Origin of the sequence: Sphaerospermopsis sp. LEGE 08334 (assembly GCF_015207205.1) — a bacterium.
GTDB lineage: Bacteria > Cyanobacteriota > Cyanobacteriia > Cyanobacteriales > Nostocaceae > Sphaerospermopsis.
Genome location: NZ_JADEXH010000007.1, coordinates 1 through 57671, shown reverse-complemented (window position 1 = coordinate 57671; position 57671 = coordinate 1). Strand labels below are relative to the sequence as shown.

Below are 57671 nucleotides of genomic sequence, written 5' to 3'. Positions count from 1 at the left end.
GCGGAGATTTTCAATCTTAAATAAGGTTTCACTCATAGTTAATTATAGTTAATTATAGTTAATTATCGTCTATTTATTGTCTACTGATCCACCGTCTTTTATCTGACTAAGCTGTTGTGCATTTAATTTGTATAAGTCTAGCGGGCAAGATGCCCGCACCACAAGACTTCACTATCTGAAAATTATACAATTTAGCTGCTTGACAGCTTAGAATTTTGCTCAGTTCCACAATGATAACAATAAGGTAACTTTTTGTAAGTTAAATTATGGCAATTGTGACACTCTATATATTGATAATAACCGCAATGAGGACAATAAGCATTATTAGATTTAAGAGTTTTTCCACAATTGATACATTGTGATTTTTGAACTCTTTTAGCAGCTTGAACTTTGCTATTAAATACTACTCCTTGAAAGAACTTGATAATTCCAAAACCTATGAGAGGAATTAGCAAGATATAAACATAACTAATTAAGAATAACAACCCACCTAATAGGTTACTAACAACCTTCAATAAAAATTGAAAGATTACACCAATTTGCAGAAATTGTAAGATTTTGAGAACCAGAGGAATCAAAAATATTACCAATAAGTGCCAGCTAATTAATGCAATAAGTCCATATCCTCGACTTTGACTTATTCTATGGACTAATAAAGCAATAATAATTAAAGGTAGTAGAAAGATAGATTGCAATGTAAACTGAATGCTAGGATACCAAAAGGAGGCTCTTTCATAATCTTGTTTAACTGCGGCAAATTTATTCTCATCTTTGATCAAAGATAGGAAAGTAAGACTTTCTGGTTTAGTAAGAAGTTGGTTTTTAAGATTATTAATTTCTTGTTTAATTTGTGCAATTTGTTGTTGATTTTTATCTAATTCTTGTTTAGCTTTTTCAGCCCTGACTTGATTGATGGAATTTCCGGATGACTGTCCAGCAATTTTTTCCAACAGCGTTGAATCATATTGATTGCGAATATTTGTATTCTCTGTTTCTAATTGATTGATTTTATCTTGTCTCTGATTTATGGTTGTAATATTTTTTTGATTTAGGTCATTATTCAAGTTATCTTTTAACTCACCATAATTTATACATATTTCTGAAACTTTCCCTAAATGTCCAATTTCTTGCTGTTGATATTCTGCTTGAAACTTAGGTTGATTATTGTTCAATGGTACTGAGCTTATGATCATGTCATAATCTTTATTTTTATCACTTTGCTTTTGATAATTCTCCCATTCTGAATAACATGGATAAGCTTGATAGGGGCTAAGATGCCATCTGCTAATATCCTCTAAACCTGTAAAAACATTGATTAAAATGAAAATATCTACTATAATGATTACAATCAAACTCACTTTATTTAGTGGTTCGTTGTTGATTGTTCTGGAGTTGTTGAAAAATTGAGCTAAAATGTTACGTATTTTAGTAAACATATAGAATATTTTATACCAAAATGAGTGTGGTTGTCATGTAGTTGCAACCAACCTACCATGAAAACTATTGCCTTGATAGGAGATTCATATTAGTTAATATTCTCCCTTCTCATCTGGGTGTAAAATAGCCTCACAGTATCGAATTAAAATATTAATGCGCTCTGTAATTGTTTTTAATCGTGCCTGTATTGTAGTAGACTGTCTTGCGCCTTGTAAAAAAATTACATCTACTTCTAATAAACGAAGTTGCTTGCTAATTTCCGTTTGATAAGACTGCTGGCGGTAGTTCAAATCAGTAAATGGTGCGATTTCTTGTAAAAAAAAATGCTGTAAATCGGCTAGATGCGATCGCAAGGTAGGAATATCTAATTGAGTTTTGTTAACATTGGAGCGTAATTCCTCCAGTAATGTTGTCAATTCCTGATATTTTTGCAGATTTAAAGACATTTGGTGCTAGTTGAGATAGTATAAACTACAAGAAAATTTATTTCTAGAATAAACCTTTTTCCCAACTCATTCCTAAGAATAGCCTTAAAACCATCTGTGAGACTTGGTTGATCCTTATGGCTAGTCAGGCTGATCAGTCATGAGATCATCAGGTAATCAGAAAATCATTCTGACAAAATTTTTCCCACCCGTCTGTAGGGCAGCATCGTCAATAGAAGATGCTGTCATTTTCATCTATATCTCACCGATCCACGAAAAACTTATCATTTCTCTTGTATGAGCAGCTTACTTGTTGATTCCTCCGTTGATGTTAGTCTCCCGGAATGGCTTAAAAAATGTTTACGAGAAACATTAGCGAAAAGCAACACGGGAGAAGATGACCGAACGCACAATGATGCCACTTTGATTTGTAATGCCTTTAAATTTGCCTATCAACTGCATCAAGGACAGTATCGTAAATCTGGAGAAGCGTATATTGCCCATCCTGTAGCCGTAGCTGATTTACTACGCGATTTAGGTGGTAGTGCTGCTATGATAGCAGCTGGATTTCTTCATGATGTAGTTGAAGATACAGAAGTTACAATTGAACAAATAGAAGACAATTTTGGGGCAGAAGTGCGCCAGTTAGTAGAAGGTGTCACCAAGCTTTCTAAAATCAATTTCACCAGTAAAACCGAAAGTCAAGCGGAAAATTTCCGGCGAATGTTTTTGGCAATGGCGCAGGATATTCGGGTAATTGTGGTGAAATTGGCGGATCGTTTGCATAATATGCGAACCTTACAATATATGTCAGAAGCCAGCCGTCGTCGCAGCGCCCAGGAAACACGAGATATATTTGCACCTTTAGCCAATCGTTTGGGTATTTGGCATATTAAATGGGAATTAGAGGATTTAGCCTTTAAATATTTAGAACCTGATGCTTACCGAGAAATTCAACAGCACGTTGCGGAAAAACGGACAGCACGGGAAGAAAAATTGACTAAAGCTAAGGAAGTGTTGCGGGAGAGAATGCAACAAGCGGGTATTAAATGTTTGGAGGTTAGCGGTCGCCCCAAACATCTGTATAGCATTTATCAAAAAATGCAGCGACAGCAAAAAGAATTTCATGAAATTTATGATTTGGCTGCACTGAGAATCATTGTCCAAACAAATGAAGAATGTTATCGTGCTTTGGCGGTGGTTCATGATGCTTTTCGTCCTATTCCCGGCAGATTTAAAGATTACATTGGTTTACCCAAACCTAACCGTTACCAATCCTTGCATACAGGGGTGATAGGTTTGACCGGTCGCCCGTTGGAAGTGCAAATTCGCACAATGGAGATGCACCATGTTGCAGAGTATGGTATTGCTGCTCATTGGAAGTATAAAGAAACAGGCGGTTCTACCAGTCAGGTAACAGGAGCAGATGAAAAATTTACTTGGTTGCGGCAACTATTGGAATGGCAGAGTGATTTAAAAGACGCGCAAGAATATTTAGATAGTATCAAAGATAATTTATTTGAAGATGATGTTTATGTATTCACCCCAAAGGGGGATGTTGTACCTCTAAGTCCCGGATCTACGAGTATAGATTTTGCTTATCGAATTCATACAGAGGTCGGAAACCATTGTGCAGGGGCGCGGGTAAATGGGCGCATTGTGCCGTTATCCACCCGATTACAAAATGGGGATATTGTTGATATTATTACGCAAAAAAATAGCCATCCGAGTTTGGATTGGTTGAATTTTGTCAGGACTTCGGCGGCGAAATATCGGATTAAACAATGGTACAAGCGATCGCGCAGGGAAGAAAATCTAGCGCGGGGAAGGGATTTATTAGAGAAGGAACTTGGTAAAACAGGTTTTGATCACTTGTTGAAATCAGACGCAATGCAAACTGTGGCAGAAAAGTGCAATTATCACAGTGTGGAAGATTTACTGGCAGGTTTAGGTTACGGGGAAATTACCTTAAACTTAGTGTTAAACCGCTGGCGAGAAGTGGTAAAAGCACAACAACCTGTAGCTGATGTGATTCCATTTATTCCCAAAGAATCAACATCAAAAACTACACGGGAAACTTCACCCACTACATCCCGTGCTAGTGATTCACCGATTATTGGCGTGGAAGGATTGGTTTATCATATAGCTGGATGCTGTACGCCGATTCCTGGTGAAGCGATTATTGGGGTGGTAACGCGGGGACGAGGTATATCCATTCATCGCCAAGGATGTCATAATATTGACAATGTGGAATGTGAGCGCCTAGTACCCGTAAGATGGAATACTGCTACAGAACATCATGGCCGTCCTCACACTTACCCCATAGAGATTCAAATTGAAACTTTGGATCGAGTGGGAATCTTAAAAGATATTTTATCGCGGTTGAGTGATCAAGGTATCAATGTGCGTCATGCTAACGTGAAAACAGCTTTGGGACAACCTGCGTTGATGGATTTGGGAATTGATATCCGCGATCGCCATCAATTAGAACATCTGTTTGTGCAGATTAGAAAAATGAGTGATATTCTTAACATTCGCAGAGTTGGTCAAATAGAAGAATCAAAGTAATTGATAATTGACAATTGAAAATTGACAATTGTTTCATTCAAGGTTTAAAACCTCCCCTTTCCAGGGGAAAAATCAAAAATCCGCTTTTCCAATCCTCTCCCTTCAAGGGAGAGGTAATTGTTCATTGTTAATTGTCAATTGTCAATTGTCAATTGTCAATTATTGAAATTTCCTCAACTTTCAGCTTTGATCTTCCAACCTGGTTTAACTACCTGACGACTCCGGGCAATGACTAAAGCTTCATTTTCCACATCTTCTGTCACCGTTGAACCTGCGGCAATATAAACATCATTACCGATGGTAATAGGTGCGACTAAAACACTATTAGAACCGGTTTTGGTGCGATCGCCTATTCTGGTTCTATGTTTTTTCACTCCATCATAATTAGCGGTAATTGTTCCCGCACCAATATTTACCTGAGTTCCCGCAGTTGTATCACCCAAATAAGAAAGGTGTGCAACATTAGAACCATTCCCTAATTGAGTATTTTTCAACTCGACAAAATTACCAATTCTGCAATTTTCACCCACTTCCGCATGGCCACGCAAATGAGCATAAGGACCAATACGAGTTCCTGCTTCCACAAAACTATCTTTGACTACAGAATATTGAACAGTCACATTTTCACCTATTTGGCTATTTTCAATTAAACTTCCAGGTCCTATGCGACTACCAGATTTAATCAATGTTTTACCCCGTAAATGAGTTTGCGGTTCAATAATTACATCTGGTTGTAATTCTACAGTTTCATCAATTGTCACACTAGCAGGATCAATAATTGTCACCCCTGCCAAAAGCCATTTTTCCTTGATGCGTATTTGCAAAATATCGTAAGCTGTGGCTAATTGCAATCTATCATTAATTCCTAGAATTTCTTGCTCATCTTCCACATCTACAGCCATTACTTTTCCTACTTGGGTAACAGCATCAGTGAGATAATATTCTTTTTGGGCATTATTATTTTGTAAATGTGGTAAAAAGTTTGCTAAATCAGTCCAGCGGAAACAGTAAATACCAGCATTAACACGGTGATTTTTTCTTTGTTCAGGAGTGCAATCTTTATCCTCAACCATTTTCTGCACAATGCTGTTTTCATCACAAAAAACTCTTCCGTAACCTTGGGGATTTGATAAATGTGCTGTGAGAATAGTACAGGAATTTTGATTTTCTTGATGAATTTGTAATAAGTTTTTCAAAGTTTCAGTTCTCAACAAAGGCACATCACCATTTAAAATTAACAAATCCCCAGTGTAACCTTCTAAATGAGGAAGTAATTGTTGAATAGCGTGACCTGTGCCTAATTGTACAGTTTGTTCCACAAATTGCAATTCATAATTTCCACCTAAAGCAGTTTTTACTTCTTTAGATTGATACCCAACAATTACTAACCTTTGTTGAGGTGCAAGGGGTTCTACACTGTCAATAACTCTCTCGACTAGGGATTTTCCACCCAAAGAATGTAAAACTTTAGGTAGATGTGATTTCATTCTTGTGCCTTTTCCAGCGGCGAGAATTGCTACAACAACCATAATTAATTATCAGTAAATGACAATAAATGCTTTTTTGACTGGGAGATTCAAGGCTAAATCATATCAGTTAATTATCTAGAGTTGACAAAGTCTTTCTGTGTGGGTGAGGAGTCAGGAGGAGCTTGTCCTAAGCTGACAATTTCATAGACAAAACTATACTTATATTGACAAAAATCAATATATTTTCCGGAAAAAATCAACTACTTGATATATAATACGGTGATATCAAGTATTGAATTGAGACTATTGCCGACGCGAAAACCAAGCAATGATGGTGGTAGTCTTTTTCAGAAACTTAATTGGAACACAATCGCGTTGGGCTACAGCGTGAAGGTCTACAGAGGGATAACCGCTCCCATGCTCCCGTTGAAGTAGAAAGTAAAGTCTAGCTTTGTCTAGGTTTTATATAGCAGGAAATTAGAAGTAGCTCCTTCACATTCATAATTTCTAAGGTGCAACTACAACTCGATTACTACCAGCAGCTTTAGCACGATAAAGAGCAGTATCAGCAGTTTGAATTAATGCTGTACCACTAGCACCATGTTGGGGAAAATCAGCAACGGAGGATTAAGGGTTGGGGGTCTGCAAGCGATCGCTCTCACGAATGTTAAGAAAGATCCCGGTAATGGATAGCTTACAGGGGTAGGTTTTTTACATAAATGGAGAAAGACAAGGTAGATAAGGAAGGAAAGTGGACAAGGAAGAAGAACCAAGAAAAATTAAAACCCATGAAGATTTAGTGATATATCAAAAAGCGTTTAATGCAGCAATGACAATTTTTGAATTATGAAAACAGTTTCCTGTGGAAGAAAGATATTCTCTCACGGATCAAATACGCCGTTCTTCTCGTTCAGTATGTGCGAATTTTGCAGAGGCATGGAGAAAAAGAAGGTATCAAGCATCATTTATAGCTAAATTAAATGATTGTGAATCGGAAGCAGCAGAAACCCAAGTGTGGCTAAAATTTGCAGTGAAATTGCAATACATTGACCCGCTAACACTAATGCCGCTTCTCTTATTTTTTCTTCTCTTTCTTTTACAGTTCGTCCATCCCACTCTTCGATTTTTGTCAAATCTAAAAGTTTCTTCACATTTTCTTGAAATTCTGATATGGAATCTGTTAAACTTAGATTTGCATATATAGCATTTACCAATTACCAATTACCAATTACCAAAAAAATATGAAATTACAACAAAAAGAGATAACATTAAAAAAAATAAATCCACAACAGCAAAACCAAACTGAGCCACATTTAGGTCTGGTTTGTATCACTATTGATAAACAAGTGCGTTTTCGGACTATTACCCGGACCCGTTATTTAAAACTTTCTTCTCAACAAAGAGAAGATACCCTAAAAGAACTTTATCAAAATAATTTGCGCTGCTTGGATGAGGCGTTAACTTTCTGCGAAAAGCAAAATATTCGCCTTTATCGCATGACTTCGGCTTTATTTCCGATGAGTGATATGGAAGATAAAATTGGTGGAAATATATTAGAAGAAATGAGAGAAGATTTAGCAAAAATTGGGGAGAAGGCAGAAAAATTAAACATCAGAATGGTGTTACATCCAGATCAATTTGTAGTCTTGAGTTCTGATTCTGATGAAGTCATAGAAAATAGTATCAAAATTTTAACAAACCACGCCTACACTTTAGATTTACTTGGTTTACCTCAGTCACCTTGGGCGTTAATGAATATTCATGGTGGTAAATCTCAACGTTCAGAAAAGTTGGTAAAAGTAATTTCTCAACTACCACCAGGGATTAAAAACCGCTTAACTTTAGAAAATGATGAATATGCTTATAATGCTCAGGAAATTTTAGAGGTATGTCAACAGGCAGGTATACCGATGGTTTTTGATGCACATCATCACATTTGCTATGAAAAGTTAGATTCTTATGATCATCCTAGTGTAGAGTCTGTGGTTTTGGCAGCGCGAGAAACTTGGGAAAATCCAGATTGGCAGTTAGTACATATTTCTAATGGGGAAACAGGTTTTAATGATAGAAAACACAGTGATTTAATTACAGCCATGCCTCAAGCTTACCACCAAGTACCTTGGATAGAAGTAGAAGCCAAACACAAAGAAAAAGCGATCGCTCATTTGCGGGATTGGTGGTTAATGCAGAAGAATTAACGTTATATTAACTTTACTTAATTACTTGATTAATAATAAATTGAGAAATGGCGATCGCAATTGATTTTGGTACTAGCAATACAGTTATTACTCGCTGGAATCCTGTAACCCAGCAACCGGAAACTTTGACTTTACCGGGTTTATCCCTGCAACAAAGTCTCAATCCCCCACTGATTCCCAGTTTAGTATATGTAGAAGCAGCGAGTGAAAGTAAAGTTTTAGTAGGCCAGCAAGTGCGCGATCGCGGTTTGGATCTCAAAGGTGATAACCGATTTTTCCGTAGTTTTAAACGCGGTATTGGCGCAGATATTCAGGGTTTTTTACCAGAACTAGATGGAGAAATCGTCACCTTTGAAAAAATAGGTAAATGGTTTTTAACTAAGGTAATCGAAGAATTAACACTAATAGAAGGTGGTTTAGATTCTTTGGTGTTAACCGTACCTGTAGACAGTTTTGAAGCTTATCGTTACTGGTTAGGCCAAGTTTGTCAAACACTTCCAGTAGAACAAATCAGGATGTTAGATGAACCCACTGCCGCAGCTTTAGGTTATGGTTTAACAGCACAAAAAAATTTGTTAGTAATTGATTTTGGTGGTGGAACATTAGATTTATCCTTGGTACGTTTAGATCAACAGGCACAAACTAATACTAAACCAGTAGGATTTTTATTAAAGTGGGGTAATAAATCTTTAGCGGAAGATTCCAAACAAAAGGTAAAAACAGCCCGTGTATTAGCAAAAGCGGGGCAAAATTTAGGTGGTACAGATATTGATAATTGGATAGTTGATTATTTTGCTAAAACTCAAGGATTACCTGTAAATTCTATAATTACTCGGTTAGCAGAACGAGTAAAAATTCAATTATCTACCCAAAATAAAGCCAGTGAAGTTTATTTTAATGATGAAACTTTTGAAAGTTATGAATTGGATCTTGATCGGCAAACTTTAGAGAATATTCTCAAAGATAATGGATTTTTTGATAAGTTACATGATACCATGATGACCTTGTTACAACAAGCCCGTCGTCAAAGTATAGAACTAGATGATATTCATGCAGTTTTGTTAGTGGGTGGAACTGTACAATTACCTGTAGTAAATACATGGGTAAAGCAATATTTTGAACCAGAAAAAATCCGTTATCAAAAACCTTTTGAAGCGATCGCTCAAGGTGCATTACAAATTACCCAAGGGTTAGAAATTAAAGATTTTCTGTATCATAGCTATGGAGTGCGGTACTGGGATAGACGTAACCAGCGTCATAGTTGGCAACCAATAATTAAAGCAGGCCAAGCTTATCCCATGAGTCAACCAGTAGAATTAGTGTTAGGTGCTTCTAGAGAAAATCAGCCGAGTATTGAGTTAATTTTAGGAGAATTAGGAGTAGAAACCGGAGGTACAGAAGTTTATTTTGATGGCGATCGCTTAGTAACTCGCAAACTTGAGTCTGTGACAACTACAGTTAAACCGCTGAATGATACAGAAGAAGCCAGAAAAATTGCTCGACTGACACCCCCTGGTTTTCCAGGGAGCGATCGCATTAAAGTTATGTTTCAAGTTGATGAACAACGTTTTTTAAGAATTACCGTTGAGGACATATTAACAAATAATACCCTGGTAGAAAATCAACTTGTGGCACAATTAAGTTAAGGAGGCAGGAGATCAAGGAGTCAGGAGTCAGGAGTCAGGAGTCAGGAGTCAGGAAGAACAGATTTCAATACTTTTCGTCAAACTAATAACAACGAAATCACGTAGGTTGGGTTGAGGAACGAAACCCAACGTTTACAAGGGTTTGTTGGGTTTCACTTTGTTCAACCCAACCTACAAAAATCCTATTCCCTGTTCCCTGTTCCCTATTCCCTATTCCCTATTTTTTCAAGCCTTGCTACTGACAATTACCTGTAAACTACCACCAGCATATAAAATTGGTTCACCAACATCAAAACCAGATTCTCTTAATAAACCAGGTAAATCAGTTTTTAATAACTGCCAAGCTGTTTCCGTTTCAAACAACCAAAAAAACACCGATAAACCAGGCCAAAATATAGGATTTGTGGGAGCATGAAAATCTACCAAAGTAAAAATTCCCCCTGGTTTTAATACTCGATAAACTTCTTGAATGATTTTTCTTAATTGTTCAGGTTGCATTTCATGTAAAGCCGCGCTAGTATGCACCACATCAAACTCATGATCTGTAAAAGGCATATTTTCCGCAAATGCTTCTACATAAGTAGCATTCGGCACATTCTTCTTTGCCCGTTGTAAAGACAAAGGCGAAGCATCCAATCCTGTAACATTTTGTGATAATTTCACCAAAAAAGCCGTAGTTTGACCACTACCACAGCATAAATCTAGAATTTGAGAATCTGAGTTGAGGTTTAAACCTTGTAAAGCGAGTTGACGGAAACGCCCTTCACCGCCCACACTCAGGGCTGCTAACCGGGATATGGCATCATATAACCATTGATAGCGGTAACTCAAGTCTCGAAAAATTGTTGCCATTGCATATTTCCTCAACGTTAAGCTTTATATTGAATAAAGATATATTGTTAACATTAGTAAAAAAATTGTAAAGATTGGGGGAAAGTAACTGCTATGGGTCGTGTAGGCGTATTATTACTCAATCTAGGTGGACCTGATAAATTAGAAGATGTGGGTCCATTCTTATATAACCTGTTTTCAGATCCCGAAATTATTCGCCTACCATTTCGATGGATGCAAAAACCATTAGCTTGGTTTATTGCCACACGGCGAGAAAAAACATCACAAGAGAATTATAAGCAAATTGGTGGCGGTTCACCATTGCGGCGCATCACAGAAGAACAGGGGGAAGCGTTAAAAACCCAATTGGATGCTATGGGTAAAGAAACAAATATCTATGTGGGAATGCGTTATTGGCATCCCTACACAGAAGAAGCGATCGCCCAACTGGCACAGGATAACATTGAAAAGTTGGTAATTTTGCCACTTTATCCCCAATTTTCCATTAGTACCAGTGGTTCTAGTTTCCGGTTATTAGAAAAACTTTGGCAAGAAAACCCAAAACTTCAACCGTTGGAATACACTGTGATTCCTTCCTGGTACAAACAACCAGGTTACTTGCAAGCAATGGCGGAACTGATCATTGAGCAACTCAATCAATTTCCCAACCCTGATCAGGCACACATCTTTTTTAGCGCCCACGGTGTACCAAAAAGCTATGTTATAGAAGCCGGCGATCCTTATCAGCAGGAAATTGAGGAATGTACTCAATTAATTATGCAAACCCTTCATCGCCCCAATGCCCACACTTTAGCTTATCAAAGTCGTGTTGGTCCAGTGGAATGGCTACAACCTTATACTGAGGATGCCTTAAAAGAACTGGGTGAAAAAGGCGTTAAAGATTTGGTAGTAGTACCCATTAGTTTTGTTTCTGAACACATTGAAACTTTGCAAGAAATTGATATTGAATATCGGGAAATAGCCGAAGAAGCAGGAATTGAAAACTTCCGACGTGCTGCTGCTCCCAACACTCATCCGGTATTTATTAAAGCATTGGCAGACTTGGTTATTGAGTCTTTAGAAAAACCGGATCTCAAACTTTCCCAAGTTACCCAGATGAAGAAAAAGGTGAAAATGTATCCTCAAGAACGTTGGGAATGGGGAATGACAACTAGCGCCGAAGTCTGGAATGGTAGAATTGCCATGCTTGGTTTCATTGCCTTGATCATCGAAATTATCACCGGTCGAGGTTTACTCCATGCTATAGGGCTTTTACAGTAGGTGATAGGAGGCAGGAGGCAGGAGGCAGGAGAATTTTAGATTTTAGATTTTAGATTTTAGATTGGAGTTGACAGAAACAATCCAAAATCCAAAATCCAAAATCCAAAATTGTATACCCAGTCACCAGTCCCTATTCCCTATTCTTACGATTTTCCCAATACCAGTGATACCACTGTGCAGCACTACGAACTGCAAACCAGAGCAGAATTAAAGCTATTAATCCTCCTTGTTGGGGAGCATCCACGGCAAAAATTACCAGTACAATACACAAGCTATCTTGCAAAAAAACTGCCCACAATGGTAAACCGCGCAAACGATAAAACCAACCTAATTGTACTAACTGGAGTACCAAAGCCAACAAACCACCTACCAAGGCAATTAACCAACTTGGTAATTCTGTAGCTGAAGCTACTGCTAACCCCATAATTGCTCCTACTATGGGGGACAAAAATAACTCCACCAGTTGTAATATTCTCTGTCCTCGTAGCTGTTTGGAAGCAAATATTTCAAATAGTGACCAACTGGTTAGTACAAAAATTAAAATATAAGGTGAAATACGGGATAAAACTGGTATCTGAGACCAAAGGTTACTACCTTGTAACAAGCCAATAATTAACAAAGGTATAGCTAATCTCAGTCCTGCTGCTGCTCCAGCAGAGAGTGTAGCGAGGATTTCAATCATAGGAATATCCCCAGCATTAATAAATGAGTAAAGGGGGGTGATGAAGACTTAGTTTTTTTGGCAATAGTTTTTGTGCAAAACAGACGTTAATCAGTGTATCCATAATAAATATAGTGATCCTTTTGACAATACCTTAGCCAAAAAAAGAGCCTTGATAATTTCCGGCAAAACTGGCAAAAATAAGCATACATGAGCGTTTTGATTAAAAGGTAGTTTAGAATCACCAAACCCTTATCCTACGGTCAATACATTAAAAAACCCTTGTGGTAAACCTTAAAGGAATTTTTAGTAGTGATTGTTTTTGCCAAGTCTCAGATAAATGGGAGTTAATGGTTAAAGCATCATCATCTCACCCTCGTAAATTGGCTAAGGTATTGGTTTGATTTATTAATTTCCCGTAGAGGCAGGGAACAGGTAAGAAGAGTTTTGGTATGTACTGGGTTTTGTTCAATAATCAAATAGGAGTCCTATAGTAAAATCCTGTGTTTATGATTTATATACACAGTTGTAATCTATAGTTCCGATGTTTGGGTAGATATAATAGGAATTTAAATTTAAAATGTCTGATTTCAGCTAGATTGATGAGTTGAAATTAATTTTTCATGTCTAGATTTTTAAAGATTTTTACAACCCTATCTATCTCCAGGGTCGGATGATAATTTGATACAAGTTCTCTACTTAGGGCTTGCTGAATAAATGTAAAACCCAGATATATCAAGGGTTACAGGTTGATAAAGAGGAAAAAAGTGCAAGGGTTTTGAAGGGTATACCTGAAAAACCGTGCATTTTGGGGATCGCAAACCCAAAAATTTGGGGATGACAGATAACTGAAACTGTTCCCTGTTCCCTGTTAAGAGTTCCCTGTCTTCACGGAAAGACTTTCTCAGCAACCCCTACTTAAATCAAGAGAATTTTATCTTATTTTTTTCAAAATGAGAATTGCTGGGGTGCTGTGGTGGGACTAGCTTTGATTCCCGAAGTGATCGCCTGGGTTTCCCGACTTGAAGCAACTGGCGTGGAGAGAACCACCTCGCTTGTTAGACACCGCAAGGGATCTAAACTAAGTGGACTCGTTGAACTAAGAATCTGCGCTCCTTTAGGACACAGAGTGTCAATTTGCCCTATTCCCTAACTTTAGCGATCGTTGGTTTATTAGCTTCATTTTTAACCGCTTCATTAGTAGATGAACTCACAGACACCCCCAGCGATAAAAACCAATTTTATTTTTACAAGATTGGGTTAAACAAATGCCAATGGCAGCCTTAGTTGCTGTCATGATCATGGTATCAATTGGGACATTTCGCTGGTCATCCATCAAGAATCTTTCCCGCATTCCCCGCACTGAAACCGCAGTTATGTTAACAACAATGCTAGTTACCATTTTCACCCGAAATTTTGCATTAGGTGTAGTGACAATGTGAAATCTGTAGCGTGTTTTCCAGATGTAGTACATTCTTCTTCTAAAAGAGCAAAGGCATCCTCAGCATTAAATAGTTTTAGTCATAAAATTAAGTTGAACTGGGAAGTCTAACTTTCACTAGAGCCAAATTTAGCAGTTGCTTGAAAGCTAACCAAATAAAAATTGGGATAGTTGTACTATATCGACGAAATAGTCTCAATGGTTCTTGAATCAGACGATAGAACCACTCACCCCCTAAATGACGAATCCAATAGGGCGCTCTTTTGTGGCTTTCTGCAAAGACAGGAAATGTTCCTCCCAAACCAATCATCACAGCCTGAATTTTGTCTTTGTTTTGGTTCATCCAATACTCTTGTTTTGGACATCCTAAAGCAACTAAAACTATTCCGGCTCCACTATCGTGAATTTTTTTAAAAATAGCTTCATTCTCTGTAAATGTAAGTGGACGGAATGGTAAAGGCTCCATTCCAGCAATTTTCACATTGGGAAAAACACGCTCCAACTTCTTTCTCATCTTCTCTAGAATTTGCATCTCAGAACCCAAGAAAAAAAGATGAATATCTCTTAGTGGAGCTAATCTACACAAAGATAAAAGAATATCCATACCAGCAACGCGGTTTTGAGCGCCTGCTCCCATTACTTTCAACATCCAAACCAGTGGCATACCGTCGGGAGTAACAATATCCGCATTCTTTAACACAGAGGAAAAGTCTGGATGCCAATAAGCTTCCACAAGCATATGAGTATTAGCCACGCAAACAACTTTGCTGACTTTGCTCATAGCCCATTCTAAGATCATGTTTATTTGAACTTCAAAGGGTAAAGCAGTAACAGGAGAGCCAATTACATTGATTTTTGTAGGGATTTTTGAAGCTTCAAATTCTAGAGACGGACTTAAGGATTGAACCTGAATTTGGTTGTTTCCGGTTAGCATCTCTTCTTTATATTGTTTGTTATGTTACACAAAATTTTCAGTCAGCCAGCAATGAAAAAAGGAGACCATGCCAAAGACTATGCCAAGATAAAATGGAGAAGATTTACAACATTAGCTGTGTAATAATTCAGGATTCAGGATTCAGAATTTTTGATAAATCAGTCACTTCTTTAGTCAGTTATATTGATGCTGTTTCCAGGCAAAAAAATCATGAAACACTGGCTTAAATACTGCGAAGTAGTCTCTATATAGAAATACATTTTTAAGGTTGTTGTCAAGCCATTATGACATCAAACTCTTTTTCCCCCTACCCCCTGCTTACTACCTGAATCATAGTGTTTAGCTGGATACAATATTATTTTCATTATTTTATAGCATTCCCTTGTATATCAACAGCAATTACACCCAAAATAGGACTAGAAGAAAAATTGAATTGCTCCAATACTTTTGTCACAAAATAACGGTTGGTTTTACCTATTCCCATAGCCAAAACACTTGCATCTGTATGCCTATTTAAAAGACTAGTGTCTGCAAAATCTAATACATTTGATGTGTCGTATATAATTAGGTCAAATTTTCGCTTAAATTCTTCTGCTAATGCTGGCATTTGAGGAGATGAGAGCAGAATTGTCGGATTTAAAGAAATTTGACCAGTAGTTAAGACAAACAAGTTATGTTCTAAAGATAATTCTCCTACATCCTTGAAAATCGCTGTTTGCGAACCATATTTTTGGTCTCGGATGTAGTTATTGAGTCTGTGGATAACATTCTCAAAATTTAGTTCTTCAGAAATAAGATTACTTAACCCTTTTGTATTGGGTAAACCCAACATTGTATGGATTGTAGGCTTACGTAGATTTGCATCTACTAATAGCACACGTTTACCCATTGCTGCTGCTGTCTGAGCTAAGTAAAGAGCAATTATAGATTTGCCATCTCCAGGAGCAGCTGAAATGATTGCTAGAGAGCGGATAGAATTCTCATTATTGAGAAGAAAAATATTTGTGTAAATAGAGCGAAAAGATTCACAAAGATTTGAGATATCTTGTTTTTTACGAAGCTTACCATCCTTGCCCAACCTAATATGAGGAATAACCCCTAATATTGGCATTTTAGTTTTCTCTTTTACTTCCTCAAGGTTATAAAAGACGTTATTGAACTTGTCTATCAGCAAAGCAAATCCAGTGCTTAATAATAAGCCCAAAGCTGTTCCTAAAATTAAGTTAACTGTAGGACTGGGTGCTAAATTTTCAGGCTGAGTTGGCGGAGTAAGTACCTGCCAAGGAGCTTGCTTTTGGGCTGAATCTATTCGTAGTTTTTCACGTTCAGCTAAAAAGTGATTTAGGTTATCAACAGCAATTTTTAATTTTCGTTCTAAGTCATCTTTTCGACGTATGAGAGCGGGAAACTGTTTAACCTGCTGCTTCAAGGCACTTTCAGATTGACGAAGAGATTGGATTTGAGTTTTTAATACCTGAATTTCCTTATCTACATCAAGAAATTTTTGGATTGCTCGAAGGCGAGCTGAATTTGGGGCAGATGAATCCAGGGAATTCATAGTTGTGTTTGACCATGGGCTTCCCAAAATACGTTGTTTTTCTTTAGTAACTATATCCAGCAAATTTTGTCGTTGAATGAGCAGTTTTTGAAGACTCGGATTATTTTCCGTGTAATCCACTGATTTGCCAGCGATTTGAACTTCTACATCTTGGAGTTGATTCAATAACTTCTGGTATCCAGGAGACTCACTCAGAGACGAAATAGCCTCAGCTTCATCAGTTTCCAGCCTCAATTGTTTTTGTAAACTATTGTAGGATGTTTGAGCTTTAGCTAATTGTGTTTCAGTATCTAGCCGATTCTGCACAATCTGGTAATATTGCCCAGCAAGCTGCTGGCTTTGAATTTCAGCATTAATAAGGCCATATTGTTGACGGAATATTTGTAGTTGTGACTGAAGATTTTCTACTTGCTGTAGTAGTTCTGGTAGTTGCTCTTCAACAAATTTAATTCCTAATTGAGTCTCTGTTTGACGTTCCTCTAAACTGTACTTTAAGTATGCTTCAGATACTTTATTTAATACAAACAAAACTTTTTCAGGATTAGTATCTTGGTAACTGACTTCTAAAATTTGAGTATTTGGCACGAGTTTAATATTAAGTTGAGGTTCTTTACTATCTGGATAATGCTTTTTAACTTGTTGGATAATTGGAGACATTAGCTTAGGACTTGCTAAAATTTTCAATTTTGTTTCATCAATTTTGTTAGAAGTTTCATATACTTTGGCTCTGTCGTTTGGAGTTACTTTGTCTTCAGCGGTTACAGGCTCAGTTAAAATTTCAAATTTAGCAACATAATTTGAAGGACTAATCAAAGCCCATGCTAAAGCCGCAAAAATAACCGTAGTTGTTCCAACTCCAATTACAATTATTCTGCGATGAATCACTGATAATAATTCGCCCAAGTTTAATCCACCTTCATTATCTTCTTCAGGTTGGACTGTATAAATAAACGGCATATATTGATGTTGATTGCCATTCAATTCAGACTGATTTTGCTGAGAATAGTATCTTTTGTTCATCTTAAGCCTTGTATATTTTCTGATGTCATCTCAGATTAATTATCGTAATCAAAAAACCGATCCAGACGCAGAGGCAGAGAAAACAGAGGTGTTTACATCTTATTTAGGATCGCTATATAGCGTTTACCAGTCTAATGAGGTACACCCCAATTTATTCCCTGTTAAGATTTCCCTATTCCCTAAAACTAAAAAACTTTGTACCTCACGCTTCTTGAGAACGGCTATATACAACAGATTTCTTTCTTATAACTAAATCTGTTGACTCAAGCAATATTAATATAATTTTTTCTTTTATTTTTTACAAGTTTCACGTTTTTACATTATTTATATAAATCCTAGTTATTAACTGGATGAAATGTGAAGATTTTGTAAAAACGACAAGAAACTGTAATTTATCTATTGACTCCTCAATGCAATTACCTTTTAATTTGCTTTAAGGCTGCATTCCCAAAGGAAAATACAACATCATATGAGCAGAAATTTGCTAATAAAGCGGTATCTTGAATGAAATATAAATTTTATCTATCTTCTGGTAGATATTAACAAAAATCTCGAAATAATCGGTTATATAACTGGAATTTCTCTCGCTACGATAACGCCTTTTAAGCAGATGTTTTAAAAGTGGTATTTCGTGATTTTTATCACATTCTTACCCCCCCCTTAATCCCCTCACAGGGCAGGGCTGTTTCATTCCTTTAGGAGGGTACATTTGTCAATATTTTTAGTGATAGTTTTTGAAACAAAATTGATGTGAACCTCACATAATTGATTCAAAAATCACAAATTTTCCCCCTGAAAATCAGAGCGATCGCCAAAATCGAATCTTGACATTATGAACCTTTTGGGGAATGAAACAGCCCTGCTTGACAAGGGGAGGGTGAGGGAGAGGTAAAATATTTGATATATCAATCATGACTTTTCAAACACCCTCTAAGGCAAAATTTCTTGAATCTTGGGATAAATTACAATTACAAAAACTGTCTCCTCACTTCGTTAAAATCACCGTCTATTTTCAGGCTGGGAGATTTGGGGTAAAGTTACCTAAAATGTCAGATTTTATCATGAATCTTTGTAATTTAAGGTAAATAAAAATGGCTATACATGATAATGTGAAATTGGGTGATAAGGTGAAAATTTTTCATCCTCATCTTGTTAACCTTTACGGCTGTACAGTGGGAGATGAAACTAAGATTGGCAGCTTTGTAGAAATCCAGAAAAATGTTATGGTTGGAGCTAAATGTAAAATTTCATCCCATACTTTTATTTGCGAGGGCGTGTTCATTGAGGATGAAGTATTTATTGGTCATGGAGTTATGTTTACCAATGATCTTTATCCTCGCGCTACCAATGAAGATAGTAGTATGAAAACTGAGGATGATTGGTTGGTAAATAAAACTTATGTAAAACTTCGAGCTTCTATTGGCAGCAATGCAACTATTCTGGCAGGGGTAACAATTGGCGAAAATGCTATAGTTGGGGCTGGAGCAGTTGTTACCCATAATGTTCCTGAGTTTACAATTGTGGCTGGAGTACCTGCTCGTGTGATCGGCTGTGTTCCTATTGGGTTGAATAAATCAAAAAATTCGGCGATGACAGATAGCTGAAACTATTCCCTATTCCCTATTCCCTACCTACAAGAAAAGACTTTCTCAGCAACCCCTATATATTCTGAGCCAATGATAAATATTCGCGCTCATTTAGAGCAGTCTTTTGATGCAAATATATTCATAGACCAGCAAAGTCAGACAATTGATACCGTTAAAATAGGTGTCATTGGTTATGGTTACTGGGGTCCAAACTTAGTACGCAGCTTTGCTGATATACCAGGATCAGAAGTTATAGCCGTTAGTGATTTTCAACTAGATAGACTGGCGAAAGTGCGATCGCGCTATCCTGCTATCAAGTTGACAACAAATAGCCAAGACTTACTTACAGATCCCAGAATAGATGCGATCGCGATCGCTACACCAGTTTCCACTCATTACGATTTAGCCTTAGCAGCTTTACAAGCTGGGAAACACGTATTGGTAGAAAAACCGATGACTGTTTCCTCTGAACAAGCAAAGAGACTAATTGATGAGGCTGAAAAACGCAATTTAGTGCTGATGGTAGACCACACCTTTGTTTATACAGGTGCTGTGCGGAAAATGCAAGAACTGGTAGCGACAAAAGTTTTAGGCGATGTTTATTACTATGATTCAGTGCGTGTCAACTTAGGATTATTTCAGCACGACGTGAATGTGATTTGGGACTTGGCAGTTCATGACCTCTCGATTATGGATTATGTGTTGCCATCAAAACCTCATGCCGTTTCAGCCACAGGTATGAGCCACGTTCCTAGTGAACCAGAAAACATTGCCTACTTAACATTATTTTTTGAGAATAACTTGATAGCTCACATTCATGTAAATTGGCTCGCACCAGTAAAAGTACGAAGAACACTGCTTGGTGGCAGTCAAAAAATGATCTGTTATGACGATTTAGAGCCGAGTGAAAAGATTAAGGTATACGACAAAGGAATTACTGTGAATGGCAGTCATGAAAACGTGTACCAAATGCTGGTTGGCTATCGCACAGGTGATATGTGGTCTCCTAAACTGGATATGACAGAAGCATTACAAACAGAAGCATTACACTTCATTCATTGTATTCAGTCAGGCAATCGCCCCATTACTGATGGAGAAGCGGGATTGAGAGTAGTGAGAATTTTGGAAGCTGCTACCCAATCCATCAAACAGCAGGGTCGATTAATTGAACTTGACTTAGCAGAGGTGGCAGCATGATTCCATTTGTAGATTTAAAAGCTCAATACAATAGCATCAAAACCGAAATTGATGCCGCTGTTTTCAAAGCTTTAGACAGTACGCAATTTGTTTTAGGAAGTGAGGTTGTCGCTTTAGAAGCAGAGTTTTCTCACTACTGTGATGCTGAATATGGCATTGCGGTGAATACAGGTACAAGTGCGCTGCATTTAGCATTATTAGCTGCTGGCATTAGTCCTGGTGATGAAGTAATTACCACACCTTTTACCTTTGTCGCCACTGTAGCAGCCATTTGTTATACTGGTGCAACCCCGGTTTTTGTTGATATAGACCCGATTTCCTACACCATAGATGTGAGGCAGATTGAAGCAGCCATCACCCCACGGACTAAAGCAATTGTGCCAGTGCATCTTTATGGCCAGCCAGCAGACATGGACCCGATATTAGATATTGCTCGCCGTTACGGTTTGACTGTCATTGAAGATGCCGCACAAGCGCATCGGGCTGAGTACAAGGGGCAAAGAGTTGGGAGTATAGGTGACTTAGGTTGTTTCAGCTTTTATCCTGGTAAGAACTTGGGAGCCTATGGTGAAGGTGGTATGATCGTCACCAATAATCCTGAATACGCCCACAAGATAGAGATGCTGCGGGATTGGGGACAAAAACGTAAGTATCACCATGTCCTCAAGGGTTATAACTACCGCATGGATGGCTTGCAAGGAGCAATCTTGCGGGTGAAATTACGTCATTTAGATAAATGGACTCAGGCACGGAGAGCGATCGCCGCAGAATATGACCAACTACTAGCAAAAGCAGACGTGATTACTCCGAAGGTCATGCCCTACAGCCATCATGCTTACCATATTTATGCTGTGCGCTCCCAGTCACGGGACGCACTACAACAGCAGTTACATGAACAGGGAATTCAAACAGGCATTCACTACCCGATTCCTGTACATTTACAACCAGCTTACGCAGATTTAGGATATCAACTTGGTGATTTTCCCCATTCAGAACAAGCAGCCCAGGAGGTACTTTCTCTGCCTATGTTTGCAGAACTATCTCCAGAGCAAATAGAAATTGTGAGTGATGCTATCTGTGAGAGGATTCCATGTCTGACTTAATGCAGAACAGGATAGTTAAAGCTGTACATGGTTCTCAAGAGTTGAAACCAGATCCAGAATTTGAACTGGGAATGGCAGACTATTTACGCCATCAATACAGCAATCATATCATGTCCGGCTAATCGCTTACGATAAAAGAGGTGAGTGCAAAGATGACCAATGCCGAAACGAATTAGTGTAGCCACACATCTGAGTATTGAAGAGTTAGAAAAACGTTACCGTCAAGCTAAAGACGGGATAGAAAGCCGTCAGTACCAGATTATTTGGTTAGTAGCGCAAGGCAAAAAAACGGAAGAAATCGAGGAAATCACTGGCTACAGCAGAACATGGATGTACGCATTGGTAAAAAGATACAACGAGTTAGGGATCGAAGGATTAGGCGATCGTAGACAGTTAAACCAAGGTACACAGCCGCTAGTAGATGATATCCAGCAGGCACATTTATGGCAAGCGTTACAAGAAAAAGCACCAGATGGAGGATTATGGAATGGGAGAAAGGTAGCAGATTGGTTGAGTGAAGTCACAGGAACAAAGATAAGCAGACAGAGGGGATGGGAAATATTGCGGCAGATGACTTTCAGGCTCAGAGTACCCCGTCCGTCTCATACAAAAAGCGACCCTTTTGAACACTTTGGTGGACGAACCAATTGCTAATCAATCTTTTGAGACACTCGATGATTTAGAGGATGTCTTATTTCATCGGTGTCAATCTTTACTCCAACAGCATGATTTAATTCGTGGTTTGACGGGTTTTCATTGGTGGTTGCAAACTGGCGCTTAATCGTAAGTCATTACCCGGGCATGATATCAAACAGTAGTAGAGAATATGCAAAATAAAAGAATTTTAATTACAGGTGGTGCAGGTTTAGTTGGTTCTCATATTGCCGATTTACTGGTAAAGGAAGGAGCATCAGAAATTATTGTTTTAGATAATTTTACACGCGGATGTCGTGATAACCTAACTTGGGCGCAGACACATGGACCGTTAGTAGTTGTAGAAGGAGATATTCGCGATCGCCAACTCCTAGCTGATATCATGCAAGGTGTGGATATCGTCTTTCATCAAGCTGCCATTCGGATTACCCAATGTGCCGAAGAACCACGACTGGCTTTAGAAGTTTTAGCAGATGGCACTTTCAAGGTTTTGGAAGCAGCAGTCAAAGCAGACGTAAAAAAGATAGTTGCTGCCTCATCAGCTTCTATTTATGGCATGGCAGAAAATTTCCCCACAACGGAATCTCACCATCCCTACAAAAACCGCACTCTGTACGGTGCTGCCAAGACTTTTAATGAAGGCTTATTACGCAGTTTCTATGAAATGTATGGATTGGATTATGTAGCACTACGTTATTTTAACGTCTACGGTCCACGCATGGATATTTACGGTGTTTATACAGAGGTATTGATTCGCTGGATGGAGCGAATTTTTACGAATCAGCCACCATTGATTTTTGGTAATGGTGAGCAAACAATGGATTTTGTGTATATCGAAGATATCGCTAGAGCCAACATCTTGGCAGTCAAAACTGATGTCACAGATGAGGTTTTCAATATTGCTAGTGGTATAGAAACTAGCTTAAATGATTTAGCCCATAGTTTACTGAAAGTGATGAGATCTGATCTCCAACCAGAATATAAACCAGAACGTAAAGTTAACCCCGTGCAGCGCCGACTGGCAGATGTGAGCAAAGCCAAAGAATTATTAGGCTTTGAGGCACAGGTATCTCTAGAAGAAGGGTTATCTCGCTTGGTTACTTGGTGGCAGAAACAAAAGCTGACAAAGGAAACAAGCCATGTCTGATAGCGATAGCGTGGCGCAAACCATGAAGATGGAAAATATCTCCATTGCTAAACCTGGGATTGGTCAATCAGAAGCGACAGCACGAATAATATCTCGCCCCTTACTAATTTTTCCATGTAATGGCAATGGCATTGAAGCCTTGGACTGTCTTGGTTCTAAGTTCTATCCCTTGGGCTTCATTGATGATGAGCCTGATAAGGTGAACTCTGATCGCTTTGGTATCACTGTTTTTGGGCGTGAGGTATTGGATCGTTTTCCAGAGGCACAAGTGTTGGCCGTGCCTGGTGGTCCGATGTCGTTTCGAGAACGGGAACGTGTTATAGCTTCTCTCGGTATACCTGTTTCCCGCTTTGCCCAGGTGGTGCATCCCTTGGCTCGGATATCGCCCCTAGCTACAGTTGGAATTAATGTACTAATTATGGCTGGAGTTGTAATCACGAGCAATGCCATTGTCGGCAATCACGTCTGCCTACTCCCTAATACAGTTGTGCATCATGATGCAGTCGTGGGTGATTGGTCACTGATTGGGTCTAACGTCACGATCGCGGGGAATACTACCATTGGCTGCAATTGTTACATTGGCAGTGGTACGAGTGTAATGAACAGTATTAAAGTTGGTGATCGCGCACTTATCGGCTTGGGTTCAAACGTCATTCGAGACGTACCTCCTTCAATAACAGTGGTTGGAAATCCAGCCCATGCTCTTTCGTAATCAGTTTCAGTAGACATTTCCAAAAAAAATCTGAAACCCTTATATGTCTAGGCGAAAACCTAATTTCTGGAGATGTCTAGTCAATTCTGACGAATAGAAAAATAAAGGAACCAGTTCCATGCCGATGAAAATACGAGTCTCAAAAATCGAGATCGAAGGGCCATTGATCATCAAGCCAGATTTTTTCCAAGATGAACGCGGTTTCTTCTTCGAGAGCTATTCCCATCAGCAATTTAGCGAACACGGAATAGACATTAACTTCGTTCAAGATAATCATTCAATGTCTTCCAAGGGCGTTCTGCGTGGCTTCCACTTTCAAGACTCTCTGGCTCCACAGTGGCGGCTCGTGCGCTGTACCGTTGGCAAGATATGGGATGTAATTGTCGATCTTCGAGTTTCATCCCCGACTTTTGGCAAATGGTACGGAATTGAACTTACGGCTGCGGAAAAATGCCAGTTTTTAATTCCACCTCAATTTGCCCATGGCTTCTGTGTTCTCTCAGATATAGCCGAAGTACAGTACAAATGTAGTCATTGCCATGTTGCCAATGCCGAGAGGACACTTGCTTGGGACGATCCAGAGGTGGGAGTACCTTGGCCGATTGAGAACCCGATCCTGTCGCAGCGCGATCGCAACTTAGGTAGCAGTCTGCGAACCTACCAGGAAATATCTGTCTTCTCTTAATCTCTTAACTGAATCTTGATAGATGTTCTACGCTAATCAAAGGAGTATTTGAAAAATGATTCCAATTAGTCGGTTAAGTATAGGAGTTGCTGAGGCTAATGCCGCATCGGAGGTTATTCAATCAGGATGGATTGCTCAAGGTAAACGCACTGAGAAATTTGAGCAGCTAGTAGCCAATTATGTCGGATCTCGTCATGCGATCGCCGTAAGCAGTGCAACAACAGGTATTCATCTGGCTCTTGTTGCTGCTGGGGTCAAGGCAGGCGATGAGGTTATATGTCCTTCCTATTCCTTTATCGCTACAGCTAATGCAATTGTTTACGCAGGGGCAACACCAGTATTCATAGATATTGATCCGCAAACCTACAACATCAATTCTTGTCTAATCGAAGCTGCTATAACGCCACGAACTACCGCAATCCTGCCAGTGAGCCAGGTGGGTCTAGCCGCAGACCTTGATGAAATTAAGCGAATTGCTCACAAGCACAAACTTGTCGTCGTCGAAGACGCTGCTCCCTCGCTTGGTGCAAAAGTGGGAGACCGATTTGTGGGCAGTATTAGTGACTTTACTGTGTTTAGTTTTGACGCTCGCAAGATTCTGACAACTGGAGAAGGGGGAATTATCACAACAAACGACGACGATGCTGCCATGCGACTTCGCGCGATGCGTGCACATTCGGCTTCAGCTTCCATGCTTTCACGGCACACAAGCAGCAATGTTGTACTAGAACAGTACCCAGAACTTGGTTACAACTATAAAATGACAGACATTGCGGCAGCAATTGGTATTGTCCAGATGGATCGGGTCGAAGAGTTCGTCGCAGAACGGAGAAGGCTGGCGAGTCGCTACGCCGAGCTACTGTCAGAAGAAGACAAGATTGAGCTACCTTATGAGCCTGCGGAATACCGACACGTTTTTCAGTCGTTTACGGTTCGACTCCGCTCCAATCATTCCCAGCTTTTCGTTATGAGTGAAATGGCGAAAGATTTAGTTGCAACAAGACGTGTAATTGCTTGTCATCTTGAGGGAATCTATCGTCGTCAGCAACCTAATCTATTTTTACCAGAAAGCGAAGCGGCCTGTAATCGCACACTGCTTCTGCCAATGTTTGTCGGACTGACTGAAGCTGAACAAGACCTTGTAGTCAAATCGCTCCGATCTGCATTGAAATTCTCTGAGATGGACAAGGAAAAAAAATTAGCAAGCCACATGAAGATATCGCCGACTGTTCCTTTAACCCCAGCAAGGTAATTACCACGGGTGACAGTGGAATGCTTACCACCAAAAACCCTGACTGGGACAGGCGATTTCGTCTCTGGCGACAACACAGCATAAGCATCACCGATAATGATATCTCTACAACCCGAACATAAGTCGTATGACTCAACTGTTAATTTACTCAATCGTCAACAAGAAGAAGGTTCTTATCTTGTTTTTCTCAGGGGTAGTGCTACAGTTGGACACTATTTGACAGCAGGTATTTTCGACAATGATGGCTTGAGTTTAACAGGAGTAACCATTAATTACCAATGGCAACAATCAGTAAACGGTAATTGGATTGATATTGTTGGAGAAACAGCGCAATCACTGACATTAACTAATTCTTTACTCGGACAACAGGTGCGGGTGTTGGCAAGCTACATAGATGCATTCGACAGAGGTAAATATGTTACCAGTTCAGGGGTGACTGTTGCGGCTCAAAATGCGATCGTTCTGGAAAATCAAAAGGCTGGAACAACTGCTTGGAAAATTACAAATCTGGCTACAAACGATGAGATTACTGGCTATGGGGATGCAACCAGTATCAACAAAGGACAAGCCTTAAACCTAAAAATCTCCCTAGCTCAAGCAGGACAGTACAGACTCGATGTCTATCGTTTGGGTTACTACGACGGTAAAGGCGGTAGGCTGATCACCAGTGTGACGGATCTCAATGGAGTTACTCAAACAAGTCTAACCATAACAAATGCTAGTACCAATCTTGTCGAGTGCAAATGGAATACCTCTTATACCCTGCAAACCGACACAGACTGGAATACAGGTCTCTATCTGGTGAAGCTGACTGATAGCGAAACAGGCAAACAAAACTACATCCAGTTCGTATTGCGAGATGATAATCGCCCAGCTGATCTGGGCTTCCAGGATGCCGTGACAACGGCTCAAGCCTATAACAATTATGGCGGTTACAGCGTATACGACGCTACTAGTATTGGAGGTAAACGAGCTTACCAGGTGTCCTTTGACCGTCCCTATGCTGCTGCTAATTTAGGGCTGACGAACACTGATGGATACAACTGTAATAATATGCTGGCATGGGAGTACAACATGACGCGCTGGCTGGAATCCCAGGGCTATGATGTAGTATATTACACGAATTTAGACGCAAGTATCAATCCTTTGCAATTGTATTCTCATAATATCTTCCTCTCGGTCGGTCACGATGAGTACTGGTCGCTGGATGAGCGCAATAACGTCCAAAAAGCCAGAGACAATGGCATCAACTTGGCCTCCTTCTCGGCCAATACTGCCTACTGGCAAATCCGGTTTGACCCTTCCAGTAGTGGACAAGCTAATCGCGTGATGACTATCTATAAGGATATTTCTGGGATTGGTACCGCTGCCTCAATTGACCCCATTGCTCAAACAAACCCTGTAGCCGCAACCACGCTGTTCCGTAGCCCTGAAGTCAATCGACCGGAGAATGCCTTACTGGGAGTTGGGTACGTATCAGATCACGGTAATATTTATCGCGGATATGACTTCGTGGTTAGCAATGCTGCCGATCCTTACTATGCCAATACTGGACTCAAGAATGGAGACAAGCTCAGGGGGTTGGTGGGTTATGAGTGGGATGCACTTTTAAGTAATGGTTTCACCCCACCTGGACTCGTTGTTCTGTCCCAATCACCAGTCCAAGCTAACAGCATATTGCCTCCACTTCCACCTGGAACAAACCCCAATATCTCCAATGCAGTACGTTATACAGCAGCCAGTGGTGCCAAAGTCTTTTCAACTGGCTCAATTCAGTGGGTATGGGGTCTTGATAGCGACTGGGTTGTAAGTCCTCCTGTGGAAAGTGTTAGTTGGTTTAGAAGGATAAAAAATTGGCTGAGAAGGATGAAAAATTGGCTGAGAAAGATGAAAAAACTGTGGATTTTTGGCTTAAATAGCCCAAAAGTTACGAATCCTCGTGTTGATTCCAGGGCGCAGCAGATAGCAGTTAATGTGTTCGCTGACATGGGAGCAAAACCTCAAACCCCATCTGTTGGGATTGTTTTACGCTGATTTATAGCAGTGAAAAGTGCTGAAAATTGGACTGAAACGGCAAAAAATTAATTGAGTAGAAAACTTAATTATGGGGTACAGGAGACGCACATATGGACATTGTTACAAGCTGCACAACACAACGTACCTATCAGCAACTTGTTGACATCTGGCATCACTGTCTCACTGGCGATCGCTTTACCGACCCGCACGAAGGGGTCATCGATGAACTCAGCAGGTTCTTTGGGCTACCTCCTGAGAAAGTCCGTTGGATATGCGAACACTCCGCAGAGATTATAACTGAGGAGTGGCTTAAGACAGGGCAATCGACACATGAGGAACTCTACCGCTTCTATCAGACCCAGTCATATTGGCTATTCGGCACATTACGGTATCACGCAAATCAGGATCAGCCCAATGCTGTCAAGATTGCACACGCCCTACAGCATCTGCCCCCTGGTAATCACCTCGATTTCGGTTGCGGTGCTGGAACTGCTAGCCTCTTTTTCAATGCGCTCGGCTGGCAGAGTTCTCTTACTGACGTTTCAGAGTCGGCTATAGACTTCGTGCGGTGGCGGTTTGAACACCGAGGAATACATGGTACATTTTACAATTTTGAAACCGACCAACTTCCACCTAACACATACGACCTGATCACGGCATTCGATGTTATGGTGCATATTGCCGATATTCCTGCGGTTTTGCGCCGACTACATGAGAGTCTCAAACCTGATGGGTATCTAGTGTTCAACGTTGATAGTCGCAAACCAGCAGCTATGACTCAGTGGCACCTCTACGATGCTCACTATCCAGTGATACGTCATGTTCGGCGATCTGGTTTCCGTCAGAGGCCAAAGATCCCACCCTTCTACTGCTATCAGAAAATCAATCGTTCGCTACTCAATGCATCCACTGTGGGGATCTTGGATTACTTGCGACACAATCGATTTCAGACGGCAATCTTTGGATCTGCTCGTCGGCTGCTTTTCCTGACAAAGAAGACTTTATCAATGATCACACCCGGCATTCACGACGATCCGTAGTGAATTTTTCTACCTTATCTTCAGGGGCGCATACTAAAAAATATCCTTTTTATTTGTATCCAATTATGTCTCTTATATCTGTTGTCATTCCGGCCTACAAGCGCGGTTACGTAATTGAGAGAGCGATACGAAGTATCCTGGGACAAACCTATCAAGACTTTGAGATTCTTGTTGTTGATGATGGTTCTAAAGATGACACAGAATCAGTCGTTGCTTCCCTTTCTCAAGAAGAACCCAGGATTCGTTACTTCTGTCATGACACTAATCGAGGCGCTCAGGCTGCTCGAAACACAGGTGCTAAGGCTGCCCAAGGAGAATGGATTGCTTTTTTAGATTCGGATGACTATTTCACTCCAAATAGTCTGGAAGTACGAATGTCAACTGCTCGAAATGAAGGAGTGAAAGTTGTACATTCCAAATGCATAGCTATAAAAAAAGATGAAAGCATGACTACTTATGGATCTCCATCATTAAGTGGTTACGTCTACCGTGATCTATTGACAAATCCTGGACTGTTATTCTCAGGGTTTTTAATTGCCAAAGAAGCACTTGAGAAAATTGATTATTTGGATGAACAAATTATTTCTCATCAAGATTGGGATACTACTATTCGATTATCAAAATATTATCCTTTTAGTTTTGTAGCAGAGCCTACATTTATCTATGATTGTCGCGGCGATGACACCATCTCTCAAGATATGGTGCGTGAGGCTGAAGGTTATAGACAAGTATTTAATAAGCACTTTTTTGAAATTGTCAAGCAGCTAGGTCCGCCTATTGTGGCTCACCATTACCGAAACATTGCAAATCGGTATCAATTGGCTGGTAATAAAAATTTTGCTCGATTTTATCGAATTCTATCTCTTTTATGGTGGCCTTTTCGTTTTAAAGATATTTATCGCAAGGTTCGGCAATTTGTCCAAACTTAACTTGTTTAGTAACTAACATTATTAGGCAATTTTTCAAAATTCATGGGATAGCTATGCAACCCACGTTTAGTTATTATCAATAGAGGATCAATTTTATCTTGTTTGGCCATTAGTAATACTTTATTAGTCTAAAATTTCATGAAGATGCAATTCAAAAATTAGCAAAGGATAATACAAGTAATTATATGAAACAGATTATTAAGCCAAAACTCGCATTTTTTCAATATAGATTTGGTGAGAAATTACCTGAATTTATGCATATTTTTAGACAACATCACGTTAAGTGCTTATCAGAGTTTTTTGAAGTAATTGTGATTCAGAAGAATTGTGACTATCAGGAAATATGTGATAAGTACCAGCCAGACTTAACACTGTTTGAAATGTTAAGCGGTCTTGAACAAAAAACTTGTCAAAAATTGAAAATAACAAATATTCAAGCCTGTCCAGAAATTCCCAAATTAGGCTTTCATAATGCAGATTCGTGGTGTGAAGCTAGAGCTGGCTTTCTTTCCGATATGGAGCATTGGGGTATAGAAACTATCTTCTCTATTTGCACTACTGCGGCCGAACGTATACCGGAAATAGCTGATAACTTGTTTGTTTGTCCAAATTTTGTAGATGCTGATATATATCGAGATTATGGAGAATCTAAAATAATACCAGTTCTTTTAACTGGTGGAAAATCGGGATTATATCCTTGGCGGCAAAAAATCCACAGCCTCATTTTTGAATATTACCCCACACTCATCTGTCCACATAGTTACAGTTCTGGATCTACCCCATGGCAAGTAATATATGGGGAGCAATATGCTCGTACGATAAATGCTTCTTGGATCGTGCCAAGTTGTGGTACTGTGGTCAAGGAAATTGTTCGTAAGCATTTTGAAATTCCAGCTTCCAAATCCTGTTTAATTACAGAAAAATCTCCAAGTCTTGAAGCTGCGGGCTTCATTGATATGGAAAATTGTGTTTTTGCTGATGAACATGATATTTTAGCAAAACTAGATTATCTGTTTCAACATATAGATGAGCTTGAGAGAATTACCAATTCTGGTTATCAATTAGTTCACTCTCGCCACACATTGAAACAGCGAGATCAAATTTTCCAATGGTTTAACCTATATAAGAATCTTAAACCAAATCAAAATATTGTTCAAACAAACCCTTTTGAGCCGCTTATTGTAGTAGAAAAATCATCAGGAATTAGAAGTTCTCATATTATCTGTAATGGATTAGATATTGTGCTTCTCCGACAAGGAGACGAAAAACTTTGGGCAGGTAAATACGACGAAGCAGAAGCTTTATATCTAAAAAGCTTAGATATGAATTCGATGCCTGAGACAAAATTCAGACTTGCACTATGTAACCTTTATCAAGGAAATGCGAAAACAGCGCTCGACTGGATTATGCAACCAATTCAGTACACTCTTGAACAGTACAATGCCTTTGACCCTGATCCAGTAGAGTGGGCTTATTGCATTATTTCCCTTCTTTGTTTAGGTAAATTTGATGAGGCTGTGAAGCATAGTAACCAATTTCCCTGTCTTAGTCATCCTGAACTTGATCACACGCGCTGGATTATTAATTTCTTGAAACATGGAGGAAATATACCTCCTTTCCTGCAAAATGAGCAACTAAGGTATCGCTATACTATTCATCAATTACCCAGCATTAGCTTCAATAAATGGGTTGAGAATCTTTGTATTATGCTGAATTCATGCCAACAGTTAGCTTTAGCAGAAATGTTGACAAAATATTTGACCCTACAGGCTTCCTCATTCAACCAGACAAAGAATGCTAATGATAGGAATAACGAAGTATTAGTGAAGCAAGCAACAGCTATTCATCTTAATTGGTTCACAAATTTACCTGTTATTTCTGAAATAGTATATATGTTGAATCCTTATCCTTTTGGAAATAAGTTTATAGTCAGATTAAAAAAAAGACTGAAATTAAAAATACGATATTTTGCAATTACTCTTATCAGAAATATCTCAAAAATTTAGGATATTAACAATAAGTCGGATGCAATTTACTACTATCTTTTGTATGGTTCTAGTTGGATAGTTTCTATGAATGAGTGTCAAAAATTGGTCTTGGAAATGATGGCTTTAGTTCGCAATAAGATGCCATTTTATCAACAGGGTATGAGGGCTATGATGCTTATCCAGGAACCTCTTTAGCTTCTTTGTCGCCCCCTCAATACTATCTCTTTGTAAATCGAATCTAAAATTAAGCAGTTTGTTTAACAATCTAGTAACTAAGGAAGCGATCTTATGTTATCAACATTCTCAATAGATGATGAACCAATTATAGTAGTTTGTGCGGCTGATGATAATTATGCTATGCCATCTCGTCATACTCCACTTAAAGATTATTTCTTTTATTATCTGGATATGACAGCATGGTCTGGTTGGAGGCTGACTATTTGGCGAAGGTTAAAGCTGAAATTGATAAATAAATTTGAAAATCTCATATCCAAGATTACTAACTAAGGTGATATTTCTGCCTTTTTTAAATACTTCCTCAGTTCAATTCACTTGAAATTAAGTACCAATGACTCATTTTATACCTAAGCTTTTATATATTACAAAAGGACATCATAAATCGCTGATAGTGATGCTCTTTCTATTCATTCTGATTTCTGGCTTAGAAATTTTTGGAACTGGAATGATTGCTCCATTCATTTTGATTGCTACCAGCCCAGATAAAATCAAAAATATTTACTGGTTAGATTTAATGTATAACCAGATGAATTTTAACTCCGAACAGCAATTTTTAATTCTGCTAGGATTGGTAGTTGTTATTGCTTTTTGTTTGAAAGCATTTTTAGCTTTTAATGCTCAAAAAACGGTGTTTAAATTTAGCTTTGATTTGAGAAGCGAATTATCTTGTAAGCTTCTAAAAGTATATATTGAAGCTCCTTATAGCTATCATTTACGGCTTAATTCATCAACACTTATTCAGAATATAATTTCCACAACGGATTCGGTCTGTGTTCATGTATTATCTACATTTTTGACATTTATATCTAATACTATAATTGTCATAGCATTAATGTTGCTTTTAATCAAAACTAATGCTTTTGCTTTAATTTTAATCGCCCTCCTTCTGCTTATTTCTTTTGGATTATTACATCCAATGAAAGATCGTTTAGCTCGTTGGAACAAAGAACGATTTTATGCTTATGGGAAGATGATTTGCATTACGAATCATGGATTAGGAAGCTTGAAAGAAACTCGTGTCATCGGTTGCGAATCCTATTTTGAACAGCAGATGGAGGAGCAGTCAAAAATTTACGCCAAAACTAATACTTTAAGTTCAGCCTATGGTAATCTTTCCCGCTTTGTGCTTGAGCCATTAATGATCAGCTTCTTGATTGGTTTCACATTCTTATTTATCAGCTTAAATCGGAATGAGATAGAAAGCCTAACTGGGGTTTTAGGAATTTTTGCACTTGCCTCAGTTCGATTACTACCCGCAGTCGGAAATTTAATTTCTGGCATTAATGTGATTAGAGGTAATAGTTATTCTCTTGATCAGCTATTTTTTGATCTTAAGGAGTTGGAAAGAGAAAAGCTGATAACCGACTTTGATTCTCACAGCTTATTGCCAAGCAACAACCAGCAAAAATTTCAGTTTTCTGATAAAGTTATTGTAGATAGGCTTACATTTCAATATCCAAACACTACAATAAATGTTCTAGAAGATATTTCCCTATCTATTCGTAAGGGAGAATCTATTGGACTAATTGGTAAATCTGGTGCTGGTAAAACTACTTTAGTAGATGTTATTTTGGGTCTTTTTATTCCTCAATTTGGAGATATCAAAGTTGACGGGGTTTCAGTTTATAGCAATTTACGTGCTTGGCAGAATATGCTTGGCTATGTTCCCCAGTCTATATTTTTAATTGATGATACCCTGGAACGGAATATTGCATTTGGAGTTCCTGATCATTTAATTGACTTAAATAAATTAAAGAAAGCAATTGAGATGGCTCAACTTAGCGAATTGGTTGAGCAACTTCCAGAAGGGGTGAAAACTGTCGTTGGTGAACGGGGAGTTCTTTTATCGGGAGGACAACGCCAAAGAGTTGGGATTGCAAGGGTGCTTTATCACGAAAGAGAAATCCTGGTTTTTGATGAAGCAACTGCCGCTCTAGATTCTGAAACAGAACATCTGATTACTGAAGCGACAAAAGCTTTAGCTGGTAATAAGACAATCATTATTATTGCTCATCGCCTTTCGACAATTGAGCATTGCGATTGTATTTACCAACTTGAACAAGGTCGAATTATCAAATCAGGCAGTTATAAAGAAGTGATTGTAAAAAGATAAAAAGATCAAAAATTATGCCCTTGTTTATGCAATTCAAACTTATGAAATACATCAACTAGGGAACACAAAGTGCTAGATTGTATAGGTGGAAAATCATGTCCAAATTCCGTAATTCAATTGCTGCTTTATCTCGATCTACACCATATTTCCGGGGTAAGCGTCATTTAGGAAACATTATCAGTCGTTTATTGACTAACTTCGATAGTGATCAAGAGTGTATTTCAACCGTAAAAATGCAAGATGGAAGCTGGATGCAGTTAGATGTGCGGAGTAGAACAGAGCAGTGGCCTTATTGGACGGGATTTTATGATAACGACATTTTGGAAAGATTATCAAGTTACCTAGAAGAAAAGAGTATTGTTTTTGATGTTGGCGCTCACGTTGGATTTTATTCAGTAGCATTAGGTCGCAAACTACAAGCATTAAATGGTCAATTGTATGCTTTTGAACCAGTCAAATCTAACTTTGAGAGGCTCACTACCAACATATTATTAAATAGTCTTGAAGGAATTGTATCAGCCCACAATATTGCACTTGGTGATGATGAAGACATCATAGAGATGTCTATGGAAAATGACAACAATTCTAAAACCGGTAATGCAGTAATGGTTAAAGGAGAAATTCCAACTAATTATTTTGGTATGAATTCAACGGCTCGTTTGACAATGCTGGATACTTTTGTGAAGGAACAAGGGGTAGAAAACTGTCACCTGCTCAAGATTGACATTGAAGGATCTGAGGTTATGTTTTTCCGTGGTGGTATATCGTTTCTTAGTAAAACTCGTCCCATTATCTATGGCGAATTTAACAATTATTTCTTACCAAAGTTTGGACATTCATTTCTAGATGTAGTAGATATTGTCTCCAGTTGGAACTATCGCTTTTTTCAACAAACTCACTCATGTCAATTTGTCGATCTCAGAGAAATTAAGCCCAATCTTGAGAATATTTTACTTATCCCAGCAGAAACATCAGACTCGGTTTTGAATCAATTGGGAGTAGTCTCAGTATGAGTGAATAGGCACAGAAGTGGCACTCATCAGTTTAACAGACAGGCTTACCACTTAAAGATTGGCATTTCTTTAGGAATAACAATATGACTGAAAACTTACTGGTTAGTATTATCATTAACAATTACAACTACGATCGCTTTCTCCCAGACGCAATCAATAGTGCCATTAACCAAACCTATCCTGATATTGAAATTATTGTTGTTGATGATGGTTCAACTGACAATTCCCGTGATATTATTGCTGGATATGGCGATCGCATCATCCCCATCCTACAACCCAACGGTAAACAAGCTGCTGCTTTTAATAGCGGTTTTGCCAAAAGCAAGGGCGACATTATTATTTTTCTAGATTCTGATGATTATTTGTATCCCCAAACTGTGGAAAAAATTGTTGCAGTTTGGCAACCAAAGCTTTCTAAGGTGCATTACCGCTTAGAGGTTGTCGATGCAGATAGGCAATCCCTGGGTTATACCTTCCCCCAAGGAGGTAAACCCCTATCAACCGGTGAAGTCTGGAAAACTTTGCTTGATATTGGCGGTTACGTCCGAGTTCCTACTAGTGGTAATGCGCTCAACCGCAAAGCACTGCTACCCCTTTTCCCAATTGCCGATGATTACAAGCTAACCGCCGATGATTACTTGTCAGTGCTTGTCCCATTTGCTGGAGAAGTAGCAGCAGTAGAAGAACCTCTCGGTGCTTACCGGATTCACGGTAGCAATCAATGGGCATTAGCTACAGTGACTAGCGATCGCTTACATCGTTTTATTCGACATGACTTAGTAGTCTATAAATTACTGCTGGATAAAGCCAAAGAACTTGGTTACGAATTACCGCAAGACTTTGAATTACGTTCTATGGCAAGATTTCAGGTTCGTCTGGCATCTTTGCGTTTAAACCCGGAGAACCATCCAATTGAGCATGACCAATTGTTCTCTCTAATTAGTTCTGGTATTCAGAGTATCTGGAAATATACGACGTTTAGCTGGCAGAAACAATTAATCTACACAATGTGGTTTCTTTGGACTGGGTTATTGCCATTACCTTTGGCTAAACCTGCTATTACCTGGTTCTTCACTCCCCTTTTTCGACCTCAGCTGCTTAAAAAAATTTATGCCTCCGTTAGCTAAGAGGTAGCTATGACTCATTCACCATTTCAAAGACTTCTGAATCGACGAGATTTTCAGCGTAATCCATTAAAAGCAGTAATGAAGAGGCTTTGGTGGAGACTTCGCTGGAAAGTGACTGATCAACCCTACGTAATTCCCTTTGCCGAAACGTTGAAAATTGTCATTCCCAAAACTGGCTCTGGCGCTGCTATTTATTACCAGGAATTTTCAGAACCCGAAACCGCAGATTTTTTGGTTCGATTCCTGAGACCTGGCATGGTAATGTTCGATATAGGCGCTCATATTGGTGAGTACACACTGCTGGCAGCAAAAATAGTCGGAGCATCTGGTCAGATATATGCCTTTGAGCCTCAATCCCATTTGTTTCCTATTCTCAGTCAAAGTGTGGAGATGAATGGCTTTACTCAAGTTGTTCTCAATTGTGCTGCGGTTAGTGACTATGTAGGTGAAATTGAGTTTCAGATTCTTGACGAACCCACATTGTCATCAATTCGGAAGCAGGTAGTACCTGAGCAACTAGCGAAAATTGTTTCTGTTGACTGTACCTCGTTAGATGCCTACTGGCTAAATCAAGAGCGCAAAATTGACCTGATCAAAGTAGATGTTGAAGGTGCTGAGAAATTTGTTTTTCAGGGCGCAACAAGGTTATTAAATTTGCCTTACCATCTAGCACCAATCTGGATTTTTGAATATGCTCCTAACAGTTATGCGGACTTTGGCTATCAATCGCTTGAGATTTTGCAATTGCTCAAACAATATGGCTACGAGGTTTATCAGTATTGTGGTGCAGGACATCTAGAAATTTTCAATCCAAATGCACACTTGCCAGATATTATTAACTTGATTGCTACAAAAGATCAACTATCTCTTCTTGCCCAGATTCAGGCTCAGGAATATTTGCCTGTTATTGATAAAAAGGTAAATGTTAAAAATAGGGAGCATAGCGTGAGATGACTACAACATCCATTCGTGTCTTGTTTATTAGTCATGCTTACGTTGTTGGAATAAATCAGGGCAAATTAAATGCGATCGCCCAGACTGGCAATATTGAAGTCGGTCTTCTAGCTCCCAGTAACTGGAAAGCATTGGAATGGAATCGGCTCATCCCATTAGAAACACCCTACTCTAAGATCCGCACCTACTCCGCTCCTGTTTTATTTAGCGGTCGTGGAGGCGCACATATTTATGCTCCTTGGACATTGTGGCAAGTGCTGAATGATTTTCGCCCTGATATTGTTCAGGTAGAGGAAGAAGTTTTTTCCTTGTGTGCATTTGAGTTTGCCATCTGGAGCGGATTCACAGGTAAACCCCTAGCTATTTTTGGTTGGGAAAATATTGATCGCTCCCTGTCTTTTCCCCGTCGCTGGATCTGTCGGTTTGTCCTCAATACTGCCAGTCTCGTACTTCCAGGTAATCAAGATGGGGCAAAAATTATGCGCCGTTGGGGTTATACAGGTTTGCTGGAAGTGATGCCGCAAATGGGCATTGACCCTGAATTGTTTGCACCCCGTCAACAAAAAACAGGCGAACCATTTCACATTGGTTTTCTGGGACGGTTAACCCACAGCAAAGGAATAGATTTGATTTTCGCTGCTGCTCACTATTTACGCAAACAGGGTTTAAACTTCCGCATTCTCATTTGCGGTTCTGGTTCCAATGAAGCACAACTGAGGCAGATATCCCAGGATCAAGGTGTAGCAGATTGGGTGATATGGCATGGTGCTGTCCCCCACGAACAAGCACCAGAGGCGATCGCTAAGTTTGATGTGCTGGTGTTGCCCTCCCGCACCACTCCTAAATGGAAAGAACAATTTGGTCACGTCCTGATTGAAGCAATGGCAATGGGAGTCCCCGTAGTTGGTTCTGATAGTGGAGAAATTCCCAATGTCATTGGACGATCAGATTTAATTTTTTCAGAAGAAAATACTCAGGAACTAGCAAACATATTGGCACGCTTGATTCAAGACAGCAAATGGTATCAAGAGATCAGGAATTATTGTTTGCATCGGGTAAATCAACTTTACTCCCATGATCGCATTGCTGATCGTCTCATCTGTTTATGGCAGAAATTATTACAGCAAAAAAATAATGAACTAGTTGTGAATTAGGAAGTGAAACAAATGTCACTCTATGTTTTTTGTGAGGTAGACTTTCAATGCGGTTAGTAATTGTTCGCAGAGAAACAGGTGTTGCTCTGAGCATGGATGTCTACGCTGACAATTTAGTTGCCGAATTAAAGGCGATCCGTCCAAATTGGGAAATTGTTGAGGTTGCACCACAACCCTGGAGCCGAAACCAAGAAAACCTGTGGCACTCTGGAACTGGTATTCGCAAGTATTATGAGCGTTTTTGGCATCATCCCCAACAAGTATGTCAAGTAGAAGGAGACATTTATCACATTATCGATCATACCAATGCTCATGTAGCCTATTGGTTGAAAAAGAAAGGTAAACCTATTATTGTTACCTGTCATGACTTAGTGCATTTTGTCTATCCAGAAATTCTCAAAGGACAATCCCGTTTTCCTGTTTTGAGTATGGCATCCTGGAAATTTTCAGTACAAGGAATGGGTGATGCTGATTGTATAGTAGCTGTTTCTTCAAATACAGCTAAAGATGTTCATGAAAAACTGGATATTGAATTACAGCGAATTGTAGTAATTCCCAACGGAGTTGAAACTTCGTTTTGCCCATTACCATCTGAGGAAGTCAAATCTTTTCGACAACAGTATCAGCGATCGCCTGAAGAAATCTGTCTACTAAATGTTGGTTCAACTCACCAGCGTAAGAATATCATAACTGTTTTGCAGGTGTTAAAAGCCCTAAAAGATAGGGGACTATCAGTACGTCTTTGGCGATCAGGAGGCAAATTTACAGCAGAGCAAATAGCATTTATCAAACAATACAATCTTGACCAAGATATTCTTGACTTTGGTATTGCTGATAAAAACATTTTGATTCAACTTTACAATGCAGCCGATGTTTTATTAGCACCATCTCTTTATGAAGGATTTGGTTTGACAATTATTGAAGCAATGGCCTGCGGACTACCTGTGATCACTTCTAATGTTGCTTCGCTACCGGAAGTAGTTGAATATGCAGCTATTTTGCTCGATCCAATGGATGATCAAGCACTTGTAGAAGCAGTGTATCGCCTGCAAAATGATTGTTCTTACCGTCAGCGTTTGGTAGAGCAGGGACTAGCAAGAGCAAAGTTATTTATGTGGGAGAAAACAGTTCAACAGGTAGCTGGAATCTATGAAAGAGTTTTGGAGCAAGAAAGAAAAACATAAGAGATTTCAATAACTATATAGGCCAACTTGATATAAAAATTAGGAATGATTGGAACTGGCAATGAAGATTTGGCATATTGGTTGTTCACCCACTCCAAAGACAGTAGATGGAGTCAATATGACTGTCTGGCTAGTAGCTAGAGAGCAAGCCTTACTTGGTCATCAAGTAACTCTAGTGGTAGAAATTCCACCAGATCAAGCTGCCAAAATGGCAGCTGAGGAAGCTGGTTTTCAGCTAGTCTACGTTCCAGCAGATACCTGGCGTTACAACCCACAAATACTGACATCTTTATTCAATTCCGATTTGCCGCATATTGTTCATATGCACTCAGTTTTTCTTCCCAAGCAGGCTACTCTAGCAAGACAGCTAGTAAAAAATAAAATTCCCTATGTGATTACTCCTCATGCCATGTCACCTCAGCTTCTTCAAAGAGGATGGTTGAAGAAAAGTCTCTACAGTTGGCTTGTGGAAAAGCCAAGATTTTACAGGGCATCTGCAATCTCAGCCGTAACACCCCAGGAGGAAAAAGCTATTCGGTTTTTTGTACCTGACTATCAAGGTATCGTTCACTGTTTACCCAATCCTGTAGATTCTTATCTATTAGAAGATCACAGATGGAAGGGTCATGTAGAGATCAAAAAGTTAGTTTATCTGGGACGCTTTGACGTTCTACATAAAGGTATAGATAAATTGATAGAAATTGCAGGCTTTTTACCACAAGAAGTAGAACTTCATTTATATGGAAGTAACGATGTTAAAACAAGCAAATGGATGGAACGCCTCCAAAACAATATTCCTTCAAATGTTTACTTCCACGAGCCAGTTTTTGGCTTTGAGAAGGTGAATGTACTCTCTGAAGCTAGCCTTTATATTCAAATGTCCCGATGGGAGGTCTTTGGAATCTCAATTGCAGAGGCCATGTATTTAGGAGTACCCTGTGCTATTGCCGATACACTTAACCTGGCTGAACTATTTAACCAACATAATCTTGGTCTTGTGTTACCCTCAGACTCTCAGGAAGCGGCAAAATGTTTGACTGAGCTTATGAACCAGCCAGTACAGATGCAACACTGGTCACAAAGTGCAAAGTCTTATGCCAGAACCCACTTTCACCCACGTAAAGTAGCTTTAGGTTACTTGAATCTTTATCAAGAGGTACTCCATATATGAAAATCCTAATTTCTATCTATTCTATAGAGAACCTTATAAGGCACAATACAATAACTAAAATTGTATTAAATAATTTTTACCAAATTTACTCAATCATTGAAACTCAGGTGTTAGGAATTAACTTAGTTCTATTCCACTATATACATTCATTCCAAAGTCTTAAAATATCTAAATTATGTATTTACAACCTATAACTAAAAAAATGAATAAGAAGGGGTTGATTGATAATACAGCCTTAATTATTTTTGCCTTTTCCACAATTTTTTACTCTCGAATTTTTTGTGCAATTACTAATGCTCCTTCAATCCTCAATCTTGCTCACTTTGCATTTGTTCCTTTAGTTTTAGGAATTGTATTATTCACAAGTCTGATAAAAGACAGCTAACAGATTACAATGTTTTAAAAGGTTAACTAAATGATTTTAAATATTTTGCGTGCATTCACAAAGCATTATCCATTTCAGCAACCAAGGGCAAGTTTATTAAGAAGACTACCCGATGTACCAAGTAATTTTGGGGAATTTGAAGCTAAGTATGGCATAAAATATGCTTCGTACTCATACGGGCAAGATTATATTGTTAAGAACTTATTCTGGTTTGGAGATTTTGAACCTTGGATTACTGTTGTAATTGGTTGTCTTATTCAGCATGGGGATGTTTTCTGTGACATAGGTGCGAATATTGGTGATACATCTCTCCAAGTTATACCCTTTGTAGGTTCATCAGGTCATATTTATTGTTTTGAGCCTGTTCCTAGACTGCAAGTATGTCTTAGAGAAAATTTAAATGCGAATCGCATTTCCTGTGCAACTTTAATTCCAAAAGCCCTCTCCAACTTTTCTGGAAAACTAACAATGACAGTGGACTTAATACAACCTGGATGGTCACATATTAACAAAAACAATGAAGACACTAATCTTAGCACTTTGCCAGAAATTAAAGAACCAACTCACGAAAATATCAAAGTTGATACTACTACTTTTGATGCCTGGTTAGAGGAAAGTGATATATCTCAGGTAGCTCTTTGCAAGATAGATGTTGAAGGACATGAGCTTGAGGTGCTTGAGGGAATGAAAGAAGCCCTTAATAAACGTAAAATTGGCAGCATTGTTTTTGAAAGACATAAGCATTGTAATGCTACTGATCCAGTTATTCAGCTTCTTCATACTTATGATTATAGACTTTTCAGGATATACAAAAGCTTTCTTAAAACGAAAGTTGTAGACTTGTTTAGTAAGAGCAATAATTTACGGGTAACACCTGATTATGTTGCAGTACTTAAAAATAGCGTATTTGAGGAACGTTTAAATTATCTAATGAAGACTTAATGGGTTTGAGAGATATTTTTTTACAGCCGTAAAATCTTGCAATGATGTATTGGCATTTACCTATAAATCAAAAATTAAAAAAAAAGGGATTGATTGATAACACGAGCTTAATTATCTTTGCCTTTTCCACAGTTTTCTACTCCCGGATTTTTTGTTCAATTACTAATGCTCCTTCAATTCTCAATCTTGCTCACTTCGCAGTTGTTCCGTTTGTATTAGTAGTTGTATTATTAACCAGTCCCACAAAAGACCGCAAACAAATTGCTATTGCCTATTCTTTTCTGATTGGACTTTTCATTTTGCTAGTAGTAGCGTTGGCTAGTGCTTTATGGAATCATGCAGGTTTGATTAATGCAATTGTTACTTTTATGATGCTTGGCGAACCCTTCATGTTTCTACTAGCTATTTCCTGTATTCCCATGTCTGCTAAATCTATTACACGCATGAAGAAGTGGCTCATCTGGTCTGCTGTAATTAACTTTTTACTTGCTGCTATCCAGAAACCCTTAATTGATTCAGGGCAACTCTACGCTGAAGGATTGAATGGAACAGACGGATGCGGAGGAGTATTTTTTGTTTCTGGGGCAGGAAATTATGTATCGGCTTCGGTATCAGTTGCCTTGACTCTCTACTTCTTTAGCAATGAAAAGACCTTTCCACTATGGATGAGAATTACGGTAATTCTTGCTGCTTTTTGGCAGATTCTCTTTTCTGATTCTAAACAACTTCTGTTGGCTTATCTGATTGGTTGGGGTTTGCTGATTTTACTAAATTTCAAAGATATTAATAAAACTATCAAACTTCTGATTGCGACTATTATTGTAGGATACGGATTTCTTTGGTGTGTACAAAACTTAGAAGCTTTTGCCGCATTTACGTCCTGGGCGCGACCAGAACTCTACGGACCAGATGGTGAAGCTTGGTATGCCAAATTTTACTCAGTACGCTCTATTTTATCCCATTATCAATCCTCTCTCAATTGGTTGTTTGGTCTAGGTCCAGGACATACTGTAAGCCGACTAGGAGCATGGTTTCTCAAAGATTATTGGTCAATTCTCGGATCACTAGGTGCTACCACCCGTCCCATTGGTCAAGAAGCAATGGAGTTTGTGAATAGTTTTTGGCTTTGTTATAGTTCCAGTCTTTTTAGCCCTATTTTTGGTTGGGCTGGAATATGGGGAGATATAGGAATTTTGGGTTTAGGAGCATACCTATTTCTATGTTATTTAACTTGGCAACAATTTGGTTTAGATAATTCTTTGAAAGTAAGTCTGTTAGCTGTTTTTGTCCTTGGTTTTATTTTTACTCAAATGGAGGAACCAGGTTTTATGCTTTCGCTGGCATATGTATTAGGACTTTCATGGCAAAAACAACGACTGAGGAAACAGACAGAACAGGCTACTAGATTAGTACAACGCCAATGGATCGAGCTTTTATAATAACACCTTTCCTCTTGCCTTTTGCCGGTTATCGAGCGAAGTCGAGATGCTTGCCTTTTGCCTTGCTACAACGATAAATTTCAATGCCCGCCTACTTATAACTATGAAAATTTTAATGTCTGCTTACTCCTGCGAACCCGGTATGGGTTCTGAACCTGGTGTGGGTTGGAATATTGCGCGAGAAGTTGCCAAATACCATGAAGTCTGGGTACTAACCCGACCTGATGAAAGCCAAGATATCATCAAGGCAGAACTAGCACGCAACCCCATCCCAAATCTTCATTTTGTTTATTTTACTTTACCCTTTTGGCAGGATAGTAGAAAATGGGGACAGTCTGGAGGAATGCAACTTCACTATTACCTCTGGCAAGTTCAGGCATATTTTGTTGCTAAATATCTGCATCAACAAATTAACTTTGATTTGATTCACCATGTTACCTTTGTCAAGTATTCCAGTCCTTGCTTCTTGTCACTGTTACCAATTCCCTTAATTTGGGGTCCAGTAGGTGGTGGAGAATCTGCGCCAATCAGTTTTTGGCAGGATTTTAGCTTAAATGGCAAAATTTATGAAATTGCCCGCAGCTTTGCTCGATGGCTGGGAGAGCAAGACCCCTTTGTACGTCTTACTGCTAACAGAAGTGCTGTAGTTCGAGCTACAACCAAGGATACCGCCCAGCGCCTCTATAAGATGGGTGTGAACCATGTCCAGATTATGCCTGAATCAGGGTTATCAGCAGAAGACATGGAGCTTTTAGGTAAATATGAAATACCTAATGAGCCAATAGTCAGATTTATCAGCATGGGTAGACTTTTGCACTGGAAAGGCTTTCACCTTGGACTGCGTGCTTTTGCTCAAGCAAATCTACCAAATACAGAGTATTGGATAGTAGGAGATGGACCTGAATGGCATCAACTACAAACTTTGGCATCAGATTTAGGAATTGCTAAAAAAGTTAAATTTTGGGGAAGATTGCCTCGTGAAAAGGCTTTAGATTTATTGAGGGACTGTCAGGTGCTAGTTCATCCCAGCTTACATGATTCTGGAGGGTGGGTGTGCATGGAAGCTATGGCGGCAGGTCGTCCGGTAATCTGTCTAGATTTAGGTGGACCTGCTGTTCAAGTTACAGATGAAACTGGCTTTAAAATTCCTGCTGATGAACCATATCAAGCTGTACGCGACTTGGCAGCAGCAATGATTCATTTAGTTACAGAGCCAGAACTGAGGGTCAGTATGGGTCAGGCAGGTCGGAAATTAGTACGTGAAAACTACACTTGGCAAGTTATAGGTGAGCGTTTGAACAAACTATATCTAGAGGTTGGTAGCCGGAAAGTCTCGCAAACTGATGTTGTATCTCAAGTGTTTTGAAATTGCTTTCAACTCATTAGTTTTTCTAACCTTTTCTAACTTTTTCTAACCTTTTCTAACCTTTTCTAACCTTCATAAGTAAACCAATATGCACATCCTGATTGCTGCTTTACACAGACCTTCAAACCCAACTGGTGTTTGTAGATATGCTGCGAATCTTGCTCAATGTCTTGCTGATACTCCAGAGGTTAGCAAAGTAACTTTAATTATTGGAGTATGGCAGAGGCAATACTTTGAGCAACTTTTTCACTCCGATAAAATCAAATTAATCAGTGTAGATATTAAAAATAATTCGTTGGTAAGAAATATCTGGTTTTTATTTGGATTACCAATTTTGGTAAACAGTCTTAGTCCTGACATAGTTCATATGTCATTTCCATTTCCATTTCTGCGCCCACTTTTTTCCTCTCCTGTTGTTTCTACTATTCACGATTTGTATCCATACGAAAAACCAGAGGTCTTCGGGTATCCAAATGTTATCTTTAACCGTTTATTCTTAAAACAATGTATTCAAAATAGTAATAGTCTTACTTGTGTTTCTCAAACTACACTAAGTAGCCTACATTCGTACTTTCCACATCTGCAATCATGCTCAGAAATTTCGGTTATCTATAATTATGTTGATTTTAATCATATCACTCCTCAACCACCAGTTGATTTAAATATTGGCAAGAATGATTCTTTTTTGTTATGTGTTGCTCAACACAGAAAAAACAAAAATATAGATTTGTTAATCCAAGCATTTTACTTGTTAAAAAAATATGAACCTATCCCACATTCAACAAAGCTAATTATTGTTGGCAACACAGGCCCAGAAACAGAGAGATTGTATAATCAAATTCAATATCTCTTGCTTCAAGACCAAGTGTTGCTAATTCGTGCAATTAAAGATGAGGAATTATGTTGGTTGTATCAAAAATGCCAAGTTTTTATAGCTCCTTCATCTCAGGAAGGATTTTGTCTACCCTTGGCGGAAGCTCTTTACTTTTCGTGTCGGGTAGTTTGTTCTAATATTCCCATATTTAGAGAAATTGCTGGTTCTAGCTGTTGTTATTTTGACATTCAAGGTGATGCAGTAAAAAATATCTCACAAGCTATTCTTGATGCTTTAGAACAGCCCCACAATCAAACAAGTGATAATTTTCATTTTTCCAAATCAGACGTAGCACGTCAGTATCTTAAATTTTACTCTAAAATCATCTGTATTAATCCCACATTCCGCACTTCAATTTGTAGTATATATACGAGTATCATAAGCAGCATAAGAATTAAATATTAATACGAAATTAAGAAAGTAAAAATATAGACATCAATTTTCCTTTAACTACTAAATAGGGGTTGCTGAGAAAGTCTTTCCGTGAAGACAGGGAACTCTTAACAGGGAACAGGGAACAGTTTCAGCTATCTGTCATCCCCAAATTTTTGGGTTTGCGATCCCCAAAATGCACGGTTTTTCAGGTATACCCTTCAAAACCCTTGCACTTTTTTCCTCTTTATCAACCTGTAACCCTTGATATATCTGGGTTTTACATTTATTCAGCAAGCCCTAAATAGGGTGTACAAACGAAGATATCAGTATTTATCTACTCAAAGCCTGGTAATCTAGTAAAATTCTGATTTTATTAACAACCAGTCTACTTACTGTCAAAAATACAGGAGTCAGAAGCAATTAAGATGTGAAAAGTTGACATTTCCACGGGTATATCTGGGAAAAGTTCTGACCTCTAGTTTTGACTCCTGACTCCTAAATTTTAAATTCCCAGTCTTTGATAAACTTGATCTAAATGTCTCAGATGGTTTTGTGGATCAAAACAACCATCTATTTCTGCTGCTGACAAGTTTGCAGTTACACGGGGGTCTTTACTAATCAAATCACGGAAATTACCTTCTGGTTTATTCCAAGCAGTATGGGCGTTTTGTTGGACTATGCTATAAGCTTCTTCGCGGCTGAGTCCTTTATCTACTAAGGTTAAGAGAACTTTTTGACTAAAGACGACTCCACCATAGCAGTTAAGGTTGCGTTCCATGTTCTGGGGATATACCAGCAAATTTGTCACCAAGTCGGTGATCTCATGGAGCATAAAGTGTGTTAATATGCAAGCATCTGGTAAAATTACCCGTTCGACGGAACTGTGAGAAATATCTCTTTCGTGCCATAAAGCTACGTCTTCTAAAGCTGCTCCTGCATGACTTCTTACCAGTCGCGCCATTCCTGTCAGTCTTTCTGAGCGGATGGGGTTGCGTTTGTGGGGCATGGCACTAGAGCCTTTTTGACCTTTGGAGAAGTATTCTTCAACTTCTAAAACGTCGGTTTTTTGCAAGTTGCGAATTTCTACGGCAAAGCGTTCTATAGATGCTGCCAGTAAGGCTAATTGTTGTACAAAGTCGGCATGAAGATCGCGGGAAATAACTTGAGTGGAAGCGGTATCGGGTTTGAGTCCGAGTTTTTCACAAGCGATCGCTTCTACACGAGGTTCAATATTGGCATAAGTTCCCACCGCCCCGGATATTTTACCGACAGCGACATTTTTTTTCAGGACTTGCAAACGTTCTTGGTGTCGCAATACTTCCGCTAACCAACCGGCTAATTTAAAACCAAAAGTGATGGGTTCAGCGTGAATACCATGCGATCGCCCAATCATCACAGTATAACGGTGTTCTCTGGCCTTGTTGCGAATTGCCCCAATTAAATCTTCTAATCGTTGTAACAAGATATCCAAACTAGCAACTAATTGTAGTGCTAATGCCGTATCCAGTACATCGGAACTGGTTAAACCCAGGTGAATATAACGTCCCGCATCACCAACATATTCATTGACATTTGTCAAGAAAGCAATCATATCATGGCGAACTTCCGCCTCAATTTCTAACACCCGCTTGGGGTCAAAATTCGCCTTGGCTTTAATTTCTGCAACTGCTTCTTTAGGAATATAACCTAGTTCTGCCTGAGCTTCACAAACAGCAATTTCTACCTGTAGCCAGGTTTGTAACTTATAGTTTTCATTCCACAGATTGCCCATTTCGGGCAAAGTATAACGCTCAATCACATTCGGGCATATAATACAACTGTCATATTTTACAAGGGAATTGGTGATTGGTGATTGGGGATTGGTGACTGGGGATTCTATTTTGGATTTTGGATTTTGGATTTTGGATTATTTTTCTTAACTTCAATCTAAAATCTAAAATCTAAAATTTCCCTGACTCCTGACTCCTTGATCTCCTGACTCCTGACTCCTGACTCCTTGATCTCCTGACTCCTGACTCCTTGCCTTGAACTCCTGACTCCTGACTCCTTGATCTCCTGACTCCTGACTCCTTGCCTTGAACTCCTGACTCCTGACTCCTTGAACTCCTGACTCCTTGAACTCCTGACTCCTTGAACTCCTGACTCCTGACTCCTTGATCTCCTGCCTCTTCAGCAAACCCTGGAGACAAATTTAAAAATCTTGTCAAGCAACAGTAAAATTACGTAAGTATGCGTTAAACTTGATTTAAAATTCAGTAAAACAACGATAGCTTATTGAGTACGGTCTGAGGAAAATAATTAAAGATTTGAAGAAATTATACTAACTCCATTGTGCAGAACAAGGGATTACTACAAAGGAATTGATATGGCAAAAAGTGAAACCTCTATCCAACCTGATGGTATGGAGTTATTACACTTATACCACCAAAATCCTTCAATTAAACTGCGTAATCAACTGGTAGAGATACATAAGGGTTTGGTGCGGAAGATGGCTTATAAGTTTACCCATCAATGCCATGAACCTTATGAAGACTTAGAACAAATTGGTTATTTGGGGTTGATCCGGGCTATTGAGCGTTTCGATCCCTCTCAAGGATATGCTTTCAGTTCCTTTGCTGTACCTTATATTCGCGGTGAAATATTGCATTTTTTACGCGATCGCTCGACTTTAGTTAAAATACCCCGCCGTTGGCAAGAACTTTACAATCAGGGGCAACTTCTTTGTAAAGAATTAACATTATCTTTGGGTCGTCCTGTCAAAGATACGGAAATTGCTGAAAAACTGCATATTTCTGTACAAGAATGGCAAGAATGCAAGTTAGCAAATCAAAACCGGATGCCTTTAAGTTTAGATGCTAATCTAACTAACAACGTAGATTATCAAATGACTTTGGGTGATATACTTCCCTGTCCCCATACTACTATGCTTCAGCAACAAGAGGAAGAAAGACTACAGCTACAAGGGGCGATGAGGATGTTAGATGATAAACCCCGGATGGCAGTTGAGTTAGTATTGGTTAAGGAACTAACTCGCAAGGATGCTGGTAAAAAAATTGGTGCTAGTCCGATGACTGTTACTCGCTATCTGCATCAAGGTATTCAACAATTAATTTGCTATTTGCAACCACAAGGCGAGACAGAGGTGATGAGTGCTTAGTTATTCTTTGTCTGAATCAGCCATTAAATTAATCTCAAATATCATTTACCCTATAATTGTGAGAAAACATTTGATTTTCTATGACTATTCCCATCACTATCAACTTATCTGAAAGTTTAGTTGCATCTGTCCAGCGTCTTGGAGAAGCAACAGCGCGAGAGGTATCAGACGTTTTGGTTGACACACTAGAAATAGTATTGCCTACTTTAGATAATCTCTCAGAAATGAGCATTAATTCCAACATTGCTGATGTTTCCGATCAGGAAGTTCTAGAATTAGCTAATTTAAAAATGGATGTAATGCAAAATCAACGCTTGGGAGAACTACAAGCTAAAGGAAAAAATACTGGTTTAACAGCAGCAGAACGCTATGAATTGTTAATTTTAATGTCGCTTTATCAAATTGGACAATTAAGAAAATCTGAAGGTTTAGCTGAAGCAGTTAGAAGAAGAATAAAAACTTCTTTATCAACATGAGTTCTCTATCTGAAACAATACGCCAAAAGGTTAGACAACGTGCGAGAAATCGCTGTGAGTATTGCCTTAGTCATCAAGATTATATTATGGGCAGGTTGCAAATTGATCATATCCAGCCTTTAGCTAAGGGAGGAGATGATACAGAAGATAATCTGTGTTTAGCTTGTGAATTATGTAATCAATACAAATGGACGCAAACGGAGGATTTAGACCCTCAATCTGGCAAAATAATTTCTCTATTTAATCCTCGTCAACAACAGTGGCAAGAACATTTTACTTGGAGTTTAGATGGAACAGAAATTATTGGTCTAACTGCCTGTGGTCGAGCCACAATCAGGGCGTTAAGATTGAATAATAGTTTAGCTGTTACTGTGCGTAAAAATTGGGTTAAAGCTGGTTGGCATCCACCATGCTCTGATCATTTAGAAATTTAAAATATCGAATTATTTACATCTGTAATTTATGTACAAAACCGATATCTTTGTAGGGGTTTAGCATTGCTCATTGGTGTCAATTTAACATAAAACCGATAACCCGACTGGGAATGAATTCCCAGTCTAATAGCAAAAGTCATCTAAAGATGACTAAATACATAAAAAATCTTCTATAGGAATCCTATTTGATTTTTGAAAAAGATTAAGAGAAAATACGTGTGAGGATATAAGTGTAAAAATAGACAATGATAAAGCAGCATCTATCAAATGTATCATACCCAGCAAAAGTGGCAACTGCAATTGCCGAACTACAAGACTTCATAGCAGGTTGTCGTGATGCTCGTGAAGCCAGAAAAGCCTTGGCGGTGAAATTGGTTTACCAAGATTACTTATACGAAGAAATCCAGACAATTTTAGATGTGTCTTTAGGTTCGATAACTGGTTGGAAGCAAGCTTACGAGGAAAACGGACTTAATGGCTTAAAGTTAAACCACAAAGGGCGAAAAAGCCATTTGAGTAGCGAACAACTCCAACAAGTGTTAAGTTGGTTGCAAACCAAGAACTGCTGGGAACTGGGGGAATTGGAGTACAAACTAGCCTTTGAATATGATGTGGTTTATGAGTCAAAGCAAAGTTACTATGATTTATTCGATGCTGCTGACATAGCTTGGAAGAAGACCACAAAGTTAAATCCCAAAGCCAACCCAGAGGCTGTGGCAGAAAAAAAAAAGAGATTGAAACACTACTGGCAAGCAAGCGTTCCGAAATAGAAACCGGCAAATTGAGGGTATTATTAATTGATGAGTGTCATTTAATGTGGGGAGACTTAAGTGGCTATGTCTGGGGGAGAACTGATAGGGAAATAACAGTTCCAGTGGTGAATGAGCGCAATAAACAAACATATTATGGGGCAGTTGATTATCTTGAAGGAAAATTGCTGCTCAGAGCTTACGATAAGGGGAACTCAGAAAATACAATTGATTATCTGCGATATTTACTAAATGAGTCTGGCGAGCAACAATTGTTACTTTTTTGGGATGGTGCGACCTATCATCGTTCCAAAGAAATTCAAGGGTTTTTGGATGAAGTTAATCAAGGTTTGACAATTGACCAATGGAAAATACGCTGCGTCCGTTTTGCACCCAATTGTCCAGAACAAAATCCTATTGAGGATATTTGGTTACAAGCCAAAACATGGGTGCGGCGTTTTTGTGCCTTAATTCCAACATTCTCGCATTTGAAATGGATGTTTGAATGGTTTATTCGACACACTACCTTTGATTTTGCCACTCTTCAGATGTACGGATTTTTTTCAAAAATCAAATAGGAGTCCTATAGAACAGGTTTTACTTATAGTTTTACTGGTGGTAAACTGGATGAATATATTAATAGATGGGAGATTTATGCACCACAATATTATGAAAAAATTAGAAAAAGTGACGATGTTTTAACTATCGCTAAAAATACAGGGTTTTCTAAAAAGAAGATTCAAAGAATAAAAGAGCATATATTTTTTCAAAAACATCAATTAGATGATAGTATGAGAACATTCGATCCAGATCCTGATATTGCTGATGCTTGGTTTAGATTACAGAAAGGAGATTATAAAAATGAGGATATAAAATTATTATAAAATGAATATTTTGAGTCTCGGTTTGAAGCAATATTTAAAACAGATTATCGTACTGCCCATAATGCTACAATTAAATCAGGCAGAACATGGAATCCTGAATAAATATAATAAATATGTTGTAAAAATTATAGCTATAGGAGGGTTTTATGGCTTTTTATGTAATGTTAGTTAAGGTTAATGAAGATGAGCAAGGTGTTACTTATAATTTCGGTACTGATCCTGAACATTTAGGGAAAGTTTATCTTGATAAACATGATGGAAAAATTCAAGAAATTGAAGCTATTAATATTGAAAATTATCAGCATATTTTCACAAGAGCAGTAATTAAATTACGTCAGCATTGGAAAGCAGGTAATTTTCCGGATCATACTTGTTGGGCTTCTTAGATGATAAGATCAATTTATAACATCTACTTTTTATGACTATTACAGAAATTCTACAATTTGTAGATAATTTAATTTTCACAGAAACAGATCAACATTTAGATGATCTGCAAAAAAGAATTATTGAAGAATTATTTAAAGGTAAAACTTATAAACAAATTGCTGATATTTATGAATATGATGAAGGTTATATTGGTGATGAAAGTAGAAAGTTATTTAAGTTTTTATCTGAAAATTTAGGTGAAAATATTAATAAGTCTAATTTTGCCTGGACTATAGAAAGAGTTGTAAATTCTAAAATATCTCAGTTTTCTAAAATTCTTAATTTCGAGAACAATAACATTAATTTATGTCGTCAAAATAATTATAAAAATTATGATAAATCTGCAAATAAATTATCATATCATGATTTAACTTTATCACCGAGAATTATTAGATTTTATGGAAGAGAACAAGAATTAGAAACTTTATCTAACTGGATATTTAATCAAAACTCTTGTTTAATTTCCATCTTAGGAACATCAGGAATAGGTAAAACCACTCTAGTAAAAAGATTCATAGATTTAAACCTCGATAAATTTGAAATCATTATCTGGAAAACTTTAAAATATCCCAAACCTCTAAATTTACTGATTGATGACTTATTGCAAATCTGCAAACAAGAACCTAAAGAAACCTTAGACGATAAAATCAAACAATTACTTGATATTCTCACCAACAACAAATGTTTAATTATCCTTGATGATATCCAAAATCTCTTTATTCCTGGTGAACTTGCGGGAAAATATCAACCAGAATATCAAGATTATCAAACCTTATTCAAAATCATTATAGAAACCCAACATCAAAGTAATATTATCTTAATTAGTCAAGAACAATGTCCAGAAATGGAATCTTTAGATACAGAATTATCTCCTAGTAAATCTTTAGAAATCTCAGGTTTATATCATCCCGATATTCTCCAAAACACAGGATTAAAAAATCAGGATAATTGGTTAGATTTAATTAAATTATATGCAGGTAATTTAATGTTTTTAAAAACTATTACCGTCTTAATCTCCAAAAATTATGATGGTGAAGTAGCTGAATTTTTAGCAGAAAATAAATTACATATTACCCAGCAAATGCAGTCTTATTTTCAAGAGACTTTTAACCGTTTATCACCTATAGAAAAACAAATAGTATTATATTTGAGTAGATTTGAAAACCCTATTTCTAGAGAAGAATTAAGACAAACGTTAATAGAAACCTTAAATTTATCCTCAGTTGATTTTAATAACGGTTTACAATCTTTGCAACAACGGTATTTAGTGGTGAAAATTAAAGATGATAAGGTGATGTTTTCATTATCTCCTGTTTTTGGGGAATATGTGAGAAATTTCTCATTTCCACAATAAAAATCAGGATTTATAGGATCTGACTTTGATTTTCGTAAAGTTACCGTTCTTTCTGCGGGGATTGATTTAAGAAGCAATCTTGCTGAATCTAGCTTAAAAATGCACATTAGAATCGAAGATTATCCCGAAAAGTTAGATAAAGCTTTATCCCTAGCCAGCAACGCTGAGGATTTGATTTCCGTACGTCCGTTTCTCTCTCTTGTTGGTTTTGATTTCTATTTCAACGGTCGCAGTGAAATTGAGCTTTATCCCGAAATTCAAGAAGAAGATTTTGCCAAATCAGAAACCCAAAATTTGGTTTGGCGACATTTTCCGAAGTTCGTCTTAGACCCTCTAGAAGTTACCAGATTATTTCTATTTGGACTCTCAAAAGCTAATCATAATCCAGTTCTCTATTATAATCTTAAAAATAAGCAAGATCTAGCTAATTATTTCAAACTCAACGATGCAGCCCAACGAGTTCACAGTTTTTATCAAAATCAGGATATTTCACCTAATATGTGGGTAGGTACTGTCCAAAAAGAGTTAGAAAAAACAAGAATCGAAAATGTTAGACTTTACTATTATAAATCCTTCAACTAATCTCTCAGCAATTGGCAATCATACTGAAGTAGTTGTAGGTTGGGTTAAGCAACAGCACAACCCAACAAAATTAAATCACAAAATCACCAAAATGTTGGGTAACATACGTCAACCCAACCGACACAATTTAAATAACATCCTGTAAATCCTGAAATCCTGATTCTGACAATTTTATTTTCTGCAATTTCCAATCACCAGAAGTCTGAAATAATCACATTAAATGCCAAAAAAAATTAGAGAATTAAAACAGATGTTGCAAAAAGCAGGATTTACGTTATTACCAAAGCGGGGAAAAGGTAGTCATTCTTACTGGATTCATCCACTTTTACCAAAACCTGTAGTTCTATCTGGTAAAGACAGCAAGGATGCAAAACCCTATCAAGAGAAAGATATAATAGAAAGTATCAAAGAACTTGAACAATTAGAAAAAGGAGATGAACTATGAAATATAGTATTCTAATTCAATGGTCTGACGAAGATCAAGCCTATATTGCCTTTTTACCTGAATGGGGAAAATATGCTAAAACCCACGGAGAAAGCTATGAAGAAGCTCTAGAAAATGCCAAAGAAGTGTTAGAAGATTTGCTGTATGGCTATAATCAAATCGGTAAGCCTATACCCCAACCCCAAATATTACAAAAAATAGCTTAAAAAAGACATAATCTGACAATAATGATATCTATAGGTTAGATGTAGGTTGGGTACAAAGAAAGCGCAACCCAACAAAATTAAATCACAAAATCACCAAAATTTTGGGTAACATCCGTCAACCCAACCTACAAGATTTAAATAACATCCTGAAAATCCTTAAATCCTGGATATCCTGATTCAGATAATTTCATTTTCTGCAAAATTCGAGCAAATTTATGATATCTACTACTGCAATTTCTCCCATCTTAACTATTCCTCCCCTAGAAAACGGCGATAAATTAACCCGTCATGAATTTGAACGGCGTTATCATGCCATGCCGAATTTGAAAAAAGCCGAATTAATTGAAGGAGTAGTTTACGTGGCATCACCTGTTAGAGCAAAACAACATGGTAAACCCCATGCTCGCATTATGACTTGGTTAGGAACTTATGAAGCAGCTACACCAGGCGTGGAAGCACTGGATAATACTACCGTCCTTCTTGATACAGATAACGAACCACAACCGGATGCTTTATTAAGAATTGAAACAGGAGGACAATCAAGAATAAATAAAGATGATTATGTAGAAGGTGCGCCAGAATTAATAGTAGAAATTGCCGCTTCTAGTGCTTCCTATGATTTACATGAAAAACTCAAAGTTTATCGTCGTAATCAAGTCCAAGAATATTTAATCTGGCGAGTTTATGACCATCAATTTGATTGGTTTAGGTTACAAAAAGGAGAGTATATTCAACTTCAACCCAATGCAGATAATATAACTTGCTCTCAGATTTTCCCCGGTTTATGGTTAGACAAAACAGCATTATTAGGAGGAGATTTAGGTAAAGTGTTAACCGTTGTCCAGCAGGGTTTAGCAAGTCCAGAACATGAGAATTTTATTAGTAGATTATCTAGTTAGTCTGATTGGTGACAATTATCTAGTTAGCAGAAGTTACCATCCAAACTAAAATTCCTAAAATGACATCAACAGGAGGAAGGGGATAATCTGTAAAATCAATTGTTACAGTTTGTTCCGTTAATTGTAGAAATCGCCAAACAGTACCATTAGTCACGCTACCATAAATTGTAGGAATAGATTGATTATTAATTTCATTAAATTTTTGAGCAGCAATCATTTCCGCAATACATTGGCCAATACCCGGATTTAAGTCTGATTTTTTAGCTTCCACAATCATAACTGCTGGTGCTTCAACTTCTAACTGTTCTGCTGAACGACTGAGAACAAAATCACAGACTCCATTCAATCCTAAAGCCGAATCTACAGTAAAATCCATACCAGAAAATAAACTAATTTTTCTGTGTAATATCTTACGGACTTCTAGTAAAACCGGACTAATAATTAACTCAGAACGTGCTTTTTCACTTCCCGTCGCTATAGCTAATGGTAAACTTTCTGCTAAAAAATCAGTGAGGGTTGCACTAGCAGCAATTGGTTTAATTTCTGGCAAAAACTTTTTATTTTCAACTGTATTTATGCCAAAAGTTTGCTTGACTTTTTTGAGGGTAAAATCACTGTATGACATAATGTAAATTTTTACAAAAATGATGTAAAATTGATAGTATTGAGGTAGAAAAAAGTCCTTTCTGCAGAATTAATAGTGATTGTTGGGATGTGAAATTAAAGTTTTTTGACCCGGAAAATGGCCGCAGGGCGAAGAGAGTTTTTCTGTTTACTATTGATGTTAGTGATAGGATTCCTGTAACTTTGGGTCAAGTTCGTTCTTGGTCTGTGCGGAAATAATCATGAATTTGAATCAGCATTAACAAGATTAGAGAATAAACAGAATTGATTTTTACCTTCACATCCTGTAAATCCTTAAATCCTGGAAATCCTGATTCAGACAATCTATCTAGATTTTATATCAGCGATCGCTCCTCTAGCCATAGATGCGATCGCCTTATCTGTCGCTTTCGGTAACTGGTAATATTTACCTCCCGCAGTTTTCGCTAACTCTTTGGCAAAACCTGTAGAAACAAACTTACTTTCCGTATCAATTACCAACAATTGCATCCCTGCTGCTCTAATTCTCGCTGCAATATCTAGCAATTCCGCTTTGATATCCGGTTTTTCCCCTGGTTCTTGGGGTTCACCTAAAGAACGTGATAACGGAATATTACCACGACCATCCGTAATTGCCACAATCACAACCTGGCCAATATCTCCGCCCATTTGGGCATTGATTCCCACTCTCACGGCTTGGGTTAACCCATGTGCTAATGGTGAACCACCACCACAAGGTAATTTTTCTAACCTGTTTTTAGCTAACGCAATAGAACGGGTAGGAGGTAATAACACTTCCGCTTGTTCACCCCGGAAAGGAATCAAAGCAATTTGATCTCGGTTTTGATAGGATTCGGTTAAAAGTTGCATGACCGCACCCTTAGCTGATTGCATCCGGTTTAATGCCATTGAACCAGAAGCATCAACCACAAATACAACTAAAGCGCCCGCTTTCCTAACTAACCGCTTTGTCCGCATATCACCCTGTTCAACAATTACCTTTTTATTCGGCTGTCTGGCGCGACGTGCTTTTTGATACGGTGCTGCGGCTCGCAATGTGGCATCTACGGCAATACGTTTTACCTTACCTTTGGGTAACATTGGCTTGATATAACGTCCCCGGTCTTCTGAGAAGATTAAACTACGACTTCCAGATTTACCTTGACGTTGGGACATCTGAGCAAAATATAATACATCAGAATCCAAAATTACGCCTTCAGGATCAAATACAAATTCTTCGGGAATATCTGGGGGTTCTTGTTGTTCCTGTTCTTCCTGTTGTTCTTCTTTGTCTTCCTGTTCTTCCTCTTCCTGTTGTTCTTCTGAGTCGTCTTGACTTTGGGG

51 protein-coding genes and 5 pseudogenes (1 of these 56 running past the window's edge) are annotated in these 57671 nt (G+C 38.4%); 44 read left to right on the top strand and 12 right to left on the bottom strand.

Features of this window, described 5'->3' with window-relative positions:
• The 3 genes from IQ237_RS05640 to patD all read right to left on the bottom strand — a co-directional run.
• On the bottom strand, window positions 1-36 hold the beginning of the coding sequence (locus IQ237_RS05640) for an ABC transporter ATP-binding protein (RefSeq protein WP_194053182.1). It extends 1611 nt beyond the left edge of the window; the window shows 36 of its 1647 coding nt (coding positions 1-36); its start codon is at window positions 34-36; its stop codon lies beyond the left edge, outside the window.
• 155 nt (window positions 37-191) lie between these two features.
• Window positions 192-1436 carry a hypothetical protein gene (locus IQ237_RS05635; protein ID WP_194053181.1) on the bottom strand — a complete coding sequence of 415 codons (1245 nt, stop codon included), beginning with the start codon at window positions 1434-1436 and terminating at the stop codon, window positions 192-194.
• 93 nt (window positions 1437-1529) lie between these two features.
• A complete protein-coding gene (gene patD, locus IQ237_RS05630) occupies window positions 1530-1883 on the bottom strand; it encodes a heterocyst frequency control protein PatD (RefSeq protein ID WP_194053180.1) in 354 nt (117 codons plus the stop codon).
• 276 nt (window positions 1884-2159) lie between these two features.
• Between patD and IQ237_RS05625 the strand changes: the two genes are divergently transcribed.
• Window positions 2160-4430, top strand: a complete 2271-nt coding sequence (locus tag IQ237_RS05625; protein WP_194053178.1) for a bifunctional (p)ppGpp synthetase/guanosine-3',5'-bis(diphosphate) 3'-pyrophosphohydrolase — start codon at window positions 2160-2162, stop codon at window positions 4428-4430.
• Between the two features lie 173 nt (window positions 4431-4603).
• Here IQ237_RS05625 and glmU read toward each other — a convergent pair whose 3' ends face one another.
• Window positions 4604-5959: a bifunctional UDP-N-acetylglucosamine diphosphorylase/glucosamine-1-phosphate N-acetyltransferase GlmU gene (gene glmU, locus IQ237_RS05620; protein WP_194053176.1), complete on the bottom strand. Its 1356-nt coding sequence runs from the start codon at window positions 5957-5959 to the stop codon at window positions 4604-4606.
• Between the two features lie 769 nt (window positions 5960-6728).
• On the opposite strand from glmU, the pseudogene IQ237_RS05615 reads away from it, so the two are divergent.
• Window positions 6729-6950 (top strand): annotated as a pseudogene (locus IQ237_RS05615) (four helix bundle protein); the annotation flags it as partial.
• On the opposite strand, the pseudogene IQ237_RS05610 reads toward IQ237_RS05615, so the two are convergent.
• Window positions 6913-7113, bottom strand: a pseudogene (locus IQ237_RS05610) (ISLre2 family transposase); the annotation flags it as partial. The pseudogenes IQ237_RS05615 and IQ237_RS05610 sit on opposite strands and share 38 nt — an antisense overlap.
• Before the next feature lie 27 nt (window positions 7114-7140).
• On the opposite strand from IQ237_RS05610, the gene uvsE reads away from it, so the two are divergent.
• Both uvsE and IQ237_RS05600 read left to right on the top strand, forming a co-directional pair.
• The gene (gene uvsE, locus IQ237_RS05605; protein WP_194053174.1) at window positions 7141-8097 is read left to right on the top strand and encodes a UV DNA damage repair endonuclease UvsE; all 957 of its coding nucleotides are present in this window, start codon (window positions 7141-7143) and stop codon (window positions 8095-8097) included.
• Between the two features lie 47 nt (window positions 8098-8144).
• Entirely contained in the window at window positions 8145-9743 is a 1599-nt protein-coding gene (locus IQ237_RS05600; protein ID WP_194053172.1) for an Hsp70 family protein, read from the top strand.
• A 225-nt stretch (window positions 9744-9968) separates the two neighbouring features.
• Here IQ237_RS05600 and IQ237_RS05595 read toward each other — a convergent pair whose 3' ends face one another.
• Window positions 9969-10595 carry a class I SAM-dependent methyltransferase gene (locus IQ237_RS05595; RefSeq protein WP_194053170.1) on the bottom strand — a complete coding sequence of 209 codons (627 nt, stop codon included), beginning with the start codon at window positions 10593-10595 and terminating at the stop codon, window positions 9969-9971.
• A gap of 93 nt (window positions 10596-10688) precedes the next feature.
• On the opposite strand from IQ237_RS05595, the gene hemH reads away from it, so the two are divergent.
• Entirely contained in the window at window positions 10689-11855 is a 1167-nt protein-coding gene (gene hemH, locus IQ237_RS05590) for a ferrochelatase (protein ID WP_194053168.1), read from the top strand.
• 130 nt (window positions 11856-11985) lie between these two features.
• Here hemH and IQ237_RS05585 read toward each other — a convergent pair whose 3' ends face one another.
• The gene (locus IQ237_RS05585; RefSeq protein WP_194053166.1) at window positions 11986-12537 is read right to left on the bottom strand and encodes a DUF4126 domain-containing protein; all 552 of its coding nucleotides are present in this window, start codon (window positions 12535-12537) and stop codon (window positions 11986-11988) included.
• A 1092-nt stretch (window positions 12538-13629) separates the two neighbouring features.
• Between IQ237_RS05585 and IQ237_RS26135 the strand changes: the two are divergent.
• Window positions 13630-13952, top strand: a pseudogene (locus tag IQ237_RS26135) (sodium-independent anion transporter); the annotation flags it as partial.
• A 93-nt stretch (window positions 13953-14045) separates the two neighbouring features.
• Here the strand turns inward: IQ237_RS26135 and IQ237_RS05575 are convergent.
• Complete coding sequence (locus IQ237_RS05575) at window positions 14046-14891, bottom strand: WecB/TagA/CpsF family glycosyltransferase (protein ID WP_194053162.1); 846 nt, start codon at window positions 14889-14891, stop codon at window positions 14046-14048.
• Window positions 14892-15255: 364 nt separating this feature from the next.
• Complete coding sequence (locus IQ237_RS05570; RefSeq protein WP_194053160.1) at window positions 15256-17469, bottom strand: polysaccharide biosynthesis tyrosine autokinase; 2214 nt, start codon at window positions 17467-17469, stop codon at window positions 15256-15258.
• Between the two features lie 1091 nt (window positions 17470-18560).
• Here IQ237_RS05570 and IQ237_RS05565 point away from each other — a divergent pair.
• From IQ237_RS05565 to IQ237_RS05445, 27 genes and pseudogenes are all read left to right on the top strand, one after another.
• Complete coding sequence (locus tag IQ237_RS05565; RefSeq protein ID WP_194053158.1) at window positions 18561-19073, top strand: acyltransferase; 513 nt, start codon at window positions 18561-18563, stop codon at window positions 19071-19073.
• A 72-nt stretch (window positions 19074-19145) separates the two neighbouring features.
• Entirely contained in the window at window positions 19146-20252 is a 1107-nt protein-coding gene (locus IQ237_RS05560) for a Gfo/Idh/MocA family protein (protein ID WP_194053151.1), read from the top strand.
• Window positions 20249-21355, top strand: coding sequence for a DegT/DnrJ/EryC1/StrS aminotransferase family protein (locus IQ237_RS05555; protein WP_194053150.1), 1107 nt, complete (start codon window positions 20249-20251; stop codon window positions 21353-21355). Before IQ237_RS05560 ends, IQ237_RS05555 begins: the two co-directional genes overlap by 4 nt.
• On the top strand, window positions 21343-21477 hold the full coding sequence (locus IQ237_RS26625) for a hypothetical protein (protein ID WP_255512621.1): 135 nt from the start codon (window positions 21343-21345) through the stop codon (window positions 21475-21477). Before IQ237_RS05555 ends, IQ237_RS26625 begins: the two co-directional genes overlap by 13 nt.
• Before the next feature lie 37 nt (window positions 21478-21514).
• Window positions 21515-21982 (top strand): annotated as a pseudogene (locus tag IQ237_RS05550) (helix-turn-helix domain-containing protein); the annotation flags it as partial.
• Window positions 21983-21989: 7 nt separating this feature from the next.
• Window positions 21990-22136: a hypothetical protein gene (locus IQ237_RS26130; protein WP_228019724.1), complete on the top strand. Its 147-nt coding sequence runs from the start codon at window positions 21990-21992 to the stop codon at window positions 22134-22136.
• A gap of 45 nt (window positions 22137-22181) precedes the next feature.
• Window positions 22182-23156, top strand: coding sequence for an SDR family NAD(P)-dependent oxidoreductase (locus IQ237_RS05545; RefSeq protein ID WP_194053149.1), 975 nt, complete (start codon window positions 22182-22184; stop codon window positions 23154-23156).
• The gene (locus IQ237_RS05540) at window positions 23149-23868 is read left to right on the top strand and encodes an acetyltransferase (RefSeq protein WP_228019721.1); all 720 of its coding nucleotides are present in this window, start codon (window positions 23149-23151) and stop codon (window positions 23866-23868) included. The genes IQ237_RS05545 and IQ237_RS05540 overlap by 8 nt, the downstream gene beginning before the upstream one ends.
• Window positions 23869-23986: 118 nt before the next feature.
• On the top strand, window positions 23987-24553 hold the full coding sequence (gene rfbC, locus IQ237_RS05535) for a dTDP-4-dehydrorhamnose 3,5-epimerase (protein ID WP_228019719.1): 567 nt from the start codon (window positions 23987-23989) through the stop codon (window positions 24551-24553).
• Between the two features lie 55 nt (window positions 24554-24608).
• Window positions 24609-25805: a DegT/DnrJ/EryC1/StrS aminotransferase family protein gene (locus IQ237_RS05530; protein ID WP_228019717.1), complete on the top strand. Its 1197-nt coding sequence runs from the start codon at window positions 24609-24611 to the stop codon at window positions 25803-25805.
• Entirely contained in the window at window positions 25751-25927 is a 177-nt protein-coding gene (locus tag IQ237_RS05525; RefSeq protein ID WP_309225677.1) for a DegT/DnrJ/EryC1/StrS family aminotransferase, read from the top strand. Before IQ237_RS05530 ends, IQ237_RS05525 begins: the two co-directional genes overlap by 55 nt.
• Complete coding sequence (locus IQ237_RS05520) at window positions 25902-27839, top strand: N,N-dimethylformamidase beta subunit family domain-containing protein (protein WP_194053148.1); 1938 nt, start codon at window positions 25902-25904, stop codon at window positions 27837-27839. Before IQ237_RS05525 ends, IQ237_RS05520 begins: the two co-directional genes overlap by 26 nt.
• Before the next feature lie 92 nt (window positions 27840-27931).
• Window positions 27932-28861, top strand: a complete 930-nt coding sequence (locus tag IQ237_RS05515) for a bifunctional 2-polyprenyl-6-hydroxyphenol methylase/3-demethylubiquinol 3-O-methyltransferase UbiG (RefSeq protein WP_194053147.1) — start codon at window positions 27932-27934, stop codon at window positions 28859-28861.
• Complete coding sequence (locus IQ237_RS05510; RefSeq protein WP_194053141.1) at window positions 28861-29790, top strand: glycosyltransferase family 2 protein; 930 nt, start codon at window positions 28861-28863, stop codon at window positions 29788-29790. The genes IQ237_RS05515 and IQ237_RS05510 overlap by 1 nt, the downstream gene beginning before the upstream one ends.
• Before the next feature lie 185 nt (window positions 29791-29975).
• A complete protein-coding gene (locus IQ237_RS05505; protein WP_194053139.1) occupies window positions 29976-31796 on the top strand; it encodes a glycosyltransferase in 1821 nt (606 codons plus the stop codon).
• Between the two features lie 270 nt (window positions 31797-32066).
• On the top strand, window positions 32067-32285 hold the full coding sequence (locus tag IQ237_RS05500; RefSeq protein WP_194053137.1) for a hypothetical protein: 219 nt from the start codon (window positions 32067-32069) through the stop codon (window positions 32283-32285).
• A gap of 61 nt (window positions 32286-32346) precedes the next feature.
• Window positions 32347-34128, top strand: a complete 1782-nt coding sequence (locus IQ237_RS05495) for an ABC transporter ATP-binding protein (protein ID WP_194053135.1) — start codon at window positions 32347-32349, stop codon at window positions 34126-34128.
• 95 nt (window positions 34129-34223) lie between these two features.
• The gene (locus IQ237_RS05490; RefSeq protein ID WP_194053133.1) at window positions 34224-35141 is read left to right on the top strand and encodes an FkbM family methyltransferase; all 918 of its coding nucleotides are present in this window, start codon (window positions 34224-34226) and stop codon (window positions 35139-35141) included.
• Window positions 35142-35224: 83 nt separating this feature from the next.
• Window positions 35225-36268: a glycosyltransferase family 2 protein gene (locus IQ237_RS05485; RefSeq protein ID WP_194053131.1), complete on the top strand. Its 1044-nt coding sequence runs from the start codon at window positions 35225-35227 to the stop codon at window positions 36266-36268.
• Window positions 36269-36277: 9 nt separating this feature from the next.
• Window positions 36278-37222 (top strand): FkbM family methyltransferase, encoded by a 945-nt coding sequence (locus IQ237_RS05480; RefSeq protein WP_194053129.1) that lies wholly within the window; start codon window positions 36278-36280, stop codon window positions 37220-37222.
• On the top strand, window positions 37219-38376 hold the full coding sequence (locus tag IQ237_RS05475) for a glycosyltransferase (protein ID WP_194053127.1): 1158 nt from the start codon (window positions 37219-37221) through the stop codon (window positions 38374-38376). Before IQ237_RS05480 ends, IQ237_RS05475 begins: the two co-directional genes overlap by 4 nt.
• A gap of 47 nt (window positions 38377-38423) precedes the next feature.
• Window positions 38424-39560 carry a glycosyltransferase family 1 protein gene (locus IQ237_RS05470; protein ID WP_194053126.1) on the top strand — a complete coding sequence of 379 codons (1137 nt, stop codon included), beginning with the start codon at window positions 38424-38426 and terminating at the stop codon, window positions 39558-39560.
• Between the two features lie 61 nt (window positions 39561-39621).
• On the top strand, window positions 39622-40731 hold the full coding sequence (locus tag IQ237_RS05465; protein ID WP_194053125.1) for a glycosyltransferase family 4 protein: 1110 nt from the start codon (window positions 39622-39624) through the stop codon (window positions 40729-40731).
• A 415-nt stretch (window positions 40732-41146) separates the two neighbouring features.
• Entirely contained in the window at window positions 41147-42058 is a 912-nt protein-coding gene (locus tag IQ237_RS05460; RefSeq protein WP_194053123.1) for an FkbM family methyltransferase, read from the top strand.
• A gap of 41 nt (window positions 42059-42099) precedes the next feature.
• Complete coding sequence (locus IQ237_RS05455) at window positions 42100-43497, top strand: hypothetical protein (protein WP_194053121.1); 1398 nt, start codon at window positions 42100-42102, stop codon at window positions 43495-43497.
• A gap of 103 nt (window positions 43498-43600) precedes the next feature.
• Window positions 43601-44863 (top strand): glycosyltransferase family 4 protein, encoded by a 1263-nt coding sequence (locus tag IQ237_RS05450; RefSeq protein WP_194053119.1) that lies wholly within the window; start codon window positions 43601-43603, stop codon window positions 44861-44863.
• Window positions 44864-44951: 88 nt separating this feature from the next.
• Window positions 44952-46142 (top strand): glycosyltransferase family 1 protein, encoded by a 1191-nt coding sequence (locus IQ237_RS05445; protein WP_194053117.1) that lies wholly within the window; start codon window positions 44952-44954, stop codon window positions 46140-46142.
• A 472-nt stretch (window positions 46143-46614) separates the two neighbouring features.
• Here the strand turns inward: IQ237_RS05445 and purB are convergent, their stop codons facing one another.
• The gene (purB, locus tag IQ237_RS05440) at window positions 46615-47910 is read right to left on the bottom strand and encodes an adenylosuccinate lyase (protein ID WP_194053115.1); all 1296 of its coding nucleotides are present in this window, start codon (window positions 47908-47910) and stop codon (window positions 46615-46617) included.
• Window positions 47911-48477: 567 nt separating this feature from the next.
• On the opposite strand from purB, the gene IQ237_RS05435 reads away from it, so the two are divergent.
• The 10 genes from IQ237_RS05435 (at window position 48478) to IQ237_RS05385 (ending at window position 55724) form a co-directional block, all read left to right on the top strand.
• Window positions 48478-49269: an RNA polymerase sigma factor SigF gene (locus IQ237_RS05435; RefSeq protein ID WP_194053113.1), complete on the top strand. Its 792-nt coding sequence runs from the start codon at window positions 48478-48480 to the stop codon at window positions 49267-49269.
• 80 nt (window positions 49270-49349) lie between these two features.
• Window positions 49350-49745: a hypothetical protein gene (locus tag IQ237_RS05430; RefSeq protein WP_194053111.1), complete on the top strand. Its 396-nt coding sequence runs from the start codon at window positions 49350-49352 to the stop codon at window positions 49743-49745.
• On the top strand, window positions 49742-50179 hold the full coding sequence (locus tag IQ237_RS05425; protein WP_194053109.1) for an HNH endonuclease: 438 nt from the start codon (window positions 49742-49744) through the stop codon (window positions 50177-50179). Before IQ237_RS05430 ends, IQ237_RS05425 begins: the two co-directional genes overlap by 4 nt.
• Window positions 50180-50424: 245 nt before the next feature.
• Window positions 50425-51506 (top strand): IS630 family transposase gene (locus IQ237_RS05420; RefSeq protein ID WP_375539897.1). Its coding sequence is split into 2 segments (ribosomal slippage): window positions 50425-50899 and window positions 50899-51506, totalling 1083 coding nucleotides; the frame shifts between segments, so codons are not numbered across the junction.
• Between the two features lie 452 nt (window positions 51507-51958).
• A complete protein-coding gene (locus IQ237_RS05410; protein WP_194053107.1) occupies window positions 51959-52198 on the top strand; it encodes a hypothetical protein in 240 nt (79 codons plus the stop codon).
• Between the two features lie 32 nt (window positions 52199-52230).
• Window positions 52231-53592: an AAA family ATPase gene (locus IQ237_RS05405; protein WP_194053105.1), complete on the top strand. Its 1362-nt coding sequence runs from the start codon at window positions 52231-52233 to the stop codon at window positions 53590-53592.
• A 12-nt stretch (window positions 53593-53604) separates the two neighbouring features.
• Window positions 53605-54174 (top strand): DUF5838 family protein, encoded by a 570-nt coding sequence (locus IQ237_RS05400; RefSeq protein WP_194053294.1) that lies wholly within the window; start codon window positions 53605-53607, stop codon window positions 54172-54174.
• 220 nt (window positions 54175-54394) lie between these two features.
• A complete protein-coding gene (locus IQ237_RS05395; protein ID WP_028083551.1) occupies window positions 54395-54619 on the top strand; it encodes a type II toxin-antitoxin system HicA family toxin in 225 nt (74 codons plus the stop codon).
• Complete coding sequence (locus IQ237_RS05390; RefSeq protein ID WP_194053104.1) at window positions 54616-54825, top strand: type II toxin-antitoxin system HicB family antitoxin; 210 nt, start codon at window positions 54616-54618, stop codon at window positions 54823-54825. Before IQ237_RS05395 ends, IQ237_RS05390 begins: the two co-directional genes overlap by 4 nt.
• Window positions 54826-55040: 215 nt before the next feature.
• Complete coding sequence (locus tag IQ237_RS05385; protein ID WP_194053103.1) at window positions 55041-55724, top strand: Uma2 family endonuclease; 684 nt, start codon at window positions 55041-55043, stop codon at window positions 55722-55724.
• Window positions 55725-55743: 19 nt separating this feature from the next.
• Here IQ237_RS05385 and IQ237_RS05380 read toward each other — a convergent pair whose 3' ends face one another.
• Window positions 55744-56349 carry a hypothetical protein gene (locus IQ237_RS05380; RefSeq protein WP_194053102.1) on the bottom strand — a complete coding sequence of 202 codons (606 nt, stop codon included), beginning with the start codon at window positions 56347-56349 and terminating at the stop codon, window positions 55744-55746.
• Window positions 56350-56375: 26 nt separating this feature from the next.
• On the opposite strand from IQ237_RS05380, the pseudogene IQ237_RS05375 reads away from it, so the two are divergent.
• Window positions 56376-56567 (top strand): annotated as a pseudogene (locus IQ237_RS05375) (hypothetical protein); the annotation flags it as partial.
• A 105-nt stretch (window positions 56568-56672) separates the two neighbouring features.
• Here the strand turns inward: IQ237_RS05375 and IQ237_RS05370 are convergent.
• Window positions 56673-57671, bottom strand: a 999-nt coding sequence (locus IQ237_RS05370) for a VWA domain-containing protein (RefSeq protein WP_194053101.1), incomplete at its 5' end; no start/stop codon positions are given.

Bases quoted from the DNA above. Each gene is read 5' to 3' on its own strand.
- IQ237_RS05570 (WP_194053160.1), bottom strand. From the start codon at position 17,469: ATGAACAAAAGATACTATTCTCAGCAAAATCAGTCTGAATTGAATGGC.
- IQ237_RS05555 (WP_194053150.1), top strand. From the start codon at position 20,249: ATGATTCCATTTGTAGATTTAAAAGCTCAATACAATAGCATCAAAACC.
- IQ237_RS05380 (WP_194053102.1), bottom strand. From the start codon at position 56,349: ATGTCATACAGTGATTTTACCCTCAAAAAAGTCAAGCAAACTTTTGGC.
- glmU (WP_194053176.1), bottom strand. From the start codon at position 5,959: ATGGTTGTTGTAGCAATTCTCGCCGCTGGAAAAGGCACAAGAATGAAA.
- IQ237_RS05600 (WP_194053172.1), top strand. From the start codon at position 8,145: ATGGCGATCGCAATTGATTTTGGTACTAGCAATACAGTTATTACTCGC.
- IQ237_RS05625 (WP_194053178.1), top strand. From the start codon at position 2,160: ATGAGCAGCTTACTTGTTGATTCCTCCGTTGATGTTAGTCTCCCGGAA.
- IQ237_RS05540 (WP_228019721.1), top strand. From the start codon at position 23,149: ATGTCTGATAGCGATAGCGTGGCGCAAACCATGAAGATGGAAAATATC.
- hemH (WP_194053168.1), top strand. From the start codon at position 10,689: ATGGGTCGTGTAGGCGTATTATTACTCAATCTAGGTGGACCTGATAAA.
- IQ237_RS05575 (WP_194053162.1), bottom strand. From the start codon at position 14,891: ATGCTAACCGGAAACAACCAAATTCAGGTTCAATCCTTAAGTCCGTCT.
- IQ237_RS05515 (WP_194053147.1), top strand. From the start codon at position 27,932: ATGGACATTGTTACAAGCTGCACAACACAACGTACCTATCAGCAACTT.
- IQ237_RS05520 (WP_194053148.1), top strand. From the start codon at position 25,902: ATGATATCTCTACAACCCGAACATAAGTCGTATGACTCAACTGTTAAT.
- IQ237_RS05435 (WP_194053113.1), top strand. From the start codon at position 48,478: ATGGCAAAAAGTGAAACCTCTATCCAACCTGATGGTATGGAGTTATTA.
- rfbC (WP_228019719.1), top strand. From the start codon at position 23,987: ATGCCGATGAAAATACGAGTCTCAAAAATCGAGATCGAAGGGCCATTG.
- IQ237_RS05490 (WP_194053133.1), top strand. From the start codon at position 34,224: ATGTCCAAATTCCGTAATTCAATTGCTGCTTTATCTCGATCTACACCA.
- IQ237_RS26625 (WP_255512621.1), top strand. From the start codon at position 21,343: ATGTCTGACTTAATGCAGAACAGGATAGTTAAAGCTGTACATGGTTCT.
- IQ237_RS05595 (WP_194053170.1), bottom strand. From the start codon at position 10,595: ATGGCAACAATTTTTCGAGACTTGAGTTACCGCTATCAATGGTTATAT.
- IQ237_RS05470 (WP_194053126.1), top strand. From the start codon at position 38,424: ATGCGGTTAGTAATTGTTCGCAGAGAAACAGGTGTTGCTCTGAGCATG.
- IQ237_RS05560 (WP_194053151.1), top strand. From the start codon at position 19,146: ATGATAAATATTCGCGCTCATTTAGAGCAGTCTTTTGATGCAAATATA.
- IQ237_RS05495 (WP_194053135.1), top strand. From the start codon at position 32,347: ATGACTCATTTTATACCTAAGCTTTTATATATTACAAAAGGACATCAT.
- IQ237_RS05405 (WP_194053105.1), top strand. From the start codon at position 52,231: ATGACTATTACAGAAATTCTACAATTTGTAGATAATTTAATTTTCACA.
- IQ237_RS05445 (WP_194053117.1), top strand. From the start codon at position 44,952: ATGCACATCCTGATTGCTGCTTTACACAGACCTTCAAACCCAACTGGT.
- IQ237_RS05565 (WP_194053158.1), top strand. From the start codon at position 18,561: ATGGCTATACATGATAATGTGAAATTGGGTGATAAGGTGAAAATTTTT.
- IQ237_RS05385 (WP_194053103.1), top strand. From the start codon at position 55,041: ATGATATCTACTACTGCAATTTCTCCCATCTTAACTATTCCTCCCCTA.
- IQ237_RS05475 (WP_194053127.1), top strand. From the start codon at position 37,219: ATGACTACAACATCCATTCGTGTCTTGTTTATTAGTCATGCTTACGTT.
- IQ237_RS05430 (WP_194053111.1), top strand. From the start codon at position 49,350: ATGACTATTCCCATCACTATCAACTTATCTGAAAGTTTAGTTGCATCT.
- IQ237_RS05485 (WP_194053131.1), top strand. From the start codon at position 35,225: ATGACTGAAAACTTACTGGTTAGTATTATCATTAACAATTACAACTAC.
- IQ237_RS05425 (WP_194053109.1), top strand. From the start codon at position 49,742: ATGAGTTCTCTATCTGAAACAATACGCCAAAAGGTTAGACAACGTGCG.
- IQ237_RS05410 (WP_194053107.1), top strand. From the start codon at position 51,959: ATGGCTTTTTATGTAATGTTAGTTAAGGTTAATGAAGATGAGCAAGGT.
- IQ237_RS05480 (WP_194053129.1), top strand. From the start codon at position 36,278: ATGACTCATTCACCATTTCAAAGACTTCTGAATCGACGAGATTTTCAG.
- IQ237_RS05395 (WP_028083551.1), top strand. From the start codon at position 54,395: ATGCCAAAAAAAATTAGAGAATTAAAACAGATGTTGCAAAAAGCAGGA.
- IQ237_RS05450 (WP_194053119.1), top strand. From the start codon at position 43,601: ATGAAAATTTTAATGTCTGCTTACTCCTGCGAACCCGGTATGGGTTCT.
- IQ237_RS05505 (WP_194053139.1), top strand. From the start codon at position 29,976: ATGAAACAGATTATTAAGCCAAAACTCGCATTTTTTCAATATAGATTT.
- IQ237_RS05530 (WP_228019717.1), top strand. From the start codon at position 24,609: ATGATTCCAATTAGTCGGTTAAGTATAGGAGTTGCTGAGGCTAATGCC.
- IQ237_RS05585 (WP_194053166.1), bottom strand. From the start codon at position 12,537: ATGATTGAAATCCTCGCTACACTCTCTGCTGGAGCAGCAGCAGGACTG.
- IQ237_RS05635 (WP_194053181.1), bottom strand. From the start codon at position 1,436: ATGTTTACTAAAATACGTAACATTTTAGCTCAATTTTTCAACAACTCC.
- uvsE (WP_194053174.1), top strand. From the start codon at position 7,141: ATGAAATTACAACAAAAAGAGATAACATTAAAAAAAATAAATCCACAA.
- IQ237_RS05390 (WP_194053104.1), top strand. From the start codon at position 54,616: ATGAAATATAGTATTCTAATTCAATGGTCTGACGAAGATCAAGCCTAT.
- IQ237_RS05500 (WP_194053137.1), top strand. From the start codon at position 32,067: ATGTTATCAACATTCTCAATAGATGATGAACCAATTATAGTAGTTTGT.
- IQ237_RS05465 (WP_194053125.1), top strand. From the start codon at position 39,622: ATGAAGATTTGGCATATTGGTTGTTCACCCACTCCAAAGACAGTAGAT.
- IQ237_RS05460 (WP_194053123.1), top strand. From the start codon at position 41,147: ATGATTTTAAATATTTTGCGTGCATTCACAAAGCATTATCCATTTCAG.
- IQ237_RS05545 (WP_194053149.1), top strand. From the start codon at position 22,182: ATGCAAAATAAAAGAATTTTAATTACAGGTGGTGCAGGTTTAGTTGGT.
- patD (WP_194053180.1), bottom strand. From the start codon at position 1,883: ATGTCTTTAAATCTGCAAAAATATCAGGAATTGACAACATTACTGGAG.
- IQ237_RS05455 (WP_194053121.1), top strand. From the start codon at position 42,100: ATGATGTATTGGCATTTACCTATAAATCAAAAATTAAAAAAAAAGGGA.